This window comes from Pseudomonas sp. MWU12-2037 (assembly GCF_023242345.1).
Classification (GTDB): Bacteria; Pseudomonadota; Gammaproteobacteria; order Pseudomonadales; family Pseudomonadaceae; genus Aquipseudomonas; species Aquipseudomonas gingeri_D.
Window position 1 is genome coordinate 285,816 of record NZ_JALLIZ010000008.1, and the last position, 57,671, is coordinate 343,486.

General features: G+C 60.3%; 45 protein-coding genes, 1 tRNA gene and 3 pseudogenes (2 of these 49 cut by a window edge). 26 read left to right on the top strand and 23 right to left on the bottom strand.

Annotated elements, in window-relative coordinates:
* The 4 genes in view from M5B42_RS17250 to M5B42_RS17265 are tightly spaced (each overlapping or abutting the next) and all read left to right on the top strand, a layout consistent with a single transcriptional unit that may run on beyond the window.
* Positions 1 to 387 carry the end of an MdtA/MuxA family multidrug efflux RND transporter periplasmic adaptor subunit gene (locus M5B42_RS17250; RefSeq protein ID WP_248746519.1) on the top strand. The gene continues 918 nt to the left of window position 1, outside the view, so 387 of the gene's 1,305 nt are visible here — the last part of the coding sequence; its start codon lies off the left edge, out of view; the stop codon is at positions 385 to 387.
* A complete protein-coding gene (locus tag M5B42_RS17255) occupies positions 384 to 3,485 on the top strand; it encodes an MdtB/MuxB family multidrug efflux RND transporter permease subunit (protein WP_103494088.1) in 3,102 nt (1,033 codons plus the stop codon). Before M5B42_RS17250 ends, M5B42_RS17255 begins: the two co-directional genes overlap by 4 nt.
* Positions 3,482 to 6,589: an efflux RND transporter permease subunit gene (locus M5B42_RS17260; protein WP_248746520.1), complete on the top strand. Its 3,108-nt coding sequence runs from the start codon at positions 3,482 to 3,484 to the stop codon at positions 6,587 to 6,589. Before M5B42_RS17255 ends, M5B42_RS17260 begins: the two co-directional genes overlap by 4 nt.
* Positions 6,586 to 8,076: an efflux transporter outer membrane subunit gene (locus M5B42_RS17265; protein WP_283099787.1), complete on the top strand. Its 1,491-nt coding sequence runs from the start codon at positions 6,586 to 6,588 to the stop codon at positions 8,074 to 8,076. The genes M5B42_RS17260 and M5B42_RS17265 overlap by 4 nt, the downstream gene beginning before the upstream one ends.
* Positions 8,077 to 8,261: 185 nt before the next feature.
* On the opposite strand, the gene M5B42_RS17270 is transcribed toward M5B42_RS17265, so the two are convergent.
* The 7 genes from M5B42_RS17270 to argH all read right to left on the bottom strand — a co-directional run bounded on the left by M5B42_RS17270 (position 8,262) and on the right by argH (position 15,386).
* Complete coding sequence (locus tag M5B42_RS17270; RefSeq protein ID WP_177098975.1) at positions 8,262 to 9,434, bottom strand: MFS transporter; 1,173 nt, start codon at positions 9,432 to 9,434, stop codon at positions 8,262 to 8,264.
* A 76-nt stretch (positions 9,435 to 9,510) separates the two neighbouring features.
* Positions 9,511 to 10,416 (bottom strand): polysaccharide deacetylase, encoded by a 906-nt coding sequence (locus tag M5B42_RS17275; RefSeq protein ID WP_248746521.1) that lies wholly within the window; start codon positions 10,414 to 10,416, stop codon positions 9,511 to 9,513.
* On the bottom strand, positions 10,409 to 11,251 hold the full coding sequence (locus M5B42_RS17280; RefSeq protein ID WP_248746522.1) for a polysaccharide deacetylase: 843 nt from the start codon (positions 11,249 to 11,251) through the stop codon (positions 10,409 to 10,411). Before M5B42_RS17280 ends, M5B42_RS17275 begins: the two co-directional genes overlap by 8 nt.
* 16 nt (positions 11,252 to 11,267) lie before the next feature.
* Complete coding sequence (locus M5B42_RS17285) at positions 11,268 to 12,086, bottom strand: ABC transporter substrate-binding protein (RefSeq protein ID WP_103494094.1); 819 nt, start codon at positions 12,084 to 12,086, stop codon at positions 11,268 to 11,270.
* 38 nt (positions 12,087 to 12,124) lie between these two features.
* On the bottom strand, positions 12,125 to 12,889 hold the full coding sequence (locus M5B42_RS17290) for an amino acid ABC transporter ATP-binding protein (RefSeq protein ID WP_103494095.1): 765 nt from the start codon (positions 12,887 to 12,889) through the stop codon (positions 12,125 to 12,127).
* Between the two features lie 20 nt (positions 12,890 to 12,909).
* Positions 12,910 to 13,788: an amino acid ABC transporter permease gene (locus M5B42_RS17295; protein ID WP_100943153.1), complete on the bottom strand. Its 879-nt coding sequence runs from the start codon at positions 13,786 to 13,788 to the stop codon at positions 12,910 to 12,912.
* 170 nt (positions 13,789 to 13,958) lie between these two features.
* Complete coding sequence (argH, locus tag M5B42_RS17300; RefSeq protein ID WP_248746523.1) at positions 13,959 to 15,386, bottom strand: argininosuccinate lyase; 1,428 nt, start codon at positions 15,384 to 15,386, stop codon at positions 13,959 to 13,961.
* Positions 15,387 to 15,685: 299 nt separating this feature from the next.
* Here argH and M5B42_RS17305 point away from each other — a divergent pair, with 299 nt between their 5' ends.
* Positions 15,686 to 16,657 (top strand): LysR family transcriptional regulator, encoded by a 972-nt coding sequence (locus M5B42_RS17305; protein ID WP_248746560.1) that lies wholly within the window; start codon positions 15,686 to 15,688, stop codon positions 16,655 to 16,657.
* A 24-nt stretch (positions 16,658 to 16,681) separates the two neighbouring features.
* Here M5B42_RS17305 and M5B42_RS17310 read toward each other — a convergent pair.
* The 5 genes and pseudogenes from M5B42_RS17310 to M5B42_RS17330 form a co-directional block, all read right to left on the bottom strand.
* Positions 16,682 to 16,819, bottom strand: a pseudogene (locus M5B42_RS17310) (type VI secretion system contractile sheath small subunit); the annotation flags it as partial.
* Positions 16,820 to 17,184: 365 nt separating this feature from the next.
* Positions 17,185 to 18,462, bottom strand: coding sequence for an HlyD family efflux transporter periplasmic adaptor subunit (locus M5B42_RS17315; protein ID WP_248746524.1), 1,278 nt, complete (start codon positions 18,460 to 18,462; stop codon positions 17,185 to 17,187).
* Positions 18,452 to 19,942: a TolC family protein gene (locus tag M5B42_RS17320; protein ID WP_248746525.1), complete on the bottom strand. Its 1,491-nt coding sequence runs from the start codon at positions 19,940 to 19,942 to the stop codon at positions 18,452 to 18,454. The genes M5B42_RS17315 and M5B42_RS17320 overlap by 11 nt, the downstream gene beginning before the upstream one ends.
* Positions 19,935 to 21,134 carry an ABC transporter permease gene (locus M5B42_RS17325; RefSeq protein ID WP_248746526.1) on the bottom strand — a complete coding sequence of 400 codons (1,200 nt, stop codon included), beginning with the start codon at positions 21,132 to 21,134 and terminating at the stop codon, positions 19,935 to 19,937. Before M5B42_RS17325 ends, M5B42_RS17320 begins: the two co-directional genes overlap by 8 nt.
* The gene (locus tag M5B42_RS17330; protein ID WP_152738973.1) at positions 21,131 to 21,835 is read right to left on the bottom strand and encodes an ABC transporter ATP-binding protein; all 705 of its coding nucleotides are present in this window, start codon (positions 21,833 to 21,835) and stop codon (positions 21,131 to 21,133) included. The genes M5B42_RS17325 and M5B42_RS17330 overlap by 4 nt, the downstream gene beginning before the upstream one ends.
* Positions 21,836 to 22,301: 466 nt before the next feature.
* Here M5B42_RS17330 and M5B42_RS17335 point away from each other — a divergent pair, with 466 nt between their 5' ends.
* From M5B42_RS17335 to M5B42_RS17370, 8 genes are all read left to right on the top strand, one after another.
* Positions 22,302 to 23,057 carry a TetR/AcrR family transcriptional regulator gene (locus tag M5B42_RS17335; protein ID WP_177098979.1) on the top strand — a complete coding sequence of 252 codons (756 nt, stop codon included), beginning with the start codon at positions 22,302 to 22,304 and terminating at the stop codon, positions 23,055 to 23,057.
* Between the two features lie 176 nt (positions 23,058 to 23,233).
* Positions 23,234 to 26,299, top strand: coding sequence for a formate dehydrogenase-N subunit alpha (gene fdnG, locus M5B42_RS17340; RefSeq protein ID WP_248746527.1), 3,066 nt, complete (start codon positions 23,234 to 23,236; stop codon positions 26,297 to 26,299).
* Positions 26,299 to 27,240 carry a formate dehydrogenase subunit beta gene (fdxH, locus tag M5B42_RS17345; RefSeq protein WP_103494104.1) on the top strand — a complete coding sequence of 314 codons (942 nt, stop codon included), beginning with the start codon at positions 26,299 to 26,301 and terminating at the stop codon, positions 27,238 to 27,240. Before fdnG ends, fdxH begins: the two co-directional genes overlap by 1 nt.
* A complete protein-coding gene (locus tag M5B42_RS17350) occupies positions 27,237 to 27,890 on the top strand; it encodes a formate dehydrogenase subunit gamma (protein ID WP_103494105.1) in 654 nt (217 codons plus the stop codon). Before fdxH ends, M5B42_RS17350 begins: the two co-directional genes overlap by 4 nt.
* A 4-nt stretch (positions 27,891 to 27,894) precedes the next feature.
* Positions 27,895 to 28,818, top strand: coding sequence for a formate dehydrogenase accessory protein FdhE (gene fdhE, locus M5B42_RS17355; RefSeq protein WP_248746528.1), 924 nt, complete (start codon positions 27,895 to 27,897; stop codon positions 28,816 to 28,818).
* A gap of 74 nt (positions 28,819 to 28,892) precedes the next feature.
* Positions 28,893 to 30,380, top strand: coding sequence for an L-seryl-tRNA(Sec) selenium transferase (gene selA, locus M5B42_RS17360; protein ID WP_248746529.1), 1,488 nt, complete (start codon positions 28,893 to 28,895; stop codon positions 30,378 to 30,380).
* Positions 30,377 to 32,302, top strand: a complete 1,926-nt coding sequence (gene selB, locus M5B42_RS17365; protein WP_248746530.1) for a selenocysteine-specific translation elongation factor — start codon at positions 30,377 to 30,379, stop codon at positions 32,300 to 32,302. Before selA ends, selB begins: the two co-directional genes overlap by 4 nt.
* Positions 32,303 to 32,416: 114 nt before the next feature.
* Positions 32,417 to 32,512, top strand: a tRNA-Sec gene (locus M5B42_RS17370).
* A 101-nt stretch (positions 32,513 to 32,613) separates the two neighbouring features.
* Here M5B42_RS17370 and M5B42_RS17375 read toward each other — a convergent pair.
* Positions 32,614 to 33,228: a TetR/AcrR family transcriptional regulator gene (locus M5B42_RS17375; RefSeq protein WP_248746531.1), complete on the bottom strand. Its 615-nt coding sequence runs from the start codon at positions 33,226 to 33,228 to the stop codon at positions 32,614 to 32,616.
* A gap of 146 nt (positions 33,229 to 33,374) precedes the next feature.
* Here M5B42_RS17375 and M5B42_RS17380 point away from each other — a divergent pair, with 146 nt between their 5' ends.
* From M5B42_RS17380 to M5B42_RS17395, 4 genes are all read left to right on the top strand, one after another.
* Positions 33,375 to 33,815: a hotdog fold domain-containing protein gene (locus tag M5B42_RS17380; RefSeq protein ID WP_248746532.1), complete on the top strand. Its 441-nt coding sequence runs from the start codon at positions 33,375 to 33,377 to the stop codon at positions 33,813 to 33,815.
* 80 nt (positions 33,816 to 33,895) lie between these two features.
* Positions 33,896 to 34,306: a DUF2946 domain-containing protein gene (locus tag M5B42_RS17385; RefSeq protein WP_248746533.1), complete on the top strand. Its 411-nt coding sequence runs from the start codon at positions 33,896 to 33,898 to the stop codon at positions 34,304 to 34,306.
* Between the two features lie 122 nt (positions 34,307 to 34,428).
* Positions 34,429 to 35,034, top strand: a complete 606-nt coding sequence (locus M5B42_RS17390) for an SCO family protein (protein ID WP_248746534.1) — start codon at positions 34,429 to 34,431, stop codon at positions 35,032 to 35,034.
* 29 nt (positions 35,035 to 35,063) lie between these two features.
* Entirely contained in the window at positions 35,064 to 35,522 is a 459-nt protein-coding gene (locus M5B42_RS17395; RefSeq protein ID WP_248746535.1) for a copper chaperone PCu(A)C, read from the top strand.
* 15 nt (positions 35,523 to 35,537) lie between these two features.
* Here M5B42_RS17395 and M5B42_RS17400 read toward each other — a convergent pair.
* The 6 genes and pseudogenes from M5B42_RS17400 to M5B42_RS17425 all read right to left on the bottom strand — a co-directional run.
* A pseudogene (locus M5B42_RS17400) lies at positions 35,538 to 35,729 on the bottom strand (type VI secretion system protein TssA); the annotation flags it as partial.
* A gap of 372 nt (positions 35,730 to 36,101) precedes the next feature.
* Positions 36,102 to 36,458, bottom strand: coding sequence for a DUF1640 domain-containing protein (locus M5B42_RS17405; protein WP_248746536.1), 357 nt, complete (start codon positions 36,456 to 36,458; stop codon positions 36,102 to 36,104).
* 297 nt (positions 36,459 to 36,755) lie between these two features.
* Positions 36,756 to 38,756, bottom strand: a complete 2,001-nt coding sequence (locus M5B42_RS17410) for a U32 family peptidase (RefSeq protein ID WP_248746537.1) — start codon at positions 38,754 to 38,756, stop codon at positions 36,756 to 36,758.
* A gap of 122 nt (positions 38,757 to 38,878) precedes the next feature.
* The gene (locus tag M5B42_RS17415) at positions 38,879 to 39,259 is read right to left on the bottom strand and encodes a RidA family protein (protein ID WP_248746538.1); all 381 of its coding nucleotides are present in this window, start codon (positions 39,257 to 39,259) and stop codon (positions 38,879 to 38,881) included.
* Positions 39,260 to 39,331: 72 nt separating this feature from the next.
* Complete coding sequence (locus M5B42_RS17420; RefSeq protein WP_218171190.1) at positions 39,332 to 40,387, bottom strand: sulfotransferase; 1,056 nt, start codon at positions 40,385 to 40,387, stop codon at positions 39,332 to 39,334.
* A gap of 66 nt (positions 40,388 to 40,453) precedes the next feature.
* Entirely contained in the window at positions 40,454 to 42,130 is a 1,677-nt protein-coding gene (locus tag M5B42_RS17425) for a bifunctional sulfate adenylyltransferase/adenylylsulfate kinase (RefSeq protein WP_248746539.1), read from the bottom strand.
* Positions 42,131 to 42,499: 369 nt separating this feature from the next.
* Between M5B42_RS17425 and M5B42_RS17430 the strand changes: the two are divergent.
* Positions 42,500 to 43,117, top strand: a pseudogene (locus tag M5B42_RS17430) (class I fructose-bisphosphate aldolase); the annotation flags it as partial.
* A gap of 298 nt (positions 43,118 to 43,415) precedes the next feature.
* On the opposite strand, the gene M5B42_RS17435 reads toward M5B42_RS17430, so the two are convergent.
* Positions 43,416 to 44,432 carry a tyrosine-type recombinase/integrase gene (locus M5B42_RS17435; RefSeq protein WP_248746541.1) on the bottom strand — a complete coding sequence of 339 codons (1,017 nt, stop codon included), beginning with the start codon at positions 44,430 to 44,432 and terminating at the stop codon, positions 43,416 to 43,418.
* 186 nt (positions 44,433 to 44,618) lie between these two features.
* On the opposite strand from M5B42_RS17435, the gene M5B42_RS17440 reads away from it, so the two are divergent.
* Complete coding sequence (locus M5B42_RS17440) at positions 44,619 to 45,665, top strand: DNA-binding protein (protein ID WP_248746542.1); 1,047 nt, start codon at positions 44,619 to 44,621, stop codon at positions 45,663 to 45,665.
* Positions 45,666 to 46,181: 516 nt separating this feature from the next.
* Here the strand turns inward: M5B42_RS17440 and M5B42_RS17450 are convergent.
* Positions 46,182 to 47,081, bottom strand: a complete 900-nt coding sequence (locus M5B42_RS17450) for a LysR substrate-binding domain-containing protein (RefSeq protein WP_248746543.1) — start codon at positions 47,079 to 47,081, stop codon at positions 46,182 to 46,184.
* A 205-nt stretch (positions 47,082 to 47,286) separates the two neighbouring features.
* Here M5B42_RS17450 and M5B42_RS17455 point away from each other — a divergent pair, with 205 nt between their 5' ends.
* From M5B42_RS17455 to gabP, 7 genes are all read left to right on the top strand, one after another.
* Positions 47,287 to 48,534 (top strand): sarcosine oxidase subunit beta family protein, encoded by a 1,248-nt coding sequence (locus tag M5B42_RS17455; protein ID WP_248746544.1) that lies wholly within the window; start codon positions 47,287 to 47,289, stop codon positions 48,532 to 48,534.
* Between the two features lie 23 nt (positions 48,535 to 48,557).
* Positions 48,558 to 48,842 carry a sarcosine oxidase subunit delta gene (locus tag M5B42_RS17460; protein WP_248746545.1) on the top strand — a complete coding sequence of 95 codons (285 nt, stop codon included), beginning with the start codon at positions 48,558 to 48,560 and terminating at the stop codon, positions 48,840 to 48,842.
* Complete coding sequence (locus M5B42_RS17465; protein WP_248746546.1) at positions 48,839 to 51,841, top strand: sarcosine oxidase subunit alpha family protein; 3,003 nt, start codon at positions 48,839 to 48,841, stop codon at positions 51,839 to 51,841. Before M5B42_RS17460 ends, M5B42_RS17465 begins: the two co-directional genes overlap by 4 nt.
* Positions 51,834 to 52,424 (top strand): sarcosine oxidase subunit gamma family protein, encoded by a 591-nt coding sequence (locus tag M5B42_RS17470; RefSeq protein WP_248746547.1) that lies wholly within the window; start codon positions 51,834 to 51,836, stop codon positions 52,422 to 52,424. The genes M5B42_RS17465 and M5B42_RS17470 overlap by 8 nt, the downstream gene beginning before the upstream one ends.
* Positions 52,425 to 52,471: 47 nt before the next feature.
* Positions 52,472 to 53,320 (top strand): formyltetrahydrofolate deformylase, encoded by an 849-nt coding sequence (gene purU / locus M5B42_RS17475; protein WP_248746548.1) that lies wholly within the window; start codon positions 52,472 to 52,474, stop codon positions 53,318 to 53,320.
* Positions 53,292 to 54,194 carry a bifunctional methylenetetrahydrofolate dehydrogenase/methenyltetrahydrofolate cyclohydrolase FolD gene (gene folD / locus M5B42_RS17480; RefSeq protein WP_248746549.1) on the top strand — a complete coding sequence of 301 codons (903 nt, stop codon included), beginning with the start codon at positions 53,292 to 53,294 and terminating at the stop codon, positions 54,192 to 54,194. The genes purU and folD overlap by 29 nt, the downstream gene beginning before the upstream one ends.
* A gap of 103 nt (positions 54,195 to 54,297) precedes the next feature.
* Complete coding sequence (gabP, locus tag M5B42_RS17485; protein WP_248746550.1) at positions 54,298 to 55,707, top strand: GABA permease; 1,410 nt, start codon at positions 54,298 to 54,300, stop codon at positions 55,705 to 55,707.
* 332 nt (positions 55,708 to 56,039) lie between these two features.
* Here gabP and tnpC read toward each other — a convergent pair whose 3' ends face one another.
* Both tnpC and M5B42_RS17495 read right to left on the bottom strand, forming a co-directional pair.
* Positions 56,040 to 56,402, bottom strand: a complete 363-nt coding sequence (gene tnpC, locus M5B42_RS17490; protein ID WP_248746551.1) for a Tn3 family transposase post-transcriptional regulator TnpC — start codon at positions 56,400 to 56,402, stop codon at positions 56,040 to 56,042.
* On the bottom strand, positions 56,402 to 57,671 hold part of the coding region annotated (locus M5B42_RS17495; RefSeq protein ID WP_248746552.1) for a Tn3 family transposase (this coding region is incomplete at its 5' end). 785 nt of the annotated region lie beyond the right edge of the window; 1,270 of 2,055 annotated nt are visible. The genes tnpC and M5B42_RS17495, both read right to left, overlap by 1 nt.

Below are 57,671 nucleotides of genomic sequence, written 5' to 3' on the forward strand. Positions count from 1 at the left end.
AACCGCGAGCAGAGCCTGTTCCCCAACCAGTTCGTCAATGTGCACCTGCTCGCCGATACCCTGAAAAACGTGGTGCTGGCGCCGAGCGCGGCGATCCAGTTCGGCAACGACGGCACCTTCGTCTATGTCATGGACGGCGACAAGAAGGTCAAGATCCGGCCGCTGAAGGTCGGCGCCAGCGACGGCAATGTCACGGTGATCAAGGATGGCCTGGCCGCCGGTGATCGGGTGGTCCTGGAAGGCACCGACCGCTTGAAGGATGGCGGCGAAGTGGAGGTGGTCAATGACGCCCAGGACGTGCCCAAGGCGCCCGCCGGGCAGTTGAAGGACGGCGCGGCGGCCAAGGCACCGGCTGAAGCCGACAAGGCGAAAAAGGTCGGCGCATGAATCTCTCGCGGCTGTTTATTCTCCGCCCGGTAGCGACCACCCTGAGCATGCTGGCCATTATCCTGGCCGGCCTGATCGCCTATCGGTTGCTGCCGGTGTCGGCGCTGCCCCAGGTCGACTATCCGACCATCCGGGTGATGACCCTCTACCCGGGCGCCAGTCCCGACGTGATGACCAGCGCGGTCACCGCGCCCCTGGAGCGCCAGTTCGGGCAGATGCCCGGGCTGACCCAGATGGCCTCCACCAGTTCCGGCGGGGCCTCGATCCTGACCCTGCGTTTCAACCTCGACATCAATATGGATGTCGCCGAGCAGCAGGTCCAGGCGGCGATCAATGCCGCCACCAACCTGCTGCCCAAGGATTTGCCGGCACCGCCGGTGTACAACAAGGTCAACCCGGCGGATACCCCGGTGCTGACCCTGGCTATCACCTCGAAAACCATGCTGTTGCCCAAGCTCAATGACCTGGTCGACACCCGCATGGCGCAAAAAATCGCCCAGATCAGCGGCGTCGGCATGGTCAGCATTGCCGGCGGCCAGCGCCAGGCGGTAAGGATCAAGGTCAATCCCGAAGCCCTGGCGGCCAACAGCCTGAACCTGTCGGATGTGCGCACCCTGATCGGCGCCTCCAACGTCAACCAGCCCAAGGGCAACTTCGACGGCCCGACCCGGGTGTCGATGCTCGACGCCAACGACCAGTTGCGTTCGCCCAAGGAATACGCCGAACTGATCCTCGCCTACAAGAACGGCGCGCCGCTGCGGCTCAAGGATGTGGCGCAGATCGTCGATGGCGCCGAGAACGAGCGTCTCGCCGCCTGGGCCAACGAAAACCAGGCCGTGCTGCTGAATATCCAGCGCCAGCCCGGGGCCAACGTGATCGAGGTGGTGGACCGGATCAAGGCCTTGCTGCCGAGCATTACCGACAACCTGCCGGCGGGTATCGAGGTCAAGGTACTGACCGACCGCACCCAGACCATCCGTGCGTCGGTCAGCGACGTCCAGCATGAATTGCTGATCTCCATCGCCCTGGTGGTGATGGTGACCTTCCTGTTCCTGCGCCGGGCCAGCGCCACCATCATTCCCTCGGTGGCCGTGCCGCTGTCGCTGATCGGCACCTTCGGCGTGATGTATCTGGCGGGCTTTTCGGTCAACAACCTGACCCTGATGGCCCTGACCATCGCCACCGGCTTCGTGGTCGACGACGCCATCGTCATGCTGGAAAATATCTCGCGTTTCATCGAGGAGGGCGACAGTCCGATGCAGGCGGCGCTCAAGGGCGCCAAGCAGATCGGCTTCACCCTGATCTCGCTGACGCTGTCGCTGATCGCGGTACTGATCCCGCTGTTGTTCATGGCCGATGTGGTCGGGCGGCTGTTCCGCGAGTTCGCCATCACCCTGGCGGTGGCGATCCTGATTTCCCTGGTGGTGTCCCTGACCCTCACGCCGATGATGTGCGCGCGCTTGCTCAAGCGCGAGCCGAAACCCGAAGAACAGGGCCGCTTCTACCGTGCCAGCGGCGCCTGGATCGACTGGTTGATCGAGGCCTACGGCCGCAAGTTGCAGTGGGTGCTCAAGCACCAGTCGCTGACCTTGCTGGTGGCGGTCGGCACCCTGGCGCTGACCGTGTTCCTTTACATGATGGTGCCCAAGGGCTTCTTCCCGGTGCAGGACACCGGGGTGATCCAGGGGATTTCCGAAGCACCGCAGTCGGTATCCTTTGCCTCCATGAGCCAGCGCCAACAGGAGCTTGCCAAGGTCATCCTCACCGATCCGGATGTGGAAAGCCTGTCGTCGTATATCGGCGTGGACGGCGACAACGCCACGCTCAACAGCGGCCGCTTCCTGATCAACCTCAAGCCGCGCCACCAGCGCCGCGAGACCGCCACGCAGATCATCAACCGCCTGCAGCCGGAAGTCGACAAACTGTCGGGGATCCGACTGTACCTGCAGCCGGTGCAGGACCTGACCATCGAGGATCGGGTCAGCCGCACCCAGTACCAGTTCAGTATGTCCTCGCCGGACCCCGACCTGCTGGCCGAGTGGAGCGGCAAGCTGGTGGACGCCCTGGCCCAGCGCCCGGAACTGACCGATGTCGCCAGCGACTTGCAGGACAAGGGCCTGCAGGTCTTCCTGGTAATCGACCGGGACGCCGCTTCACGCCTTGGCGTGGCGGTGTCGGATATCACCGATGCACTGTATGACGGTTTCGGCCAGCGGCAGATTTCCACCATCTACACCCAGGCCAGCCAGTACCGCGTGGTGCTGCAAGCCCAGGCGGGGGAGAAGATCGGACCGCAGGCGCTGGAGCAGATCCACGTCAAGACCACCAGCGGCGGACAGGTGCGCCTGTCCAGCCTGGCCCGTGTCGAGGAGCGCCAGGCGCAGTTGGCCATCTCCCATATCGGCCAGTTCCCGGCGGTGATGATGTCGTTCAACCTGGCGCCGGGCGTGGCGCTGGGGCAGGCGGTGGAGGTTATCGACCAGGTCAAGCAGGAGATCGGCATGCCGGTGGGCGTGCAGACCCAGTTCCAGGGCGCGGCCGAAGCCTTCCAGGCCTCGCTGTCGAGCACCTTGCTGCTGATCCTGGCGGCGGTGGTGACCATGTACATCGTGCTCGGGGTGCTCTACGAGAGTTATATCCACCCGGTAACCATCCTCTCGACCTTGCCCTCGGCGGCGGTCGGGGCCTTGCTGGCGTTGATTCTGACAGGCAACGACCTGGGCATGATCGCCATTATCGGGATCATCCTGCTGATCGGTATCGTCAAGAAGAACGCGATCATGATGATCGACTTCGCCCTCGACGCCGAGCGCAACCAGGGCATGTTGCCGGAGCAGGCGATCTACCAGGCGGCGCTGCTGCGTTTCCGGCCGATCCTGATGACCACCCTGGCGGCGCTGTTCGGCGCCATTCCGTTGATGCTCGCCACCGGTTCCGGTGCCGAACTGCGTCAGCCCCTGGGCCTGGTGATGGTTGGCGGCCTGCTGGTCAGCCAGGTACTGACGTTGTTCACCACCCCGGTGATCTACCTGTACTTCGATCGCCTCGGACGGCGCTGGGGGCGGCATCCGAGCCGTCTTGAGCAGGTGGAAACATGAACCTGTCGGGACCTTTTATTCGCCGGCCGGTAGCGACCATGCTGCTGAGCCTGGCGATTGTCCTGCTGGGCGCTGTGAGTTTCGGCCTGTTACCGGTTTCGCCGCTGCCGCAAATGGACTTTCCGGTGATCGTGGTCCAGGCCAGCCTGCCGGGTGCCAGCCCGGAAGTCATGGCCTCCACCGTGGCCACGCCGCTGGAACGCTCCTTCGGCGTGATTCCCGGCGTCAACACCATGAGCAGCCGGTCCAGCCAGGGTTCGACCCGGGTGATCCTGCAGTTCGACCTCAACCGCGATATCAACGGCGCGGCGCGGGAGGTCCAGGCGGCCATCAATGCCTCGCGCAACCTGCTGCCCAGCGGCATGCGCAGCATGCCCACCTACAAGAAGGTCAACCCGTCCCAGGCGCCGATCATGGTGCTGTCGCTGACCTCCGACCAGTTGCAGAAGGGCCAGCTCTACGACCTGGCCTCGACCATCCTGTCCCAGAGCCTGTCCCAGGTCCCGGGCGTGGGCGAGGTGCAGATCGGCGGCAGTTCGCTGCCGGCGGTGCGCATCGAACTCGAACCCCAGGCGCTCAACCAGTACGGCGTGGCCCTGGACGATGTCCGGACCGCCATTGCCAACGCCAACGTGCGCCGGCCCAAGGGTTCGCTCGAGGATGCCGGCCGCAACTGGCAGATACAGGCCAACGACCAGTTGGAAAAGGCCAAGGACTATGAACCGCTGATCATCCACTACCAGAACGGCGCGGCCCTGCGCCTGGGGGATGTGGCGAAGATCAGCGACAGCGTCGAGGACCGTTACAACGCCGGGTTCTTCAACAATGACGAGGCGGTCCTGCTGGTGATCAACCGCCAGGCCGGCGCCAACATCATCGAGACGGTGAACGAGATCAAGGCGCAACTGCCGACTTTGCAGGCGGTCTTGCCGGCCAGCGTCAAGCTGAACCTGGCGATGGACCGCTCGCCGGTGATCAAGGCCACGCTCCACGAAGCCGAGATGACCCTGCTGATCGCCGTGGCCCTGGTGGTGCTGGTGGTGTATCTGTTCCTCGGCAACTTCCGCGCCTCGTTGATTCCGACCCTGGCGGTGCCGGTGTCGCTGGTCGGCACCTTTGCGGTTATGTACCTCTACGGCTTCTCCTTGAACAACCTGTCGCTGATGGCCCTGATCCTGGCCACCGGGCTGGTGGTGGACGATGCCATCGTGGTACTGGAGAACATTTCCCGGCATATCGACGATGGCATTCCACCGATGAAGGCCGCGTACCTGGGGGCCAAGGAAGTCGGCTTCACCTTGCTGTCGATGAACCTGTCGCTGGTGGTGGTGTTTCTCTCGATCCTGTTTATCGGCGGGATCATCGGCAACCTGTTTCGCGAGTTTTCCATCACCCTGGCGGCCGCCATCCTGGTCTCGCTGGTGGTCTCCCTGACCCTGACGCCGATGCTCTGCGCGCGCTGGCTCAAGCCACACCAGCAAGGCGAACCGACCCGCCTGCAACGCTGGAGCGAAAAGGCCAACGAACGCATGATCGCGGCCTATGCCGTCAGCCTCGACTGGGTCCTGCGGCACAAGCGCCTGACCTTGCTCAGCCTGTTCGTCACCATCGGGGTGAATATTGCCCTGTACGTGGTGGTGCCCAAAACCTTCCTGCCGCAACAGGACACCGGGCAACTGATAGGTTTTGTGCGGGGCGACGACGGCATGTCGTTCGGCAATATGCAGCCGAAGATGGAAATCTTCCGCAAGGCGGTACTGGCCGATCCGGCGGTACAAAGCGTGGCCGGCTTTATCGGTGGTAACAACGGTACCAACAACGCCTTGATGCTGGTGCGTCTCAAACCGATCAAGGAGCGCAACGTCTCGGCGCAGAAGATCATCGAGCGCCTGCGCGACGAAATGCCCAAGGTAGCCGGCGCTCGGCTGATGCTGATGGCCGACCAGGACCTGCAGTTCGGTGGCGGTCGTGAACAACAAACCGCGCAGTACTCCTACATCCTGCAAAGCGACGATCTGGCTGCCCTGCGCGAGTGGTATCCGAAAGTGGTCGCGGCCCTCAAGGCCTTGCCGGAGCTGACCGCCATCGATGCTCGGGAAGGTCGTGGCGCTCCGCAGACCACCTTGGTGGTCGACCGCGATACCGCCAAACGCATGGGCGTGGATATGAACACGGTGACCACGGTGCTCAACAATGCCTATAGCCAGCGGCAGATCTCCACCATCTATGACACCCTGAACCAGTATGAAGTGGTGATGGAGATCAACCCGAAATACGCCCAGTCGCCGGAAACCCTCAATCAGGTCAAGGTGATCGGCTCCAGCGGCCAGCGCATTCCGCTCTCGGCCATCGCCCATTACGAGAACAGCCTGCAGGACGACCGGGTCGACCACGAGGGGCAGTTCGCCTCGCAAAGCCTGTCGTTCGACATGGCTCCCGGCGTCACGGTGGAGCAGGGCACTGCCGCTATCGAGCGGGCCGTCGCCAAGCTCGGTTTGCCGGAAGCGGTGATCGCCAAGATGGCCGGCACCAGCGACGCCTTTGCCGCGACCCAGAAAAGCCAGCCGTTCATGATCCTTGGCGCGCTGGTGGCGGTGTATCTGGTATTGGGCATTCTCTATGAGAGCTACATCCATCCGCTGACCATCCTTTCCACACTGCCGTCGGCCGGGGTCGGTGCCTTGCTCAGCATCTACCTGCTGGGCGGCGAGTTCAGCCTGATCTCGCTGCTGGGGTTGTTCCTGTTGATCGGCGTGGTGAAAAAGAATGCGATCCTGATGATCGACCTGGCGCTGCAACTGGAGCGTCATTCGGGCCTGGACCCGCTGGAGTCGATTCGCCAGGCCTGCCTGCTGCGCCTGCGGCCGATCCTGATGACCACCCTGGCGGCGATCCTCGGTGCCCTGCCGTTGCTGCTGAGCAGTGCCGAAGGCGCGGAAATGCGCCAGCCCCTGGGGTTGACCATTATCGGCGGGTTGATCTTCAGCCAGATCCTGACGCTCTACACCACCCCGGTGGTTTACCTTTATCTCGACCGTTTGCGCCACCGCTTCAACAAGTGGCGTGGTGTACGCACCGATGGTGCTCTGGAAGTTCCGCTATGACTGACCAATCGCAATGCAAAATGCCTCTGGCCGCCCAGCGCCTGGAGACCATCCGTGGCTCACGCCTGCTGAGCCTGGCCTTGTGCGGGCTGCTGCTCAGCGCCTGCGCCGTGGGCCCGGACTACAAGCGTCCGGACACCGCCGCGCCGGCGCAATACAAGGAAGCCAGCGGCTGGCGTCAGGCGCAGCCCAGCGACTCGCTGGCCCGTGGTGCCTGGTGGGAGCTGTATGGCGACCCGACGCTCAATGGCCTGGTGGAAAAACTCAACAGCGCCAACCAGACCGTGGCGCAGTCCGAAGCCCAGTACCGCCAGGCCCTGGCGTTGGTCAAGAGCGCCCGGGGGGCGTTCTTTCCGAGTGTCGACCTGAGTGCCGGGAAAACTCGCTCCAGCCAGGGCACCGGTAGCAGCAACTCGAGCCTGAGCCGTTCATCCAGCGGGATTGTCGACACCTATAACGCCCAACTCGGGGTGAGTTGGGAGGCGGATGTCTGGGGCAAGCTGCGCCGAGGCCTGGAAGCCAACGACGCCAGTGCCCAGGCAAGTTTTGCCGACCTCGCGGCCATGCGCCTGAGCCAACAGTCGAGTCTGGTGCAGAACTACCTGCAACTGCGGGTGATCGACGAACAGAAGCGCCTGCTTGAAGCCACGGTGCAGGCCTACGAGCGCTCGTTGAAAAATACCGAAAGCCAATACCGATTTGGCGTTTCCGGGAAAGCGGCGATCGCCCAGGCGCAGACCCAGCTCAAGAGCGCCCAGGGCGACCTGATCGACCTGATCTGGCAACGGGCCCAGTTCGAAAACGCCATTGCCGTCATGATCGGCCTGCCCCCGGCGCAATTCCAGCTGGCGGCCACCAACAGTGTTCCGGCCTTGCCGGCGATTCCGCTGGGGGTGCCGTCGCAACTGCTGGAGCGGCGTCCGGACATCGCTTCGGCGGAGCGCTCGGTGATCGCGGCCAACGCCAATATCGGCGTGGCGAAGGCGGCTTATTATCCGGACTTCACCCTGAGCCTGTCCGGTGGTTACAGCAGCAGTACCTTTGAGAACTGGATCAGCCTGCCGAACCGTTTCTGGTCAGTGGGCCCGAAACTGGCGACCACCTTGTTCGACGGTGGTCAGCGCTCGGCGGAAGTGGACCGGACCGAAGCGGTGTATGACCAGACCGTGGCCAAGTACCGCCAGACCGTGCTGGATGGATTCCGTGAAGTGGAAAACTATATGGTCCAGCTCAAGGTCATGGAAGACGAGGCGACGGTGCGGGCCCAGGCGCTGGAAGCGGCCCGGGAATCCCTGCGTTTGACCGACAACCAGTACAAGGCGGGCCTGATCACTTACCTGGATGTGGTCACGGTGCAGACCACGGCGTTGACCAACGAGCGTAGCGTGCTGAGCTTGCTGCAGAGCCGGTTGATCGCCAGCGTCCAGTTGATCGCGGCGATGGGCGGTGGTTGGGATGGCAATACCGACTTGAGCGCCAAGCGCTGATCGGTATTCGGCTTGGGTTGGATGGCGGTCTTATTGACGCCTTCGCGGGCAAGCTCCGCTCCCACACAGAATGTGCGTCGAACACAGATTTTGTATACGACAAAGACCTTGTGTGGGAGCGGAGCTTGCCCGCGAAGAGGCCCTCAAAGTCACAAAACCTTTATCTGAAGAAACCGCACCCGGCCTCATTTCTGCAATGAGCGCACACCGCGTCCCGCCAGGAAACACAGGCTGCCACCAATCGCCGTGAGCCCGCTCAAGGCATAAAACATCGTCCCTGGCGCCGCATGGATCAGCAGATAACCGCAGATCACCGGACTCAATGCACCGCCCAGGGCCGCCAGGTTCTGCGCGCCGAGGTAACTGCCCCGCAGATCCTCCGGGGCGATGGTGTCGACGAACAGATATTCCGACGGATAAATGATCATCTCCCCCAGGGTGAAGATGAACATGGCCGCGCACCAGGTCATCAGGTTCTGCGCAAAACTGAAGCCGATCAACCCGACGATAAACAAGCTGGTGCCGATGGCGATCCAGTAGCGCAACTGCTCACGCTTGAGAAAGCGGCCGATCTGGTACTGCAGCAGGATTACGCTGATGGCGTTGCAGGCCAGGATCGCCGACAAGGTGGTCAGGGCATCCTGGCTGCTGTGGGTCACCAGCAGGAACTGCGAGAGGTACAGCGTGAAGCGGCCATGGACGATGGTGCTCAGCAAGCTGCCGCAGGTAAACAGGATCAGCGTCCGATCATTGCGCAGCGTCACCAGGGTCTTGATGAAACTGGGGGGCTTGCCGATCTGGGCCTGGGCGGTCGGGGTGATGCCGAACATCAGGAAAATACTGCCAAAGGCGATACCGGCGGCCATCAGGAACGGCGCCAAGGGTTGCACCCCGGCGATCACCACGCCCAGCATCGGGCCGGTGGCGTAACCGATATTGGTCAGGGTGTAGCGCAGGGAAAAGACCTTGGCCCGCTGGTCGATGGGCAGGTTCTCGCTGATGATGGCCTTGGAACCGATCAGAAACAGCGCCGACGCGGTCTCGGTCATCACCAGGGTCAGGGTGGTCAGGTACAGGTCATGGGCGAACGTCAGCAGGGTAAAACCGATGCCGCTGGAGAGCATGGCGAGGATCATCAGCCGGCGTTTTTCCAGACGGTCGATGATATAGCCGCCGTACAACGAGAGCAGGGTGGCGATAAACACCGCGATCCCCATCAGCAGGCCGACATCCTGCTGGTTCAGCCCGAGCTTCCTGCTGAGGAACAGGGTCAGCAGCGGACTGGTGATGGCACGGCTGACGACGATGGTCACGGAGCAGATCATCAGCCGACGGATAACGAGGGAATAGGTGGCCACGGTGGTGCTTATATCCTTGTTTTGGAAACGTCTCTGTCAGACCGCTAAAAGCTTCGCGGGCAGGACCACTGCAACATCACGGCAGATACTTGCGGTAGTGGCGCTCATAGACCGCCGCCGGATGGTCCGCCGTCATGGCGCGACCGTTGTCGTCCCACCACTGGGCCACTTCGGCGCCCGTGGCAATCCACACGTCGTCATGTTTCTGGATCCCCTTGAGCAACTCCCGCAGCACACCGATACGCCCCGGCGTGGCAATGACTTCCGGGTGCAGGCGTAGGACGTAGCACAACCCGAACCGATGGAAACCGGCAAAGTCCATCTGCAGGTTGCCCAGGGTATGGCTGTAGGAAGCGATCCGTGATTGTGCCGGTGGCACCGCCGGGCTGAGGTTGAAAGCGAAGTAGGGTTCGTCCTCCAGCTCATAGTGCAGCGGCAGTTCGATAACCTGCGGTGCCGTTGGATGGGCGAAGGGCAGGTCGTCGCCACGCCAGGAGGACGACCAGAGGATACCCTCGTCATGCAGGGCCTCGGTGAAACCCGGTAGCCAATTGCCGGCCGGAATCCGAAAGCCTTTGGGTCGCTCTCCCGTCAGTGCCTCCAGGGCCTTGCAACCTTGTGCGAGCGCTGCCTTCTGTTCCTCGAGGGTCAGAGTGTCGTAGTTCTGATGCCTGTAACCGGCACAGGCGATTTCATGGCCGCCGGCCCGGATCGCCCGGATATGCGCCGGCTGTTCCTCGGCGACGATGCCCGGGATGCACCAACTGCTGCGTACCCCCAGTTCCTCGAATAAACCGAGCAGGCGCTCGACCCCGCGCTGGCTGCCATAGCGCCAGACCGACAGGCTTTTGTCGCGCCCGGAGACCTCAGGTGCTTGGGTAAGAATACCGTGTATATCATTGTAATCAATAGTAATTACTACGGCGCAGCGATACGGCGCCGGCCATGGACTCTGGAACGCGGGACGTTGCAACTCAGCCATGATGATGCTCCTTCAGCCACCAATGGGCGATATCGCGGCAGGTGGCAAACCAGACGTCATCGCGCTCGCGCATATGCTCGAACAGCCGCTCCAGCAGCAGGATACGGCCCGGTTTGCCGGTGATCTTGGGGTGAAACAGCGTGGTCAGGCACAGCCCTTCGTCAACCGCGCCATCGAATTCCCGGCACCAGTTGTCCAGGGTCAGCTCATAGCTGGCCGTGCGGTCCAGCCCGGACGGAAAATTCGGTTCGCGAGTGTAGGCGATGGAGGCGTAGTCGTCCATTTCCCAGCGGCCGGGAATTTCCACCAGCGGTTGCGCATGCCCTGGCACCTGCACCAGATAGGGCCGGTCATCACCGCGCATGCTACTGGAATAGGTCACCCCGGCGTCGACCAGCATCGCCGGGGTTTCCGCGCGCCAGTCACCGGAGGGGGTGCGAAAGCCCTCGGCGCGGATGTTCAGGTGTTGCCAGAACACCTCGCGGCATTTGTTCATCACGTCCCGCTGCTGATCCAGCGTCAGGGCGTAAAAGGATTCGTGTTTGTAGCCGTGGTAGGCCACTTCATGTCCGCGTTCGACAATCGCCTGGCATTGCCGCGGCCAGTTTTCCACGACCCAGGCCGGGACGAAGAAGGTGGTCGGCAGGCGGAACTCGTCGAGCAGGTCGAGAATCCGCGGCAACGCCCGATACGGGCCGTAGCCGCCAAAACCGAAGTACTCGGGCTTGTGCCAGATCGAGCCATCGAGCATGGCATCGCCGGTGGGGCCGTCGAGGTCGAACGCCAGGGCCAGGCAGGCTTTGTGCCCATCCGGCCAGGTCGGGGTCGAGGACATGAGTGACAGCTCCTGTTTACTGGCCCTTGTTCACGGCGATGTTATCGACGGCACCCACCGACAGGTCCCATTTCTTCAGGATGGCCTGGTAGCTGCCGTCGGCGATCATGCTTTGCAGGGCCGCCTGGATAGCGTCCCGCAGTTCCTGGTTTTCCTTGCTCACACCAATCCCGGTGAACTGCACCACCATCGGCGTGCCGATGATCTTGAAGGTGTTTTTCTCCTGGTTCGCGAGGTACGGCAGGGTCTCGCTGCCTTGCACGGCGACGTTGATACGGCTCTGGCGCAGCTGTGCGCGGGCGTCGGCCGAACCTTCGGTGCCGATCACCTTGATCTGTTTGTCAGCCGGGCAGTGTGCGCTGCTCCAGGCAGCGATTTCCGCCGGGAAGGTGGTGCGACGGCTGGTACCGGCGGTCTTGCCGCAGATATCGGTCATCTCGTTGATGTCCTTGTTCTTCTCCAGGGTGTAGAACTGCGAACCACTGGTGAAGTAATCGACGAAGTCCACTGCTTTCTGGCGCTCGGCGGTATCGGTCATGCCCGAGAGCACGATGTCCACGCGCTTGGTGGTCAGGGCGTTGATCATCTGTTCGAAGGAGGTTTCCTGCCACTTCATTTTCACGCCCATATGCTGCGCCAGGGCATTGCCCAGGTCGAAGTCGACACCGGTGAGTTCGTTGCTGGCCGGGTCCTTGAAATCCATCGGCGGGTAGTTGGGCATGATCGCGGCGACGATCTCGCCCTTGGCCTTGATGCTGGCGGGCAATTCGGCGGCCCAGGTAAAGCTGGAAGCCATGAGGCCGGCGAGTACTGCGGGAATGACGAAATTCTTCATGGTCGTTCTCTTATGAATGTTGTGAAGGCTCAGGGAACCTAGGTTCGAACGGCAGAAATGAAGCTTTGGGTGCGCGGGTTTTGTGGACTTATTAGAAGTTCTTCGGGGCTTCCTTCCTCCACGATCTGGCCGCCATCCATGAACACCATGCGGTTCGAGACTTCGCGCGCGAAGCCCAGCTCATGGGTGACGACGATCATGGTCATGCCGGTCTGCGCCAGGTCGCGCATCACCGACAGCACCTCTGCGACCAATTCCGGGTCGAGTGCCGAAGTGGGTTCATCGAACAGCATCAGCTTGGGCCGCATCGCCAGGGCCCGGGCGATGGCCACCCGTTGCTGCTGGCCACCGGACAGCTCGATGGGATAGCTGTCGCGCTTGTGCGCCAGGCCGACCCGGGCCAGTAACTCAAGGGCTTCCTCGACCGACTCCTTGGGCGAACGCTTGAGCACCTGGACCGGGCCTTCGATGATGTTTTCCAGCACGGTCATGTGCGGAAACAGGTTGAAGCGCTGGAACACCATGCCGGTGGCCAGCCGCTGGCGGGCGATCTGCGCTTCATTGAGTTCATGCAGCTTGTTGCCGGCGATCCGGTAACCGACCAGTTCGCCGTCGACCCACAAGCCACCCTTGTCGATCTTTTCCAACTGGTTGACGCAGCGCAGCAGGGTGCTCTTGCCGGAACCCGAAGGACCGATGATGCACAGCACTTCGCCTTGCTCGACTTCGATATTGATGTCCTTGAGGGCGTGGAACGAGTCGTAGTATTTGTTCAGGCCGACAGCCTTGATGATGCTTCTCATGTTCGAATTCTCCTGGACACTTACGAGCGCTTGCCGGCGCCACGGGCAAAACGCCGTTCCAGGCGACTCTGGCCGAAGGACAGCACGGTGACGGCGACCAGGTACCAGATCCCGGCGACGATCAGCAGCTCCATGACTCGGGCGTTGGCGTAGTAGATGTTCTGGGCGTTGTAGAGCAGTTCCGAGTACTGGATCACGCTCGCCAGGCTGGTCATCTTGACCATGCCGATAAACTCGTTGCCCACTGGCGGGATGATGATGCGCATGGCCTGGGGCAGGATGATCCGGCGCAGGGCTTGCAGTTGCGGCATGCCGATGGACTTGGCGGCTTCATACTGGCCGGTGTCCACCGACAGCAGGCCGGCGCGAACTACTTCGGCGGTATAGGCGCCCTGGTTGATCGACAGGCCCAGCAGCGCGGCGACAAAAGGCGTCATCAGGCTGACGGTATCGAGCTGGAATACTCCGGGAATCCCGATGGTCGGGAAGATCAGCGCCAGGTTGAACCACAGCAGCAGTTGCAGGATCAGCGGCGTGCCACGGAACAGCCAGGTGTAGGTGATCGCCACATAGCGCAGGATCGGGTTGGCCGACATGCGCATGATCGCCGTGATCACCCCGAATACCACGCCCAGGGCCATGGCCAGGATCGCCATGATAATGGTGTTCAGCAGCCCGGTGAGAATCGCCTTGGCGGTCAGGAACTGGCCGATATAGGACCATTCGATCTGGCCCTGGGCAAAGGCCCGGACCAGCCCGACCAGGGCGACGACGATCAGGGTGGCGAAGAAAATACGTCCGTAATAGCGCCGCGGTACGTGTTCGTACTGGGTGATATCGAACTGGTTCTCGGCCAGTTTGCGCTCGGCGAGCAAGCGTTCTGCCTGGGATTGGCTCATGGTGTTTCTCCGTATGCGGCGCCGGGGCGCCGCCGTTGTTTCTGGTTACACCGTCCTGTAGGAGCCTGGCTTGTCGGGCCGCCGCATCGCAGCGAAGGGGCCATCAAGGCCGCCAAAAGCTTCGCGGGCAAGCCCTGCTCCTACAGGGGGGCGGTGTTTTCTAAGCCTTGCTACACACGCAGGCCGGCGTATTCGGCAGCCCATTGATGCTGTGCTTCGAGTGCGATTTTCAACCGGGCGATCTGCTCGCGAACTCGCTCAGGCGCCGTTCCGCCCCAACCGCTACGGGCGGCAATGGCGGCTTCCAGGGTCAGGCAGTCACGCACTTGCGGGGTCAGGCGTGGATCGATCTCGGCCAGCAGCGCCGGGCTCGCTTCCCACAGTTCCAGGTCGCCGGCTTCGCAGGCCTTGACCAGCGCGCCGGTGATTTCATGGGCTTCCTTGAACGGCACGCCGCGCATCGCCAGCCAGTCGGCGACTTCGGTGGCCAGGGTGAAACCCAGGGGCGCCTGGCGCCGCAATTCCTCGACGTTGACGGTCATGGTCGCGACCATCCCGGCCATGGCCGGCAGCACCAGCAACAGGGTGTCGACGCTGTCGAGCACGCCGTTCTTGTCTTCGCTCAGGTCACGGTTATAGGACAGCGGCAAGGATTTGAGGGTCGACAGCAGCCCGGTCAGGTTGCCGATCAGGCGGCCGGCCTTGCCCCGCGCCAGCTCGGCGATATCCGGGTTTTTCTTCTGCGGCATGATCGAACTGCCGGTGGCGTAGGCATCGTCCAGCACCACCCAGCGGAACTGCCGGGACGACCACAGGCAGAACTCTTCGGCCAGGCGCGAGATATTGATCCCGAGCATGCTGGCGACGAACAGGAACTCAGCGACATGGTCACGGCTGGCCACTGCATCGATGGAGTTTTCACAGACGCCGCTGTAACCCATTTCCCGCGCCGATTGCTGCGGCTGGCGAGCGATGGCAGAGCCGGCCATGGCCGCCGCGCCCAAGGGCGACAGCGAGGTACGGGCATCCCAGTCCACCAGCCGCTGGACATCCCGCAACATCGCCTGGGCGTGGGCCAGCAGGTGATGGGCAAACACGATCGGCTGGGCCTGCTGCAAGTGGGTGAAGCCGGGGCAGATACTCTGCACATGCTGCTCGGCCTGGTCGACCAGCGCCTGTTGCAGGGCCAGGACTTCCACCGCCAGGGTGCGTACATGGTCACGCAGGAACAGGCGCAGGTCATTGGCGGTCTGGTCGTTGCGCGAACGCCCGGCGCGCAGCTTGCCGCCCAGGGCGCCGAGGCGCTCGGTCAGCAGGCGCTCGATAAAGGTGTGCACGTCCTCGTCGTCGAGGGTCGGGGTGACACGGCCGGCGCGGAAATCCTCGCCGATGGTGTCCAGGGCCTCGACCATACTCAGTGTTTCCTGCTCGTCGAGCAGGCCGGCCCGCTGCAATTCGTGGGCATGGGCCCGGGAACCGGCGAGGTCATAGGGGGTGAGGCGGAAATAACCATCCGGGCAGCGGGAGAGGGCGGCCAGGGCGGCGGATGGGCCGCTCTTGAAACGGGCGCCCCAGAGACGGTCGGTGGCTTGAGCCATTGTTGTTTTCCTCCAGCAAATGATCGATTCAATACAGGACCGCCGCCAACCGTCCGGGGAGGGGCAGGGTCATGCACTATCAGGAGGGCAGATTACGAATCCTTGTAGACGCCGCTCGTGGACACCTACAAGTACAAAAGAATGGCTTTTAAACGCTTGCAATCAGCGACTTGTGGCTGATTTGCAAAAAATATCGGTGGTTGCCAAGCCTGGTTTTCTGTGTTCATTATTATCGACCGGCGACGTTTTTCTTGTGGAGCTAAGCCTGTTGAATATGTGGTTCGAGGTCAATAAGCATGATGGAAACCCAGCTTTCCAATTCTGGAAACCCGGCGCCGAAACCTGGACAGCGAGCGCCCTTGGCACTCAGTGGACTGGACTTCAAATTACTCAAAGTGTTCAAGGCGGTGGTCGAGGCCGGGGGCTTCAGCGCGGCTCAGAATGAGCTGAATGTGGGGCTGGCCGCCATCAGCAAGCAGATTTCCGACTTGGAAATCCGCATTGGCATGCGCCTGTGTACCCGTGGACGAGAGGGTTTTTGCCTGACCGAAGAGGGCAGTCTGGTGTACCAGGCATCAATTGATTTGTTTGCCTCGGTCGACAACTTTCGCGACCGACTTAGTTCGGCCCAGAACGAACTGATCGGCGACTTGAGTGTAGGCGTCGTGGACAATACTATTTCCGACCTTAATTCTCCGTTAGTTGCCGCGCTGCGCAAGATTCACGATGAGTCACCGAAAGTAAGATTTCGCCTGCACGCGGCACAGTTGGATGAAGTGGAGCGAGGGGTTGTAGAAGGTCGTTATATTGCGGGCATAGTACCGGTTTATCAAAAAAGAGAAGAGTTTGATTATTTCACGCTCTATGAGGAGCGGGCCGAGGCTTACTGTGGTGTCGGACACCCGCTGTTCGACTCGGAAGACGCGCTCAGCAGTGTCGAAGTGCTGCGTGAGTACCCGTTCGTCAACCACCGTTATGCCATCCATCGCGACAAACTCGACTTTGTCACCTACGACAGCTTTTCCGCCTCGGCGTCCCAGGTGGAGGCTGTGGCGATGCTGGTCCGGACCGGGCGTTTTCTTGGCTTCCTGCCGCAGCACTATGCCGCCCCGTTGGTGGCCAAAGGCTTATTGCGGGCCTTGATGCCGGAGCGGGTCAGCTATTGCACTCCCTTCAATCTGATCCTGCGCCACAACACGACGCGCAGCCCGCTGGTCAAGGCTTTCGCCCAGGCCCTGGGGGTAGATCTCAAAGCGCCGTTGCAGGGGTAGGGGCGAGCTGAAGCCGCCAACCCGCTTGCCCAATACCCGCTCATGGACCTCATTGTTAAGCAGCACGCTTTCAATCACTTGCCGAAAGCCGGGCTCGTCGTACAACGGCCCCTTGAGTGCGACCAAGGCATCGCGCAGTGCCATCAACTTGCTCAAAGGGGGCCCCGAGTTCGGCGCGGCACCGTTGCCGGGACCTGGCCCGAGGGTGCCCCGGGTGTTCGCCTTGATGGCGGAGGGCGGTAATGGGTCGCAATCTTCATTGGACATGACGGGTTCTCTACAGAATAGGCGCACTGCGTAAGGAGAACAGAGGGTAAAAAGCTCGACCTTTTTAGTCTAAAGCAGACTTAGCCGGGTGCTAGTTATGAGCGGATTTTAATAGCCGTCATATTTACGTATATATGCGTAGGAGCTTTCTAGAAAGCCGCTCTTCTTGTAGGTAAAACGGCCTTGAGCAACAGGAAGCTTCATCGGAAAGAGCGGGACGTTTTAACCCATGTTGCCCATTGCCCTCCGTCGTCAGCACGTCACTCCAACAGCCGCACAAACCCGGGTTGTAAACCGAACACCTCGACGCCTTCCGGTGTCGCCTGGCCGGTGGTGACCGCCACGCGCTTGACCGGCTGACCCACCGCCTCGCGGTATTCCACCTCAAGGCCGTTATCGACATGCTGGAGCGCCGCGGGCGGCAGCACGATCGCCTGCTCGTTGCGGTAGGTGATGATAGTCAGCCGGGCACTCATGCCCAGCCGGACCCGTTGCAACTGCTCCTTGCTCAGTTTCGGCACCGAGAGCGTCACCGGGAATTGTGCGCCGCCGCCGGGCGCATCGCTGGGCAGCGCCAGGCTGCTGACGATATCGACGGCGCCGTCGAGGCGCACACCGTCGAAACCGTCTCCCAGGATCTCGACGCTCTGACCTTGATGCAGTTGGTTGATGTCCAGCTCCGAGACCTTGCTGACGATCTTCAGCTGCTCGATATTGGCCAGGCCGAACAAGACCTGCCCCTGGGTGACCCGGCTGCCGTTCTGCACCGGCCCGGCGCTGCTGGCTGTCGAGCCTTGCGGGCCGGACGCCCCCGGAGCCGGCACGACGATACCGGCAAACGGTGCCAACACATTCTTTCCCTCAAGCAGGGTGCGCAAGGCTTCGTACTTGACCGTGGTATTGGTCAATTCCATATCGGCGATCTGGCGATATTCGCCCTTGCCCTGGTCCAGGGCCTGTCGCAGATCACCCTGGGCCGCCGCCAGATCCAGGCGCTGGGTTTGCAGTTGCTGCTGCAGGTCGTCCAGCTCGCCGCGGGCGATGATGCCGCGCTGGAGCAGGGTCTGGCTTTCGCGCAGCTTGCGCTCGTTGTTGCCGACGGTCATTTCCACCGCCCTGAGCGAGCGCCGGGCGCGGGCCACCTGCTGGCTGTTGTTCCAATCCTGCAATTCCTGGACGGCGCGGCGTGCCTTGAGCTGGGCGGACAAGGCGTCGCGCAGCTGGATTTCCAGCAGCGCCGGGTCCATCTGCACCAGTGTCTGCCCGGACTCGACCCGCTGTCCCTGTTCCACCAGCACGGCGCGCACATTTCCGTCGAAGGGCGCGGTAAGGGTGATGGTTTTCTGCGGCTCGATCTTGCCCACCAGGCCGATCTGGTGGACCAGCGGCGCGGTCTGCACCGGGATCCACTGGCCGTTCTTCGGCTGATCGGCAGCCGGGGCGCGATAGCCGATCACCGTGGCGGCGACGACGACCACCAGCCCCAGTGCGCCGCCTTGCAACCAGCGTTTGCGGCGGGTCGTTGTGTCAGTAGTCATTGAGCGCAATGTCCCAGCTCTCCAGAGTCATGCCCAGGGTCAGATCCAACTGGGTCTGGGCGTTCAAATAGGCAATCAGGGCGTTGAGTCGGGCGTTTTCGGCGTTACGCAGGTCGCCTTCATAGCTCAGGACCTGAAAGTTGCTGGAGCGCCCGGCACTGAGCTTTTCCCGCTCGATATCCAGCTTGCGCCGGGAAAGGTCGACGGCGCGCTGGGCGATCTCGTATTGCCGCCAGCGGGTGCCGAGGTCGCGCACCACGTCATTGACGCTGCGCTCCAGCGCCTGCTTGGCATCGGCGAGCGTGATCTGCTGATTCTCGACATCGATCCGGGCATGCACTTCGGCCTGGCGGGTACTGAGGTCGCCGATGGGGATCTGCACCTGCACGCCGGCGTAGCTGTCCCAACGGCGGCTGCCGACGTTGCCGAGGTCATTGTCGGTGCGATCGCGAATCTGGTTGGCCCCGGCGATCAGCGACACATCCCAACGGCTCTGGTCCTTGGCGATCACCAGGTTCAGGTCGGCCTGCTGGCTGCCGAGCAAGGACGCCAGGTAGTCCGGCTGCTGGACCTGGGCCACGCGAAAGGCGTCCTGCTTGTCGATGTTGACCCGGTTGGCTTCCAGCGCCTCGGTGGCGCGGATCGGCGTGGACAGGTCGAGGGCCAGCAGGCGCAATAACGACAGGCGATTGATATCCACCTGGTTGCGGGCTTCCTCGACGCCCAATTCCTGGGTGGCGATATCGGCCTCGGTCTGGACGATTTCGAACTCGGCCATGCGCCCCGCGGCGATCAGCGCCTTGTTCACGTCGAGCAGGGCACGGGCGCGCTTGAGCGCGTCCTGGGTAATGGTCAGTTGTTCCTGGGACCTGAGCACTTCCCGGTAGGAGGTGATGATGTCGCTGATGGTCTGCGCGACATTGGACTTGAGGCTCAGGCGGTTGACCTGCTCGGCGATCCGCGCTACCCGCAGTGGGGCGGTGGTCACATCCCAACCGGCGCCCCGCAGCAGCGGCTGGATAATTGCCAGGTCGAGGCCGTCGCTGCGATAACGACCGGCAACGTCGGCATTGGTCAGTTGTTGGGTCCAGGCCATGCTCAGGCGGGTGCCGTACTCGCTGAGCAGGCTGGTGGTCGGCGAGAGGGTGGTATTGCGCGAGCTGTCCTTGGAACCCCGGTTCGCCTGATAGGTGCCACTGAGCAACAGCTTGGGATTGAATACATCTTCGGAAACCCGCAGGTCGAACTTCTGCGCGATCCGTTGCAGGTAGGCGCTGCGAATGCTGCGGTTGTTGCGCAACCCCAGGTACACCGCGTCCCCCAGGGTCAGGTCGGTGTTCTGCTGGCTCAACAATACGCCACGGGCCTGATTGCTCCGCAGACTCGGGGCTGACGGCTGGCCGACCAGATCGTCGCCGGCCAAGGCCGGGCCGTACGAGAGGCAGAGCAGCAGCGCCATCCATGGCCAGGGTCTATTCATCGCGCAAGGCCTCCACCGGTTGCAGTCGTGATGCCGAAATCGCCGGATAAAGGCCGAAGAACAGGCCCACCAGCAGGGTACTGCCGACCCCCAATGGCAGCGACAGCACCGCCAGGGAAAATTGCCAGCCGGACATCCGCGCATACAGGTAGGCTGCGGCCATGCCCAGCAGCGCACCGGATAAAGCACCGACGGCGGTCAGGGTGACCGCCTCCAGCAGAAACAGATTACGGATGTCCTTGCGCCGCGCGCCCAGCGCCATGCGCACGCCGATCTCCCGACGGCGCTCGGAGACGTTCATCAGCATCACATTCATCACCCCGACACCGCCGCCGACCAGGGAAATGCCGCCCAGGGCCATCAGCAGGTAGCCGAAGGTCCGGCTTTGCCGGGTCATGCCGTCAATCATCTGTTGCGGTACCTGGACCTCGACCTGGCGGCCCCTGAGGCGCTGTTTCAAGGCCTGGGTCAGGGCATCGGCGACTTGATTGGTGTCCTGGCCGGGGGCCACCCGCACGATGAGATGGCTGATCTGCGGGTCGCTCATGATTCGCCCCAGGCCTTCAAGGGGGAGAAACAGCGAGTCGTCGGCCTGCACCGGAATCAGGATGGCCGGCGGTTGGCTGCGGGCGATGCCGATCACCTGGAACAGGTAGTCATTGATGCGGATGCGTTCGCCCAGGCGCAGCGGGTCGCCGGGTTTGCTCAAGGCCTGGGCGATCTTGTGCCCGACCACGACATAGGTTTCGCCGTGATCGAAGTCGGAGATAAAGCGTCCTTCATCCAGTTGCAGGCGCATGGCCCCCATCAACTGGGCGGTGCTGCCCACCAGATTGGCGTTGCTGGTCCGGCCGTGAAACACCACCGCGGCGCTGGACAGGGTGATCGGGGCGATCTCCAGCAGGCCTGGCAACGCCGTGTTCAACGACGACACATCGAGGGTTGCCGGCATCGGCGTGCGCACATCGGCATTGCCGGGAAACTGCACCGACAACGTATCGGTGCCCATGTCCTTGAAGATCGCCGAGGCTTCCTGGGCCGCGTTGTGGCCGATATTGATCAGGGCGATCACCGATGAACTGCCGATGACAATCCCCAGCAAGGCCAGGAGCGAGCGTTTACCCAAGGTCCTCAGGCTGACAAAGGCCTCGTGGAGCAACTGGCTGGCACTTTGTTCGACCCGCACGCTCATGCCGGGCAGGCCTCGCGTATCACGCCGTTGTGCACCCGGATCTGCCGCCCCAGGCGTTGGGCGATCTGCGGGTCGTGGGTGACGATGATCAGCGTGACCTGGCGGACGCGATTGAGCTCCAGCAACAGGTCCATGATTTCCCGGGCGGTGCTGCTGTCGAGGTTGCCGGTGGGTTCGTCGGCGAGGATCACCGAAGGTTCCCCCACCAGCGCCCGGGCAATCGCCACCCGTTGGCGCTGGCCGCCGGAGAGGTCGGCGGGGCGATGGTGCGCGCGCGCCTCCAGGCCGACCTGTTCGAGCATGGCCATGGCCCGGGTCAGTGACTCGCCACGGGGGACACCGCGATAACTCAGGGGCAGGGCGACATTGTCCAGGGCGCTGAGGCGCGCCAGCAGGTTGAAACTCTGGAAGACGAAGCCGATCTGCCGGTTGCGGATCGCCGCCAACTGGTCGGGGCTGGAGCGGAAGATGTCATGGCCGGCAAAACGATAGTGGCCGCTGTCGGGCAGGTCGAGCAACCCGAGGATATTGAGCAGGGTGCTTTTGCCCGAGCCGGAAGCGCCGAGAATGGCACAGCTTTCACCGGCCTCGATGGACAGCGAGACATTGTCGAGAATGGTGAGGGTTTGCTCGGCGAGGCGATAACGCTTGGCGATGCCTTGCAGGGAGATGAAGCCTTCGTGAGCAATCGTGTCTGTCATCGCTGATCGCGCCGGCCGGCTTGACCCGGCAGGAGCCTCCGTCCCGGGCGCTTTGTGGGACGCTCAGGCGGTTCTCGGGGCAGGGACGAGCACAAGGTTTATTTTATTGTTTCAAATAATTGTTTGAATAGTAACCGTGATCTTGGGGCGACGCCAGCCGCCGGGTTCAAGGAAGGCCAAGACATTTCAGGCAGGGCTTTGTGACAACTGGATACATTTTATTGGTCGGTCAGGCCGGCCGCGACGAGTGCAGGCACTAGCCTTGCTCACGAGGGACAGCCTGGACACAGTTGCCTCCAACTGTGTCTTTTTGAACCCAAATAGAATGGTTTTCAAACACCCGATAAGACACGGTACCCGGCGTAGAGGCTTGCTTTCAAAGGCTTTCACGGGTATAAAAAATCAAATTTATTTTTAAAACACTGTTCATCCGGTCAAATTTTCACCCCGCAAAGGCTCCTCACATATGGTCGCAAAGAAACTCAGTGCCCCGAATGTCACCAAGACCCGACTACTGGATGCCACGGAGGCACTGTTTATCAAATACGGCTACGACGCCGTGTTATTGCGCCAGATCACGGAGCGCGCCCAGGTCAACCTGGCCGCGGTGAACTATCACTTCGGGGACAAGGATTCCCTGATGACCGCCTTGCTCATGCAGCGCCTCGGGCCGCTCAACGAGCAGCGCCTGGAACTGTTGGCCAAATGCGAGGAACAGGCGGACGGCCCGCTGGACTGCGAGACCCTGCTGGGGGTTCTGTTCGCCCCGGCCATGGGCCTGGAACGCAGCGGCGACGGTGATGAAAGCCGCTCCTTCATTCGTTTCCTGGGGCGGGTCTACAGCGATACCTCACCCTTTATCCAGGAGTACCTCAAGGAACATTACCAGCCGGTTTTCGAGCGTTTCTTCAAAGCCTTCGCCCTGGCGCTGCCGGATATGCCGCGCAATGAAGTCGGGGTGCGCCTGCAATTCGCCCTCAAGGCGATTTCCGGGGTGATTGCCGGGACCGAGCTGCGTTTCCTGATGCAGGCCATGAGCCTGGGGCGCCCGGCCACGGATGCCGAAGTCATGGCCAAGCTGATCAGCCTGGTCTCGGCGGCCATCCATGCGCCGATGCAGGACCACAAAGCCGAGCAGGCGCTGGAGCGCGTGCTGCAGACCCAGCGCTCGATTCGCCAGCAGGGCGTGCCGGTCACGGCCAAGGTGGCCGGCAAACCATAGCGGATTGATCCCTCGTGTATTGGCGCGCCCATGTTTGAGCCGATACCGATGATCAGGTCACGTCGCACAATCGCCAATCATGGCTAGAGTGAAACTGACGGCAATTGTGCCGCCACCGTGATCGTTTCAAAGAGCCCGGCACCTGACCGGGACCTTCACCTGATCGGGAGTACGCGATGGATCTCAACCGTCGTCAGTTCTTCAAGGTCGCCGCCATCGGCCTTGGAGGCTCGAGTCTGGCCGCGTTGGGCATGGCCCCGACGCCTGCCTTCGCCGAGCAAGTGCGCCACTTCAAACTCACCCATACCCATGAAACCCGCAACACCTGCCCGTATTGCTCGGTCGGTTGCGGGCTGATCATGTACAGCCAGGGTGATACCGCGAAGAACGTGGTCCAGGACATCATCCATATCGAGGGCGATGCCGACCATCCGGTCAATCGCGGCACCCTGTGCCCCAAAGGCGCCGGCCTGCTGGACTTCATCCACAGCCCTGATCGCCTCAAGTACCCGCAGGTACGCAAGCCGGGCAGCCAGGAATGGACCCGGGTTTCCTGGGATGAGGCGCTGGACCGCGTCAGCGACCTGATCAAGGCCGACCGCGACGCCAACTTCATCGAGAAGAACGCCCAGGGGCAGACGGTCAACCGCTGGCTGACCACCGGATTTCTCGCCGCTTCGGCGGCGTCCAACGAAGCCGGTTACCTGACCCACAAGGTCATTCGCAGTCTCGGCATGCTGGGGTTCGACAACCAGGCACGTGTCTGACACGGCCCGACGGTGGCAAGTCTTGCCCCGACGTACGGCCGTGGCGCCATGACCAACACCTGGACCGATATCGCCAACGCGAATCTGATCCTGGTAATGGGTGGCAATGCCGCTGAAGCGCATCCGTGCGGCTTCAAATGGGTGACCGAAGCCAAGGCCCACAACCAGGCACGCCTGATCGTGGTCGACCCGCGTTTTACCCGGACCGCCTCGGTGGCCGACTATTACGCGCCGATCCGTACCGGCAGCGATATCGCCTTTATGGGCGGGCTGATCAATTTCCTGCTGACCGAGGACAAGATCCAGCACGAATATGTGCGCAACTACACCGACGTATCGTTTATCGTCAAAGCCGGCTTCGGCTTCGAGGACGGGCTGTTCAGCGGCTACGACGCGGCCAGCCGCACCTATACCGACAAGTCCTCCTGGGGGTATGAGCTGGGCGAGGACGGTTTCGCCAAGATCGACCCGAGCCTGCAACACGAGCGCTGCGTCTACCAACTGATGAAACAGCACTACAGCCGCTACAGCCTGGAACTGGCGAGCCAGACCTGCGGCATGCCCCAGGACGCCATGCGCAAGATCTGGGACGAAATCGCCACCTGCTCGCAACCGGGCAAGACCATGACGATTCTCTATGCCCTGGGTTGGACCCAGCACTCCATCGGCTCGCAGATCATCCGCAGTGCGGCCATGGTCCAGCTGTTGCTGGGTAACGTCGGCATGCCCGGCGGCGGGGTCAATGCCTTGCGCGGTCACTCCAATATCCAGGGGCTGACGGACCTCGGGCTGTTGTCCAATTCGCTGCCCGGCTACCTGACCCTGGCTTCCGATGCCGAGCAGAACTACGACACCTATATCGCCAAGCGCGCCCTCAAACCCTTGCGTCCCGGCCAGTTGTCCTACTGGCAGAACTACGGCAAGTTCCATGTCAGCCTGATGAAAGCCTGGTATGGCGCCAATGCCACCGCCGAAAACCACTGGGGCTACGACTGGCTGCCCAAGCTCGACAACCCCGGCTACGACATCCTGCGCATGTTCGACCGGATGGGCCAGGGGCTGGTCAACGGCTATATCTGCCAGGGCTTCAACCCGATTGCCGCGCTGCCCGACAAGAACCGGGTGACCGCGGCGCTGGGCAAACTCAAGTGGCTGGTGGTGATGGATCCGCTGTCCACTGAAACCTCGGAGTTCTGGCGCAACGCCGGACCTTACAACGATGTCGACACCGGCAATATCCAGACCGAGGTCATTCGCTTTCCGACCACCTGCTTCGCCGAGGAGGATGGCTCGCTGACCAATAGCAGCCGCTGGCTGCAATGGCACTGGAAAGGCGCCGAGGGGCCAGGGGAAACCCGCACCGACGTGAAGATCATGAGCGAACTGTTCCTGCGTCTGCGCAAACGTTATCAGGCCGATGGCGGCGCTTTCCCCGAGCCGATCCTCAAGCTCAGCTGGCCGTACAAGATCGCTGATGAACCGTCACCGGAGGAACTGGCGCGAGAAATCAACGGTTACGCCAGCGCGGACTTCACCGATGCCACGGGGACTGCCATGAAGGCCGGCCAGCAACTGGCCGGATTCGCCCAGCTCAAGGACGACGGCAGCACCGCTTCGGGCTGCTGGATTTTCTGCGGCAGCTGGACCGAGCAGGGCAACCAGATGGCCCGGCGCGACAACAGCGATCCCTACGGCATGAAACAGCACCTGGGTTGGGCCTGGGCCTGGCCGATGAACCGGCGCATTCTCTACAACCGTGCGTCCGCCGACACCCAGGGCAAGCCCTGGTCGCCGGAAAAACGCCTGGTGTGGTGGAACGGCAAGGCCTGGGGCGGCACCGACGTGCCCGACTACAAACCCGATGTACCGCCGGAAGCCGGGATGAACCCGTTCATCATGAACCCCGAGGGCGTGGCGCGGTTCTTTGCCGTGGACAAGATGGCCGAAGGGCCGTTCCCGGAGCATTACGAGCCGTTCGAAACCCCCATCGGCATCAACCCGCTGCACCCGGACAACAAGAAGGTCACCAGCAACCCGGCGGCCCGGATCTTCGATTCGGTCTGGGACAGTCTGGGCGTGGCGAAGGATTTCCCCTATGCCGCGACCACTTACCGGCTGACCGAACATTTCCACTTCTGGAGCAAGCACTGCAAGCTCAACGCCATTGCCCAGCCCGAGCAGTTCGTCGAGATCGGCGAGCTCCTGGCCAAGGAGAAGGGCATCGCCGCCGGCGACCGGGTGCGGGTCAGCTCCAAGCGCGGGCATATCGAGGCGGTGGCGGTGGTGACCAAACGGATTCGGCCGCTGCAGGTCAACAACCAGGTCGTGCACCACATCGGCATCCCGTTGCACTGGGGATTCACCGGGGTGGCGCGGCATGGCTACCTGACCAACACCCTGGTGCCGTTCCTCGGCGATGGTAATTCACAGACCCCGGAATCCAAGTCATTCCTGGTCAACGTGGAGAAAATCTGATGGCCAGCCAAGACATCATTGCCCGTTCGGCGACCACCACCTTGCCGCCCTCCGTGCGCCAGCAGGAAGAAGTCGCCAAACTGATCGACACCACCAAGTGCATCGGCTGCAAGGCCTGCCAGGTGGCGTGTTCGGAATGGAACGAGCTGCGCGACGAGGTCGGCCATAACCATGGCACCTACGACAACCCCCAGGACCTGAGTGCCGAAAGCTGGACCCTGATGCGCTTCACCGAGCATGAAAATGCCGCCGGCAACCTGGAGTGGCTGATCCGCAAGGACGGTTGCATGCACTGCGCCGACCCCGGCTGCCTGAAGGCCTGCCCCAGCCCGGGGGCGATCATCAAGCACGCCAATGGCATCGTCGATTTCAACCAGGACCATTGCATCGGTTGCGGTTACTGCATCACCGGTTGCCCCTTCGACATACCGCGCATCTCGCAGAAGGACCACAAGGCCTACAAGTGCACGCTGTGTTCGGACCGGGTGGCGGTGGGGCTGGAGCCGGCCTGTGTGAAAACCTGCCCGACCGGGGCGATTGTCTTTGGCAGCAAGGAGGACATGAAGGAGCACGCCGCCGAACGCATTGTCGACCTCAAGTCCCGCGGCTTCGACCAGGCCGGCTTGTACGACCCGGCCGGGGTCGGCGGCACCCATGTGATGTACGTGCTGCACCACGCCGACCAGCCGTCGCTGTACGCCGGCCTGCCGAACCAGCCGAGCATCAGCCCCTTCGTCGAATTGTGGAAGGGCATCAGCAAACCCCTGGGCCTGCTGGCGATGGGCGCGGCGGTGCTGGCGGGCTTTTTCCACTACGTGCGCATCGGCCCGCAACGGGTGGAGGAGGACGAGCATCCGGCGCCCCCGGACAGCAGCGTCCATCAGGTCGATCCGAGCGTGCATGTCTTTGATCCGAAAACCGGTGAGGAGCCACGGCCATGAGCGACAAGCCGATCCTGCGTTATACCGCCAACCAGCGCACCAATCACTGGTTGGTGGCGATCCTGTTCTTTATGGCCGGCCTGTCCGGGCTGGCGCTGTTTCACCCGTCGTTGTTCTGGCTCAGCCAACTGTTCGGCGGCGGTCCCTGGACCCGTATCCTGCATCCGTTCATGGGCCTGCTGATGTTCGTGCTGTTCCTCGGATTGGTGATCCGCTTCTGGCGGGCCAACTTCTTTATCGCCAACGACCGCTTGTGGCTCAAACGGGTTGATCGGGTGATCCGTAACGAGGAGGAGGGCGTACCGCCGATCGGCAAGTACAACCCCGGGCAGAAACTGCTGTTCTGGACGCTGCTGGCCTGCATGCTGGTCCTGCTGTTCAGCGGCGTGGTGATCTGGCGGGCGTATTTCAGCCAGTACTTCGGCATCGGCAGCATTCGCCTGGCGGTGTTGCTCCATGCCCTGGCGGCGTTCGTACTGGTGTTGAGCATCATCGTGCATATTTATGCCGGTATCTGGATCAAGGGCTCGGTCGGGGCCATGCTGCATGGCTGGGTCAGCCGTGCCTGGGCACGCAAACACCATGAGTTGTGGTACCGCGAGGTGACCCGGAACGAAGCCTCGACCGCCGAGCCACGGAAAAAGGGATAAGCGCTTGAGCACGATATTGGAACCTGGACAGATCGAGGCTTCGGCCAGTTCGCCGCCGTTTCTGCATCTGCCGCCGCCGACGCTGTTCGCCCTGCGCGCAGCGCGGCTGGAGCAGTTGGCGGTCGGGCATCCGCTGGCCGAATATATCGGCCTGGTGGCCGGGCTTTGTCGGGTGCAGCAGCACCTGCTGGATCAACCGCCAAGCACCGCGCTTCCCGATCCTGAGCGCCAGCGATTGTGCCTGGAGCACGGTCTGCCACCGTTGGCTGCTGACAGTCTGGTGCGCGAGGATCTTTGGCTGCCTTGGCTGGATGCGTTGCTGTCGGGTTATGTGACCACAGCTCCAGCCGTACGGCAGGCCATCAGCACCTTGCAGGATAGCCGGGCCGGACAACGCAAAGTGTGGGCGCTGGCCTTGTTGGGAGGTCAATATGCCGGGTTGCCGGCAGCACTGGTGCCATTTCTTGGTGCGGCCTTGCAGGCGGCCTGGAGCTATTGGCTGCTGAGCGTGCCGAACCTGGCCTTGAAACCCGGCGACAGCCTGAGCCAATGCCCGGCCTGCGGTTCGCCGGCCATGGCCGGGGTGATCCGCCACCGGGGCAAGTTCAATGGCCTGCGTTACCTGGTGTGTTCACTGTGCGCCTGCGAGTGGCATGTGGTACGGGTCAAATGCATCTACTGCGAACAGAGCAAGGGGCTCAAGTACCTGAGCCTGGGGGATGACGGCCATGGTGCCGGTCATGCGCCGTTACGGGCGGAAATCTGCCCGGGCTGTAACAGCTATCTCAAGCTGCTCTATCTGGAAGAAGATGCCGAGGCCGAGGCGCTGTCAGCTGATATCACCAGCCTGGCGCTGGATATTCGTCTCGACCAGGAGGGTTACCTGCGTCAGGCCCCGAACCTGTTGCTGGCGCCAGGGGGCGATTGAATCATCGTCCTCTGTGGGAACGAGACGCGGCGTCTACACTCAGGTTTCCGCATCGCGCCTTCAGGAAACCGCTGATGTCCACGAGCCTTGCCGCTGTCCCGCCACGTCTGCCCTCCATCGATAGCCTGCTGCGCGACCCAGCCTGCCAACCCCTGGCCGAGCGTTACGGTCGGGATGCCTTGCTGACAACCTTGCGGCAGTTGCTCGATGAACTGCGTGAACCGGTCTGTTCGGGCCAGCTCACGGCCAACGAACTGACCCCGCCCGTTCTGGCGGGCCGAGCTGGCGAACGTCTGTTCAACCAGCACCGCAGCCGTGTGCAACGGGTGTTCAACCTGACCGGCACGGTGCTGCACACCAACCTCGGCCGGGCGCTGCTGCCCGAAGAAGCCATAGACGCCATGCAAATCGCCGCCCGTTACCCGCTCAATCTCGAATTCGACCTGCACAGCGGCAAGCGTGGCGACCGTGACGACCTGATCGAAGGCCTGATTCGCGAACTGACCGGCGCCGAAGCCGTTACCGTGGTCAACAACAATGCCGCCGCCGTGCTGCTGGCCCTCAACAGCCTCGGGCAACGCAAGGAAGGCATCATCTCCCGGGGCGAGTTGATCGAGATCGGCGGGGCCTTTCGCATCCCCGATATCATGGCCCGCGCCGGTGTCCGCCTGCATGAGGTGGGCACCACCAATCGCACCCATGCCCGAGACTACGAAACCGCCATCAGCCCATGTAGCGGCCTGTTGATGCGGGTGCACGCCAGCAACTACAACATCCAGGGCTTTACTGCCCAGGTGCCCACCGCCCGGTTGGCAGAGATTGCCCATCGCCATGGCTTGCCGTTGCTGGAAGACCTGGGTAGCGGCAGCCTGCTTGACCTCACACGCTGGGGCCTGCCCGCCGAACCCACGGTGCGCCAGGCGCTGGAAGACGGCGCCGATATTGTCACCTTCAGCGGCGACAAATTGCTCGGTGGGCCCCAGGCCGGGTTGATTGTCGGGCGCAAGGAGTTAATCGCGAAGATCAAGAAGAACCCGTTGAAACGGGCGTTGCGGGTCGACAAGCTGACCCTCGCCGCGCTGGAGGCGGTGCTGGGGTTGTACCGTAACCCGGACCGATTGGCTGAGCGGTTGCCCAGCTTGCGCCTGCTGACCCGACCCCAGGCGGAGATCCTTGCCCAGGCCGAGCGTCTGCGCCCGTTGTTGGCCGACGTCTTGGGGGAGGGCTGGAGCGTCTCGGCGATGCCGGCGCTGGGCATGATCGGCAGCGGTAGCCAACCGGTGGCGCGGCTGCCCAGCGCGGCCTTGTGCCTGCGGGCGAATACCTCGAAGCGCCTGCGCGGACGCAGTTTGCATGGGCTGGAGGCGGCGTTGCGGGGGTTGCCGATTCCGGTGTTGGGGCGCATCGATGATGATGCCTTGTGGCTGGATCTGCGTCAGTTGGATGACGAGGCGGTCTGGGTGGCGCAGCTTGCGGGGTTGAACTTCGGGACCGCGTTATCGTTCATCGCGAGCAAGCTTGCTCCTACAAAAAGCGGGCCGCAGGGGAGTCGGACGAGGTGATCGTCGGCACGGCGGGGCATATCGACCATGGCAAGACGAGCCTACTCCAGGCGCTGACCGGTCAGGCCGGCGACAAGCGCCGCGAGGAGCGCGAACGCGGCATCACCATCGATCTGGGTTACCTCTATGCCTCGCTGGAGCCCGGCTGCGCGCTGACCGGTTTTATCGATGTGCCCGGCCATGAGCGATTTATCCATAACATGCTGGCCGGCGCCCAGGGGATCGACCTGGTGTTGCTGGTGGTGGCCGCCGATGACGGGGTGATGCCCCAGACCCGCGAGCACCTGGCGATTGTCGAGCTGCTGGGCATTCCCCGGGCATTGGTGGCGATCAGCAAGTGCGACCGGGTGGAGCCTGCGCGCAGGGCCCAGGTGCGCACCGAGATCCAGGCATTGCTGGCGTCCGGCCCTTATGCCCGGGCACCCTTTATCGAGGTTTCCAGTGTCACCGGCGAGGGTATCGAGACCTTGCGTCAGGCGTTGCTCGAAGCCCAGGGCGAGGTCCGGCGACGCAGTGATGAGGGCGGCTTTCGCCTGGCGATCGACCGTGCCTTCAATGTACCGGGCAGCGGTATCGTGGTCACCGGCACGGCTTTGTCCGGTCACGTTGGAGCCGGTGATGTCCTGGCCCTTGGACCTACCGGCAAAGCGGTGCGGGTCCGTGGTCTGCACGCGCAGAATCAGGCGGCAAGCAAGGCGTTCGCCGGGCAGCGGGTCGCTTTGAACTTGAGTGCCGAGCGCCTGGCGCTCGAGCAGATTCATCGCGGTCACTGGCTGCTGTCCGAGTGGCTGCATGCCCCGACCCAGCGGCTGGATATCGAACTGCGACTGCTCGCCAGTGAAAACCGCCGGTTCGAACACTTCAGTTCGGTGCACATTCACTTGGGCACCCAGGATGTACTGGGCCGGGTGGCTTTGCTGGATACCACACAGTTGGCGCCGGGAGGCCGAGCCTTTGCCCAGTTGCTGACCCATGCACCCTTGCAGGCCGTGCACGGTGACCGTCTGGTGTTGCGCGATCAAAGCGCACAACGGACCCTCGGTGGTGGCCGGGTGCTGGATCCCTTTGCGCCAACCCGTCAACGCCGCAGCCCCGAGCGTCTGGCGCAGTTGCGGGCCTTGGCGCAGGCCCAAAGCCTGGAGACGGTATTGCCGACATTACTCGCCGGCAGCACCGGAGGCCTTGATCCACAACGCCTGGAGCGTCAGTTCAATCGTCCGCGCAACAGCTGGACGCTGCCCGCCGATATCAGCGTGATCGCCACGCGCCAAGGCTCGTTGTTGTTCAGCAGCACAGGTTGGCAGGCCCAGAAGGACGCCTTGCTCGCGCAACTGGCACGCTTTCACAGCCTGGAGCCCGATCAACTGGGGCCGGACCGCGATCGCCTGCGGCGTTTCGCTGCCTTGGCGCTGCAACGACCGGCATTTATCAGCCTGCTGGACTCGCTGCTCGACGACGCAGCGATTGCAGCAAGCGGCCCCTGGTTGCATTTGCCCGATCATCAGGTGCGCCTGAGCGCAGACGACGAGAGCTTGTGGCAACAGCTGCAACCGCTGCTGGACCAGGGCGCAATCGATCCTCCGTGGGTACGCGCCCTGGCACTGTCGACCGGGCAGGATGAAAACGCCGTACGCTTGCTGCTGCGCAAGCTGGCGAGGCTGGGGCAGGTGTACCAGGTGGTGCACGATCGTTTTTACACGGAGGCGGCGGTCCGGCAATTGGCGGCTATGCTGGTGCAATTGGCGGCGGATAATCCGACGGTACAGGTGATCGCCTTTCGTGATCGGCTGGGTCTGGGACGTAAACGCTGCATTCAGATATTGGAGTTTTTCGATCGGATCGGCCTGACCCGGCGTGTCGGCAACTTGCGCTTTATTCGTGCTGACAACGCACTGGCCCGGAGTGCGCCGCAAAACCTGTAGGCGCCTGGCTTGCCAGCGAAGCTTTTAGCGCTCTCAAGGGCCTCTTCGCTGGCAAGCCAGGCGCCTACAGGTTTGCAGCGTGCCCAAGGCCTCGTCCAGGCGTACAGATTTCAAGGAAGGCAATCGCGCCCGGTGGCGCGGCCGGGCTTCAAACCCGGTTGGGGACGGCATCCGTTCCCGGGCAGGTTCGACTCCGGCTGCCTTCCGCCACTTTGTGGGAGCGGAGCTTGCCCGCGAAGACGACCGTGAGGTCGCTAAAAGCTTCGCGGGCAAGCTCCGCTCCCAAAGGTTCTGCATCAGTCTTTGAAAGACTAGATCTGCAGCGAGCGCCAGGCCGCTTCGGCCAACTCGTTCCGGAAAGTCGCGGGGCGACTCTGGACCCGCCCGGATAACCAGGCCCGGCAATAGTTCTCCGCCTGCCCGACAATCAACGACAGCAACAGCTCGGCCGGAACATTCTTGAGGCCGTCGGCATGGGCCGGCTCGCCCAGCCATTCGCGCAACTGTCGGTTACGCGCCTTGTTACGGGTGGCCAGCTCCGTGGCATGGGGCCCCTGGGCCACGACAAAACGCGCCTGGAACTGGAATCGTGCCCATTGCGGTTGCGCGTCGACCCAATCGACATAGCTGTACACCAACGCCCGCACACCGTCCTGCAATGTCTCGGCAGCCGAGAGATAACGCTCACGCAAACCGGCCTGGTCTTCCAGTGCGGCGAAAAACAGCGCCGCCACCAGCCCCTCCTTGTTGCCGAAGTGGTGATAGATCGCTCCCACGCTGGTATCGCATTCGGCGCGGATGGTTTCGATGGTCGTGGCTTCGATCCCGTGCTCGTTAAAGCTGGACAGGGCCTGCGCCAGGATCGCGCGTTTCAGTTCGGCCCGACGGCCCGGGTAACAGCGTTCGAGAAGATCGAGGTTTTCCATGGAAGCAACAACCTGAAGTCCGGTGGCAAGGCAGCAATCTTATGAAACAGAAGCCTGAGCTTGACAGATTTTCCATTAACAGAATATTGTTCTTTTACAGAATATTATTCTGTTGATCGAACAAGACACCCACCGAGGTACACCCGATGAGCCAGTTCCTGAGTATGTTCACCAGTGCAGGTCCGGAAAAATTCAGTCAGATGGCTTGCCAGATGGCCCCGTACTTCAGCACCATCAATCCGTTGATCAGCGAGCTACGCGCCGGGCATTCGCAGGTGCTGGTGCCGTTTCGTCGGGAAATCACCAATCACCTGGGTACTGTCCACGCCATTGCCCTGTGCAACGCCGCCGAGCTGGCAGCCGGGGTGATGACCGATGTGTCGATTCCCGAGGGTGCGCGCTGGATTCCCAAGGGCATGAGCGTAGAGTACCTGGCCAAGGCCAAGACCGACGTACGTGCCGTGGCCGATGGCAGTGCGGTCGACTGGTCGACGGCGGGAGACAAGATTGTCGTGGTGGACATTCGTGACGAGGAGGGTGTGCAGGTGTTCACGGCGCGGATCACCATGAACGTCAAGCTGGCGTAAGCGTTGAACCCGTGGTGCGGCACCCGATGTGCCATTTTGTCGCACCACCGGCCACAGCGACGGTGTTACATTCTGCGCCCATGAAACCCATCCCGTCCCTTCGACCGTCCGGCCGCCGCCGCACCGGTGCCTGGCTCAGCTTGCTGGCCATGCTGCTGGTCTTCGCCGGCCCGCTGATCGGGCAGGGGCTGAGCCTGGCCCACAGTGCCGGGCCGGCGATCGAGGATATCTGCGGCGCCGTGCCCGGCCTGAACCCGGTGGCGCAGCAAGACTCCGTCCCTGTGGATCATCACGGGACGATGCTCTGGGAAAAGTGCGGTTATTGCTCGCTGCTGTTCCAACACCCGGCCCTGAGCGACTCCCATGCCCTGGCACCTCGCCTGGCACTGGTCCCGATCAGCTTTGCCCACAACCACTTCATCCCCGAGCAAGCCTCGGCCCCGGTTTTTCCGGGGGCCCGTTCTCGTGCACCGCCTCAGGCCAGCGTCTGATCCGCCGCACCGATCATTGTCGAAACGACCTGCTGCCGATAAACCCGACGCCCTGATGTGCGTCATGCATTTATACGGCAACGCCAGGCCGCGACATCGCTCCATACGAAGGACTACAGAACATGAATGAATTGCTGACTCGCCGCCAGGTCGTTGCCGGCCTTTGCCTGCTCGGCCTCGGCGCGCTGACCGGCTGCGACAGCTCCAACGGCTTGTCGTACAAATACGGCAAGGACCTGAGCAACGAGATCCTCGGGCGGACCTTCAAGCTGAAGGACACCGCGGGCAACGTCAAAACGCTGTCCAGTTACCGCGGCATGATGCCGATGGTGTTTTTCGGCTTCACCCAGTGCCCGGCCGTCTGCCCGACCGCGCTGGCCAGGGCGGTACAGGCCAAGAAGCTGATGGGGGTGGACGGCGATCGATTGCAGGTGATCTTCATCACTTTGGACCCGGAACGCGATACGCCCAAGGTCCTCGATGCCTATGTAAAGGCTTTCGACCCGAGCTTTGTCGCGCTCTACGGCACCCTGGAAGAAACCGCGGCCACCGCCAAGGAATTCAAGGTGTTCTACGAAAAGATCCCCAGCGGTTCGACCTACACGCTGTCCCATTCGGCGACCAGTTTTGTCTATGACACACGGGGCGTACTGCGCCTGGGGCTGTCGCCATCGCTGTCGGCCAAACAGTGCGCCGAAGACTTGCTCACGGTGATGGAAGTCTGCTGATGAATACTCGAATTTATAAGGTTGCGGCCATGAAACCCTTGAACGTCCTGATGTTGTCCCTGCTCGCGTTGCTGAGTGTCCCGGCCTTTGCACAAACCCGCGTGGATGACGCCTGGGTCCGCGCCACCGTATCCGGTCAGCCTTCGACCGGGGCCTTTATGCGGATCACCTCAAGTGACAACGCCAAGCTGCTGGAGGCGAAATCGCCGGCGGCCAAGATCGTGCAGATCCACCAGTCGAAGATGGACAATGACGTGATGAGCATGCAGCCGGTGGCGTTCGTGCCGTTGCCGGCGGGCAAGACCGTGGCCATCGAGCCTGAGGGGTATCACGTGATGCTGATCGACTTGGTGGGGCAGGTGAAGGAGGGCGACGAAGTGCCGCTGACCCTGGTGGTGGAAAACGCCAAGGGCGTCAAGGAATCCATTGAAGTCAAGGCCCGCGCCCGCGCACTGAACAGCATGGCCGATCACGGCGACATGCACTGAAGGTAGACGCCGCATTCAAGGCAAGACCCCGAGCAGTCGCCAGATCCGTTGGATATCGGGGTCGGCCTTGATCAACTCGCCAAGCAGCTCCGGCAGCTCCATATCCCCCCAATCCACCGCACGGTTGATCAGGTAGGGCACCGGGCTGTGGGGCTCGACCCGTTTCAGATAGTCGGAAATAACCTTCAACTGCCGGTAGGCGGCCTGGGGTGACGCCGCCATGGGGTTGGCCAGGCTCTGGCACATGCTGAAGGGCATGATATTGACCAGGGGAAACAGAAACCGCTGGAAGCTCATGATGGTCAATCACTGGGTGAGGAATGCCCATGCGGCTTACCAGACAGTTGGCTTTGGCAGCGTTCGCGGCTGCTGCTGGACGCCGATCAGCACGGAACCAACCCGCACTGCCGGCAGAGCCTGCCACCCTCGCGGTCTGGGGCAATACACCCGCAGCACAACAGGCCGCGGTGACCGCCATTCGCAACAATACCGCGGGGGCGTCGGTCAACTGGACCGCCGGTGAAAGACTGGCATTCACAACAGCCGACGTTGCCGGAGCGATATTTGTATAGTGGGTGGTCAGGATGACCTGGCCAGTAACTCAAGCCCCATTTTCAGCAGCGGTACCGCGACACAAATAAAAATCAGGCCGAACTGCCAGCGCAGGATTTTGTTCTGCGACTCCAGCCCCGAAATGGAAGAGCGCAGTTCGGCGCCCTGTTCCTTGATCAGTGCGCGCAATTCGACGCCTTGCTCCCTGATGGCTGACCCCAGCTCCGAGATGGAGGCTTTGAGGTGTGTCTCGGTTTGTTGCAAGTCAGATTTTGACACGAGATTTTCCACATCGGCCTCCCAGGCATCTACAACTGCCTTGGCCTTGTTTGCCGGAATGGTGGCAGCTGTCAGTGCATCGTATAAGGTAAGCGATAGTTTCATCATGCCTCCTGCAATTGACAAGTGACCGGAGACATCTCATGACGGCTGTCCCAAGGGCTTGTAGCCATCATCAACATAGCCTTCCTGGCCGTGTGCTGTGAACAACAGCGATCCAGTCCATAGACTCGACTAAACCTGCCAGGATAGATAGTCGGACATTTCCTGGTGTTGCGTAGGTTTGAGAGGCGCATGAGGGTGTATTCAGGAGCGCCCTCGAACAGATGTTGTACCGCATGACTCAGACGCCTGAAAACGGGGAGCTTTAGCTCCCCGTCCTTTTGTCAGCCCCTCATACTCTCAGTGCGGCGCCCGATGAATCGTCTTGAGCAGATCTTCAGGACTGATATGCCCAACGACTTGCTGCACGCCGCTGCCTGGTAGCGGCAGGTCAAGGATATGCCCCTTGATCTTGCCGACCACATGCATCTCGCAAGGCTTGCAGTCGAACTTCAGCGTCAGCACTTCGTCACCGTGGATCAGCTGCATCGGCGCGACCTTGGTGCGCACGCCCGTCACACCCTTGGCCTGCTTGGGGCAGAGGTTGAAGGAGAAGCGCAGGCAGTGCTTGGTGATCATCACCGGCACTTCACCGGTCTCCTCGTGCGCCTCGAAGGCTGCGTCGATCAGCTTGACGCCGTGACGGTGATAGAAGTCGCGGGCCTTCTGGTTGTAGACGTTGGCCAGGAACGACAGATGCGACTCAGGGTACACCGGTGGCGGCGTGGTCTCGGCCTTGCGGCTGCCCCGTGGGTGCGCGGCAATGCGGGCCACGGTCAGCGCTTCGATCACTTCACGGCGCAAGGTCTTGAGCTGCGAATTAGGAATGAAATACGCCTGTGGCGCATCCAGCTTGATATCCGTGGCGTGGTACTGGGTGGTGCCCAGTTGACCGAGCAGGTCCTGCAGTTGTTCCAGGGCCTGTTCCGGTTTGTTGGCCAGACCGAATGGACCGTCCAGGGCAACGCTGGCGCTGACGCCTTCTTCGCTGGTGGCGGTCAGTTCCAGGCGTTCTTCGCGCAGACGAGCCTCCCACGAAAGGCTGATCCGGCGTTCGGCGGAGGTCTTGAGCAGGGCTTGCTGCCAGTTGTGGTCCAGGTTACGGCTCAGCGGATGGTTCGGCCGCAGGTTGTGCAGCCCGGCCGGCATCTCGTTGGGTTCGACGCGATAGCGATAGCGCTTCTCGCCATCTTCTTCGAATTCGCCCTTGGGTTCGGCGATGTTGGCGCGGAAGCCCACTACCTCGCGCTTGACCTGCACATTGAGGCCGTCGCCGTTGGACAGCGGCTCATGGGTCACCACCTGCATATCGCGCTTGCCGACCTTCTCCACCACGCCCACCGGCAGGCCGGTGAACGTTGGCGTGTCGAAGGCACCAATGTCGATCTTGCGATCACTGACAAAGTAATCGGTGCTGCCACGATGGAAGGTTTTCTCCGGATCGGGCAAGAAGAAATGCGCGGTACGACCACTGGACGCGCGGGCCAGGTCCGGACGGTCTTCGAGTACATCGTCCAGGCGCTGGCGGTAGTAGGCGGTGATGTTTTTCACATAGCCCATGTCCTTGTAGCGCCCCTCGATCTTGAACGAGCGCACGCCGGCTTCGACCAGGGCGCGAATGTTGGCGCTCTGGTTGTTGTCCTTCATCGATAGCAGGTGTTTCTCAAAGGCAACCACACGACCCTGGTCATCTTTCAGGGTGTAGGGCAGGCGACAGGCCTGGGAGCAATCGCCACGGTTGGCGCTACGGCCATTCTGCGCGTGGGAGATATTGCATTGACCGGAGAACGCCACGCACAACGCGCCGTGAATGAAGAACTCGACTGCGGCATCGGTCTCGTCGGCGATGGCGCGGATCTCTTGCAGGTTCAGCTCGCGGGCCAGTACCAGCTGCGAGAAGCCGGCCTGGTCGAGGAACTTCGCCCGTGCCAGGGTGCGGATATCGGTCTGGGTACTGGCATGCAGCTCGATGGGCGGAATATCCAGCTCCATCACGCCCAGGTCCTGGACGATCAAGGCGTCGACGCCGGCATCGTAGAGCTGATGGATCAGCTTGCGGGCCGGTTCCAGCTCGTTGTCGTGCAGGATCGTGTTGATCGTGGTGAACACCCGGGCGTGGTAACGACGGGCGAACTCCACCAATCCGGCGATATCGCTCACTTCGTTGCAGGCGTTGTGGCGCGCGCCGAAGCTCGGGCCGCCGATATACACGGCATCAGCGCCATGCAGGATGGCCTCGCGGGCGATAGCTACGTCGCGGGCGGGGCTGAGCAATTCCAGGTGATGCTTGGGTAGGGACATGTTTTTTTAGTCAGGCTTCACGGTCAAGGCGTGCATTGTAGCGGCGAAACGCCTGACCGACACCCGAATGCTGCCAGTCGGCGACCACTCGCTGAGCGCGGCCGCCGGATAAAGCCGCGAACTCAGCCCTTGGCGGCCATCGCGGTGACTTCCACCCGCATGCCTTCGACCGCCAGGGCCGCCACGCCAACGGCTGCGCGCACCGGCCAGGGCTTGGCGAAGAAGCGTTTATAGACTTCGTTGAAGGCGGGGCGATCGGCGATGTCGGTGAGGTAGATGGTCAGGTGCAGAACCCGGTCCATGGAACTGCTGGCTTTTTCCAGTGCCACTTTGAGCGCCTGTAGCGTGCACTCGCTCTGCAGGGTGATGTCGCCCAGTTCCAGGCTGCCGTCGGCACGGGTAGGGATCTGGGTGGAGACCAGCAGGCCGCCGAAACCGGCAACATCGGAGGAGATGGAATCCGCGTCGGGGTCGGGAAGGAAGGTAATGTCTTGGTTCGCCATGAAATTCTCTTGCTTGAGGTGGGATAGGCGGATTATGCCGATTTGCCCGGCTACTCCGCCATCCGCCTGGCGTTATCGACTTCGCTCAAGCCGACTGCGCACCGAGGCCAGGTAGTCCACGCGGTATTGGCGCAAAATGTAGTCTTGGAAATTCTTCTGTTCCAAGTCTTGCCAGGCAAATTTGCGGGCGTCACCCGAGCGCTCGGCGGCGTCCACCAACATGTGCGTGTCAAAGGCGAAATTGGCCTCGGTCATGGGCTCATAGCCATATCGCAACATGAACTCCTTGGCCAGGGTCTCGATAACTTCGATCTCCTGGGTGCTCAGTTGCCCTTTGAATTTATCAATATTCGTGGTGATCGGCGAAGAGCTGTTGGATGACCAAAGCGCCGACATTTTCGAAATCTGCCTTGCTTCCCGGGATTCGGAGATATCGAGCATTTTGTCGAGAAATTCAATGCCGAAAAAATGGCAGATCTGCTTGAGCGTCGATTCTTCATCGAGCAGGAAATCTTCATAGCGTATGGTCAATACGCGCCCGGGGTAACGCTCGATCAAGGATTGCGCCGCTCGATGCGCCGCCACCCAGGTTTGTGCATTGATCAAGGTGTCGAAGTCATGAATGATCGCGCGATTCATTGAAGCGACCTGCGCACGGGGGTCACGGACAACATTGAGCAGCAGCATATTGGGGAAAAGCTGCATGAGTTCATGGGCGTAGTGCACATCGTCGAGCGACTTGTCCATCGCCACATGGGCGTGCTGCTGTTCCGCCGCGCATAACAGCAACTCCCAGGTAATCCGATGCACGCTTCGTGGCTCGTGGCGAACCCGCTCGAAAATATCGATCGGATCGAAAGCGCTGCCGGGCCATTTGACGATGCTGGCGGCCTGCAGACCGACAACATCGACCACCATGCGAAAGTAGGCGTTGTCATCGGCGATATCACCGTACAGGGGAACAATCGGCATATAGTCAGCGATGTGCAACGGATAAGGTGAAAAGAACTGCGGATTGAGATTGAGGCGTAGGCGCAGAGCATGACTACCGCAGCGACGCAACGGGATCATCAAGATGGGCCGTGGGCGCGCATTGCCAGTGGACACAGGTTTGTCGGTCACGTTCACGTCGTTCTCCTTGGAAACACAGCGGGCTCAGGCTACTTGGATGGGTGTATACAAGGCTGTTGTGGTTCAGGGCTCATGAAGGAGAGAGGAGGGGAGATAGTCCAGCTCGACCAGGGTGGCAATGATCAACTCCACCGCCTGGGCCGCACTCAGGGAGGCGGTGTCAATTCGCAAGTCGGGATAGAGCGGTGCTTCATAGGGGGCATCAATACCCGTCATCCCCGGTAGCTTCCCGGCCCTGGCTTTGGCATACAAACCCTTTCGGTCACGTCTTTCACAAATCTCCAGATCCGCCGCTATATATATTTCGAAAAAGGCCGTCTTGTGGGTGCCGGCCAACTCTCGACAGACCTGGCGCGTACTCGCGTAGGGTGCAATACACGCGCAGATTGCGATCCCGCCGGCCCTGGCGATCTCGATAGCCACAAAACCAATACGCTCTACATTGGCCTCGCGGTCCTCTTTTGAAAAACCGAGCCCCTTGCAGAGGCTATGTCGGACCACGTCGCCATCCAGCAAACTCACGGTTCGTCTCCCGTCCTCCCGCAGTCGCACGGCGATGCCATTGGCAATCGTTGACTTGCCGGCGCCAGACAGCCCGGTAAAAAAGAGCACAAAGCCTTGCTGTTGTTTCGGACGATATGAACGACGCAGTTCTGCGACGATATCGGGTGTACTGAACCATTCGGGAATTTCCGCGCCGCTGACCAGCTTTTCCCTGACGGCGGTTCCCGACAGGCTCAGCACGGCGGCACCTGGTGGCACCTCTGAGGCCGGCGCGTAACGTCGCTCCTCCTTGATATACAACATTTCCTCGAAGGCCAGGATCTGCAGGCCGATTTCCTGCGCATGTGCCAACGCCATTTCCTGGGCGGCATAGGGGGAGTAGAACGCGTTGCCGTGCTTATCGTTGCCGGGACCGGCGTGATCACGGCCAACGATAAAGTGCGTGGCACCAAAGTTCTTGCGAATCAGGGCGTGCCAAACGGCCTCACGGGGGCCGCCCATACGCATGGCCAACGGCAGCAATGACAGCAGGACGGCATCGGCGGGGTAAGACTTCAGGGCGTGTTTGTAGCACCTGACACGGGTGTAATAATCGATATCATCCGGTTTGGTCAGCCCCACGACGGGCTGTAGCAACAAGGCCGCATTGGCCTGTTTCATGGCGCGAAGGGTCAGTTCGACATGGGCACAATGCATCGGATTACGTGTTTGAAAGGCAACGACCGCGTCCCAGCCACGACGGGCTATTTCGCGTTTGACTTGCGCGGGCGACAAGCGCAAATCAGAAAAATCATAGTGCGTCACCGAGTCGACTTTTTTGATGATCCCGCCGACATTGAAAGCATGCTGCCGATACAAGGCTGCCACACCGGGATGGCCCTTGTCCTGGGTGCCAAAAACCCGCAACGCCTCGATGTGATGGTCCGGTTGGTAGATTGACTCAATGGCCAGTACGGCTAATGTGAGGCCTTCCGGATCACGTAGCGCCAACTCGCCCCCGGGTACCAACTGATCAGCCAATGTCTGCGGGATATCCAGGGTGATCGGCATTGGCCAAAGGGCACCCGAGCTCAGTCGCATGTGGTGGACGACGCTGAGATAATCCTCTAAACCGAGAAAACCCGTCAGCGGCGAAAAGGCCTCGTTAGCCAGAAGCTCCAGGTCACAGAGTTGTCTCGCGGAGAGTACCCAGAAAGGCAGGGAGGAAAGGTTATGCTTTTCTTTGTAGTTCTCCACGATAAGGCGCCCCTATTTATTCGAATCGACCCAGTTTAGAGCGCACCAAAATCATGATGCGCGCACAATAAAATCAAAGAGTTGAATGCGAATTAACGGCGCTTTTGAGAGCGGGCAAGCTCGATTGCTTCGGCGTCCTTGCGCATGCGTTCATTTCCTTATATGGATATAGCTTTATGTAAGCCGAAGTAGAGCGTGATATCAAATGGCTGTCAATGCATGGGCATAGAACAAAACGGACTTGATGTTTTTTATCCTGAGTATTAACGGGTGTCCAGGGCTGGGGCAGCTCTTTGGTGAATCTGGCGCTTCGGCCATCTTCTACACTGTGGCCAGCCGCCGGAAATCCTCTATTAACAAGGCGTCTCATTCAGTGACGCCCTGGGCGCCGCGGGTGTTATTCCAGGCATCAAAGTGGACATGGGGGCAACGGATCTGGCCGCTCATCCAGGAGAAAAAATCACCGAGGGCCTGGACGGGCTGCGCAACCGGCTCAAGGAATACTTTCAAATGGGCGCCCGGTTTGCCAAGTGGCGTGCGGTCATCACCGTGGGGAGCGGCATTCCCAGCAGCGGTTGCATCGAGGCCAACGCCCAGGCGCTGGCCCGTTATGCCGCGTTGTGCCAAGAGGAGGGGCTGGTGCCCATCGTCGAGCCGGAAGTGCTGATGGACGGTGAACATACCCTGCAACGGTGCGCCGAAGTAACGGAGGTGGTTCTGCGCATTGTTTTCAAACAGCTGCACGCCCAACGGGTGCTGCTCGAGGGGATGATCTTGAAACCGAATATGGTGCTTCCCGGCTTGGGATGCTCCACGCCGACAACGCTGGCCGCAGTGGCCGATGCAACCGTGAGCTGTCTGCGGCGAACCGTTCCCGCCGCTGTCCAGGGCGTTACATTCTTGTCAGGAGGACAATCGGCAGAGCTGGCCTCGGTGGCGATCATCGCACGATGGAACGCGTTATCAGAGCAGGTTGGAAACGACTAAATCACACAATGATCATCGGAACTGGCGCCTTTTTCAGTTACCTTTTCGACCATACGACCTCATCGTCGACCGCATAAGGTCGACAGTCTCGATGGGCTTTTGCACATTCATCCAAAGCAGTTTGCAGTGGTTCGTGACCGCCGGCCGATGCAGACCAGCCGCCATCGGGGGCGATGGTAAAAGCGCGTGGCTTTTTAAGGGGTCATGCCGAGATAAGGGAAAATTAGGACATTAGGTCTATAATATTATGTTTTTAATTGCTTTTTTATTTTTTGCAAACTCGGCTTCAGAACTTGGGCTAGGTTGATGGTTTACGTCGTAATAACGAGCCAGCGGCGTTTTCTTCGAAGGCTCTAGCCTCCTCGATATAGCCGTGTACGGTGCCATCGTGCCGCCAGCCACCCTGGCGTTTGATCTCGAGGAAATCCGCCCCAGCTCGGTGAGCGCTGGTGGCCAGCCCTCGGCGCAGGCTGTGGCTGCTCATTTTGGGTGCGTACAGCACACCTGCCTCTTGAGCACGGGTTGTCAGGATAGCGTTGACACTCCCCTCGTGTAGCGCCACATCGCCGACGCTGCCCCAGCGGCTGATACGCCGGAACAGCGGTCCCTGTTCGATCTGAGCGACATCCAGCCAGCACCGTAATGCCTTCGCTGGGCAGCAGAGGCTGTCACCATAAGGGATTGCCTTGTCCAGCCCCTCGCCCTCTTGATCGGTTTTGGAGCGCGGCAGCGTGATCTGGAGACCTTCCGGCTCCCACAGCAAGTATTGAACCTCCAACGTGACCAGCTCGCTGCGGCGGAACGCTCCAAAATAGCCCACCTGCAGCAATGCACTATCACGCAGCGCGGCGAGCCCTTCGAGCGTGTTCAGGTACGCCACGATGAGCTCGAGATCCTCCAACAGTAAGGCTTTGGCCTTTTGCCGCGGGCGCCCGTTCACTCGCTCAATCCCGCGCAAAGTCTTGCGTACCGTGGCGCTGGCAGCGGGGTCAGGAAAACCCTGATAGCGGTGCCATTGCGACAGCGCGGTGAGGCGCAGGGCCAAGGTGCGCGGATTCAGCTTTTGCGCGAAGGCCAGCAGGTAGCGAATCACCATGGCTTCATCGCAGGGCAGCACGCCGCCCCAGGCCTGAAAGTGGCGGATGGCCGAGCGGTAGGTGCGACGGGTGTTGTCGGTGGTGGCCGCCGTGAGAAAGCGTTGGTGTTGCTGGGTCAACTGCTCGGGGGTGGTGAGCGTACCGTGGGTACTCGCAAGCGCCGCCGGTTCGTCGAGCCGCACCGGGGAGATGTTTTCATCGTTATTGCTTGCCGTCATCACGAAGCGCCTGTTTAGGCCATGTGTACCGCAGATTATAGACGCGACCGTCGATCGTAACGACTTAACTCACGATAACCCCGCTTATCGAGGGTTATTCGGCTGTTTTCCCGTGGTGTTCTATTCTGTACTTAAAGTGATGTATTACGTTTGCCATAATACGATACGAAAAAATCCGAGGTGTCCATGGCTCGTTCCGGTGTCCTCTATGTGCATGTCGCCAATGCGGCGGCCCGACTCGTGGCCGAGGGCAAGAACCCGACGATTGACAGCATCCGCGCCGCCTTGGGCGGAACCGGCAGCAAAAGCACCCTGGCCCCCTTGTTAAAACGCTGGAAAACCGCGCATCCAGGCACGCTGGCCCAGGCCGAGCTTGGATTGCCGGCCGAGCTGGTCCTGGCGGTGAAAGGTGTGTACGAAAAAGTTCAGACGGAGGCGGCCCTGCAAGTCGAGCAGGCTGAACAGCTGCATCAGACAGCCACCGCAGCGTTGCAGGAGCAGTTGCAGCAAGCTTGCGTGGAGCACGACGCGTTACTCACCGCTCAGGGGCAGCAAGCCCAAGTGCTGGCAGCCGCCACTACGCGCAGTCAAGGGCTAGCTGAAACCGTGCAGCGTCAGGAGGTGATCTTGGCCAGCCTGGGCAGTGAAAAGCTCGGCCTCGAACAGCGCTTGATTGACCGTGCCGGCGAGGTGGCCTCACTGACCCAACAACTGCAACAAACGCGGGGGCAATTTGAGCATTACCAGGTGTCGGTCGCTCAACAACGCGCCGACGAGCGCCAGAGCGCTGAACAACGCCACCAGCGCCTGGAACACGAACTGGCTGAACTCCGACAACGTCTGCTCATTCAGCAAGCACGCCTGGGCGAGTTGCAAGCTCAGGAGCAACGTCTGACACAAGACAACGACCACCTGCAGGACACCCTGCTCATAACCCAGGATGCGCTCACGCAGAGCCGAAGCGCGAATGAGCAGGTGGTCTATCAACTCACCGAGCTGAAGCAGATGCATCAGGCACTGGAACAGCGCCATGTCAATGGCGAGCAGCGTTTGGCTGAGATGCAGACGACCCTGGCCGTGGTCGAGAGGGAGCGGAGCCTTCTGGCGGAACGCTTCACCCAGGCTGAAACCCAATTGACCGGGCTGGCTGAAGAAAAGCAGCTCCTGCTGCAGGAGAAGGCGGTGCTATCCAGTCAACTCGCGGAGTTCAGGACTGAGGGTGGCAGGCCCTGATCCGAGCAATGCTCCCTGGGTGTTGGTCCATTTCCTGACACCGCGCCTGCTCGCCGCCTTTTGCGCACGATGCGAGCACTTTACGGGTGCACATGAACCGCAACTGTATTCAGGCATTGCGCCAGTCACTGAGCGCAACGGCAAAAAGAGTTGGGTACACCGGCGGTGGCAGCGTCCGCCAGGCGCTTGTGGAATGGTCGTGGGTAATTGCACAGACTTGCCCATTTGTTTGCATTCGACCTGACCAGCCATTTGCACCGGATTTGACCTGCACACTTCGTGGCCATGGCCGGCAAAGAACGACCAGTTCTCAGCCGGCCCTCACTACGGCGCCTGCTGGTCAAGTCGAATGCAGCGCCTTTTACCGACAGTAACGCGATAAAAACGGCTGTCCGTGCGCGGGCACTCATGTGGATTTGAATTCTTTTCCGCTGCTGGCTGATCCGGGCGCCTTACGACAAGCCAAGGTACCTCAACGCGTTGAGGCAACGTCTTTGCTCGCAAAATTCGACTCACCTAGCTGACGTTGGCCAACAGCCATTCTTTGAACGTGCGAGCTGACTCCGACAGTGATTGGGATCGGGGGTGGACGAGATAATCGTCTATACCCGTTGCATAGAACGAATCACTGACCCTGCGAATTTCACCTTTACGCAGAAGCTCTTCGGTCATGAATTCCCAGCCCAAGCCAATACCCATTCCCTGAAGAGTGGCATTCAGAGCAAGGGTGACCTGGTTGAACAGTTGAGCGTTTTTGGGGATCGCATAATCGATTCCAAAGTTGGCAAACCAGTTGATCCAGGTCGGCCAGTGCCATGCGCTCGGATCCAGGTGAATGAGTCGCTGAGAAAGAAGTTCTTCCGGCGAGAGGTTGCCCTGCAAGGGGTAGTCGACATGGCAAACAGGATAAATTCGCTCCTTGAACAGTAGATGGCTGTCCAGCGGGGCGCGCCATTGGTTGTCGCCATTCAAGATCCCAAAATCAAACTGCAAACAGGATTGCTCGGTCACTTCATTGACGGCATAAATGTTGATTGTGATGTCGGGATGTTCCACGTTGAAACGCGTAATACGTGGGAACAGCCAGTAATGTGAAACTGCGTGGGTGCAAGTCACCGTGACGCTTTTTACGTCCGACCAACGCCGTATGCGTGCCACCGAGTCATTCAGATTCTGAAAAATAGCGGTGATATCGCTTTGGAACTGGAGCCCTGCTTCGGTCAATTGCACCATCCGTGGCTCACGGGAAAAGAGTGCAACGCCCAGATTTTCCTCCAGCATTTGGATCTGCTTGCTCACCGCACTCTGCGTGACAAAAAGTTCTGCGGCTGCCTTGGTGAAGCTCCCATGGCGTGCCGCCGCCTCGAAAAAAACCAAAGCACCAAGCGGAGGAAGAGATCGAAAGGAGGTCTTCATTCTGAGCGCACCGTGTGGCCAAGCCTAATAAGCCTGCCAGACTAATACATTCCTTCATGGCATGCCACGATGCCAAGATATCCTTTGTTCTCCTTCCTGTGTTCCCCGATATTGAAGCCATCAGCCGTATCCCATTACGGACGCAGAAATCTTGTTGGCGGGCTGCTTCATTCCCGCTGCGGCTCCCCTGAACACAGGAATGGCTATGCAATATTCAGCTTGGCGCTTATTTAAAGAAGGTCTGTCCAATCACCAGAATTGGCCGGAAACGTGGGCTACTAAAACTGCCAAGCCACGGTATGACGTGGTCATCGTAGGCGGGGGCGGCCATGGTTTGGCAACCGCCTACTACCTGGCAAAAAACCACGGCATCCGAAATGTCGCAGTGTTGGAAAAGGGCTACATTGGTGGCGGGAACTCGGGACGCAATACCACCCTTGTTCGCTCCAACTACCTGTGGAATGAGTCCTCCCGCTTCTATGAGCATTCCTTAAAATTATGGGAAGACCTGACCCAGGACATCAACTACAACGTCATGTTCAGTCAGCGTGGCATCTACTCGCTGGGTCATAGCCTGCAAGACATGCGTGACATGGAGCGTCGCGTCAGTGCGAACGTGCTCAATGACATCGATGCTGAAATGGTGAGCCTGGAGGAACTGAAGGATCGGATCCCCCACCTGAATCTTTCGGACAAAGCTCGTTATCCAGTCATGGGTGCCGCCTATCAAGCTCGCGGCGGCACGGCTCGGCACGATGCCGTAGTCTGGGGGTTCGCCCGAGCCGCGTCGCGCCTGGGCGTCGACATCATCCAAGGATGCGAAGTCCTCGATTTCGAGCGTGAGAACGATCAGATCAAGTCGGTCAAAACCAACCAGGGCGTGATCAGGGCTGACAAGGTTGCGATTGTGGTGGCTGGTCACACGTCGGTACTGGCCAATAAGGCCGGGGTGCGCTTGCCCATATCCAGTCACCCTTTGCAGGCCTTTGTATCCGAGCCCATGAAACCAGTGCTCGATACCGTAGTAATGTCCAATGCCGTGCATGGCTACATCAGCCAGTCTGACAAGGGCGACCTGGTCATAGGCGCGGGTATCGATAGCTACAACGGCTATTCGCAGCGAGGCAGCCCCCACGTGATCGAGCATACCGCGCAAGCGATCCTCGAACTGTTCCCTTGCTTCAGCCGTGTCCGGATGAACCGCCAATGGGCCGGCATCGTAGACACCTGCCCGGACGCCTGCCCGATCATTAGCAAGACCAAGGTGAAAGGCTTGTACGTAAACGGCGGCTGGGGCACAGGAGGGTTCAAGGCGACGCCAGGATCTGGACACGTCTTCGCAGCCACCATCGCCAACGACCATCCCCATCCACTGGCAGAACCCTTCAGCATCGAGCGGTTTAGCACAGGGCATTTGATTGATGAGCACGGTGCCGCCGGCGTCGCCCACTGATCCCTATTTAGCGCAGGTCAACCATGTTACGCATCCATTGCCCGCACTGCGGGGAGCTACGTGACGAAGAGGAATTCGTCTATCGGGGCGAAGCCTTTATCGAACGCCCCCTCGATCCGGAAGCGCTCAACGACGAGCAGTTCGGTGACTACCTGTTCATGCGCGAAAACCCCATGGGGTTGATGTACGAGAACTGGTATCACGCCGGCGGTTGCCGCCACTTCCTGGTCGCTGCCCGGAACAACGTCACCAATGAAATCCATGGCAGCTGGATCATGGCCGAAGCACCAAAGGGAGGCCGAAAGTGAAAACATTTCGGATGAGCAGTACCGGTGCCCACGAATGGGTGGATCGCAATCGTGTGATCAACTTCACGTGGAACGACATCCCTCTCCAGGGAGTGGCAGGAGACACCCTGGCTTCGGCGCTGCTGGCCAATGGCGTCGAAACCGTTGGCTGCAGCTTCAAGTATGGACGCCCAAGAGGCATCGTGTCCGCCGGTGTCGAAGAGCCGAATGCGCTCGTCGCACTGGAGCAGGAGGGATACTACGTACCCAACGTCAAGGCGACAGAAGTCGAGCTGTACGAAGGGCTGCGCGCTCGCTCGGCGACGGCGGATCCAGCTGGGCCGAAAGACGTCAAGGCATTGTTCAAGCCGCTGCACCGCTTCATGCCAGTCGGCTTCTACTACAAAACCTTCCAGAAGCCCAAGCGCCTCTGGCCTCACTACGAGCACTTCCTGCGAAAAATGGCGGGTTTCGCTCCGTCAGCCACCGAGGTGGATGCAGAAACCTACGACCATAACCATATCCACGCGGATGTAGCGATTGTCGGTGGCGGTTCGGCGGGACTCGCTGCGGCTTTGGAAATTGGACTGTCAGGCTGCGCCGTCGTGCTGGTCGATGAGCGTCAACGCCTGGGCGGCAATTGGTTCTTGGACGCCGAGGCACAAGTAGAGGGGGAAGCCGCTGCACGGTGGATTACCGACGCTATCGCTCGCCTGAAGAAAATGCCCAACGTGCGCTTGCTTACTCGCACGACAGCCTATGCACTAATGGATCACAACCTGATACAAGCCCTCGAACGGGTACAGGATCATGTGCCAATCGCCCGTCGTAAAGAAGGCGTGAGACAGAGGCTTCATAAGATTCGTGCCACACGCGTCATTCTTGCGACCGGTTCCCATGAGCGTCTGTTGGCGTTCGACAATAACGATTTGCCCGGTATTTTTCAGGCGAGCGCACTGCAAAGCTACATGCAGTTGCAAGGTGTGCTGCCGGGGCGCTCGGTCACTGTGTTCACCAACAACGACAGTGGCTACGCCTTGGTTAAAGATCTGCTCCAGCGGGGGCAATCTGTAACCGCCGTCATCGATTGCCGTGCTGCAATTTCGGCAGATCTAAAGTCGCTGCTGAATACGCACCGCATTGCGCTCCACCTTGGATCCGCTGTTATGTCGGCCAAGGGATGTGGGCGTCTTGAATCCGTTGAGCTGCAAGCAGTCAGCCTTGACGTTCATTGTTCATGGATTAACTCGGGCCGGATCTCACGCATTGAAACTGACTTGCTCGCAATCGCGGGTGGGTGGAGTCCGGTTGTGCATCTTGACTGTCATACCGGTGCCAAGCCTGTCTGGTCTGACAAAGCATGCGCGTTCTTGCCCACCACCGATGGGAGGGATCGCAGTTATGCAGGCGCTTTGATGGGCCTGGTGCAAACGTCTGACTGTGTGGCTTCAGGACGTAATGCTGCGCGGGAAACACTCTTGGCCATGGGGCAGAATGCGGCTCCTGCCGAGTCTGTAAATACCGATCACTCTATCAACTGTGCTCCCTTTTTCCGCAGCCCCGGCTGGAACGGCAAACAGTTCGTGGACTTGCAGAACGATGTGATGTCGAAAGACATCGCCTTGGCAATCCGCGAAAACTTCCGCAGCATTGAACATATCAAGCGTTACACCGCATTAGGCTTCGGAACCGATCAAGGCAAAACGGGCAACGTCGTGGGTGTGGCGATTGCGAGTGAGGTCATGGGCATCTCCATGTCGCTGGTGGGAACCACAACTTACCGCCCGGCCTATACACCGGTCACTTTTGGCGCGCTCGCGGGAGAGTTTGTAGGTGATCTGTTCTTGCCGGAGCGTCACACGCCGATGCATTTCTGGCATCTGGCTCACGGGGCAGAATGGGAAAATGTCGGTCAGTGGAAGCGTCCCTGGTACTTCCCCCGCTTGGGTGAAGACCTGCATGAAGCAGTTCACCGCGAGTGCCTTGCCGTTCGTGAAGGCGTAGCGATGATGGACGCCTCGACCCTTGGCAAGATTGACATCCAAGGGCCCGACGCGCGCGAGTTCCTCAACCGCATCCTTCCCAACGATTGGTCGACGATCAAGCGTGGCCAGTGCCGCTATACCGTCATGCTTGATGAAAACGGCATGGTGATAGACGACGGAGTGACCGCGTGCCTGGGTGACCAGCATTTCATCATGACCACGACCACGGGCGGCGCTGCGAGCATGTTCGTGAACCTCGAAGCGTGGCTGAAAACCGAATGGCCAGAACTGCGTGTTTACCTAACGTCGGTGACCGATCACTGGAGCACTACCGCCCTGGTGGGCGAACACAGCCGAGCTGTTCTGAAATCCCTTTGCCCTGAGCTGCATGTGGAGAATGAAGCGTTTCCTTTCATGCACTGGCGGGAATCGAAGATTCTCGGGGTGCCGGTAATGATCATGCGCATCAGCTTCTCCGGTGAGTTGGCCTATGAAATCAATGCACAGGCCAACTATGGCGAGGCCGTCTGGGATGCGATCTATCGTGCAGGCCAGCCTTACTCCATTACGCCTTATGGGACTGAAAGCCTGCACGTTCTGCGGGCCGAAAAAGGCTTCCCGATCATAGGGCAAGACACCGACGGCTCGGTCTCTCCGATGGATCTGGGAATGAACTGGATCTTGTCGAAAAAGAAACCACACAGTCACCTGGGCAAGCGTGCGCTGGCAAGACCTTACATGAACAAGCCTGATCGGAAGCATTTCGTGGGACTACTCACGGATGACCCCAAGACCGTCATTCCTGAGGGATCGCAGATCATTGATGCCGTGGACAGCAAGACGTCCATTGGCCATGTGACCTCCAGCTACTTCAGCCCGATCCTCAACCGGTCTATTGCGTTGGCGATGCTTGAGGGCGGGCGTCAACGGCAAGACCAACAGGTGTTTGCAGCCCATCACAGCGGCCTGCGGATTTCGGCCAAAGTTAGCGACACCGTTTTCTATGACAAAGAGGGAGCACGTCAAAATGTCTGAATTGGCACGCTATCGCACGGCCCTTGAGCCATTTACGGAAGAGTTGGCTGCCCTGGCCACCGCGCAATTGTCGATTTCCGAAAAGCGTGAGCACGGATTCATCACCCTGCGAGGCGAGCTTCATTCTCCGGCAGTTGAGCAGGATTACGCACGACTGGGCCTCAAGGCTCCCTCACAGCCGTTGAGCTACACCGGCGAAGCCAGGGCGCGACTGTTGTGGGTGTCCCCGGATGAGTGCCTCTTGGTGTGTGCACCCGGAACCAAACAACACTGGCTCGAACGACTCACCGACCCGTCGATCCAGGCCTTGGCGGTCATCGATACGTCTGGCACCTACAGCTATCTGGAGCTGTCAGGCGAGCAAGTTGAGGCATGTCTTGGCAAGGTTTGCCCCTACAACTTTGGTGCAGGCTCCTTTCCCGTCGGGAAGGTCGTAGGGTCGGTCATCAAGGGTATCCCCTGCATGTTCGTAAGGGTTGAACCCTACCGATTCCAGGTTCTCGTTCGCTTCTCGTTTGCCAACTACGTGTTCCGCTTGCTCAGCCATGCCACGGCGGAGTTCAACCAACGGCACTCGGCATGAAGACTCAATCCGTCCAAACCAAAGCAGTATCGTCAAAGGAGACTCCCATGAGAAAGCTTGTGTTGACCTTGGCCTGTGATGACCGAAAGGGAATCGTGGCCGCTGTTGGTAACTTCATCGCCGCACAAAGCGGAAACATCATGGAGAGTGGGCAATACGTTGATACGGACAACAATCGCTTTTTCATGCGGGTGTGTTTCGTGCTGGGCCATGGCATGACAGCGGATGATTTCCGCAACGGCTTTGAGCCGGTAGCGCTGGCTTACGGCATGGAGTGGAAGGCCTACGACATGGACGTCAAACCACGCGTCATGATCATGGTGTCTCAGCTGGGTCATTGCCTGAATGATCTTCTGTACCGCAACAGCATCCAGCAACTACCGATGGAGCTGGTATCGATCGTATCCAACCACGACCGCTTTCAACGTCGTGCTGAACACGAAAACATTCCCTTCTACCATCTGCCGGTCAGTGCCGAGAACAAGGTTGCGCAGGAAGAACGCCTTCTTGAGCTGGTTCGTGAGCAAAAGATCGACCTCGTCATCCTTGCTCGCTACATGCAGGTATTGACCGACGATTTATCGCGCGAGCTGGCCGGTCAGGTCATCAACATTCACCACTCGTTTTTGCCGAGCTTCAAAGGCGCACGCCCCTATCACCAAGCCCACAAGCGCGGCGTGAAACTCATTGGTGCGACGGCTCACTATGTGACGGCTGACCTGGATGAGGGGCCGATCATCGAGCAGAACGTGCAGCGGATCGATCACGCAATAACGGCAGACGAAATGGTTGCCATCGGGCGCGACACTGAGTGTCAGGTGCTGTCCCGCGCAGTCAAACTCCACCTCGAACACAGGATTTTGCTCAATGAAGATCGCACCGTCATTTTCCGCTGATTCCCCGCTTGTCGTTGACGGCAAAGCAGCCGCTCAAAAGGTGTTGAGTGAGGTTCGTCAACGCGTCGAGCTTGAAGGATTCAGGCCGGGATTGGCGGTCATATTGGTGGGCAGTGATCCCGCCAGTGCTGTGTACGTTAGGAACAAAAGCGTGCAAGCCGAAGCATGCGGATTTCTATCCCGGCAGTACGACTTATCGGAAGAGACACCCGAAGAACATTTGTTATCACTGATAACGAAGCTGAACGGTGACCCTGAAATCCACGGCATCCTCGTCCAACTGCCCTTGCCACGGCATATCGATGCGTCAAAAGTGATCCAGGCAATTCACCCGCTGAAGGATGTAGATGGCTTTCACTACATGAACGTCGGTCACCTAGCGACTGGTAGCGTGAGTGACGCATTAATCCCATGCACTCCATCGGGTGCGTTGGTGCTCATTCATCAAGTGTTAGGCAATAACCTGAGTGGTAAGCACGCGGTGATCGTCGGGCGCTCGAACATAGTTGGTAAACCGATGGCTAGCCTTCTGTTACAGCAAAACTGCACCGTGACGATTGTTCACAGTCATACGCCAGATCCTGCCGCTATCGCTCGGCAGGCAGACATACTCATTGCAGCTGTGGGTGTTCCAAAGCTGATTACGGCTGATTGGATCAAACCTGGAGCAGTGGTCATCGATGTTGGCATCAACCGAATCGACAGTGATGGTAAGTCACGTTTGGTCGGCGACGTTGATTATGAGGCAGCGCTGACACGTGCTTTTGCAGTTACGCCAGTACCTGGCGGTGTTGGCCCAATGACCATTGCACTGCTCATGCGCAACACGTTGGACGCAGGATTAAGGATTAGACGCAAGAACGCTAAGTGCTGAAGAAGATCGCCTAGGAGGCGACTTCGACATAACAACGATGTGCTTACTGAGCAACTTTAACTGCCACCTGAAACGCAAACTATAAATAAAGGTGTAAAGCTCAATGTCCAATTCTATTTCCGGGCAGGGCGCATTGGCGCCCGGCTTTAAGCAAAGACACATCACGATGCTGTCCATCGCCGGGATCATTGGCGCAGGACTTTTCATAGGTTCCGGGCATGCAATTGCCGTAGCGGGGCCAGCCGTCATATTGGCTTACGTCATGGCTGGGGCATTGGTTATCCTGGTCATGCGCATGCTTGGCGAAATGGCCGTGGCTTCGCCGGACACAGGCTCATTTTCCACCTATGCCGATAAGGCTATCGGCCCATGGGCAGGTTTCACGATTGGCTGGCTGTACTGGTGGTTCTGGGTGCTGGTTATCCCCTTGGAAGCCATCGCTGCCGCCGCTGTATTGAACAGCTGGTTTCCAGGTATCGAGACATGGTTTTTTGCCTTCGGCATCACTGCGTTTTTGACGGTGACCAACTTGTTCAGTGTTGCAAAGTACGGCGAGTTTGAGTTCTGGTTTGCCATGTTGAAGATCGTTGCGATCATCGCCTTCATCGCTTTGGGGGCTGCCGTACTCCTGGGGTTTGTCCCGGAGCGAAGCGCGAGCGGGATAAGTCAACTGATTTCCACTCACGGCGGCTTTATGCCTAATGGTTTTGGAGCCGTGATCGGTGCATTGCTCACAACGATGTTCAGCTTCATTGGCACTGAAGCGGTCACAATTGCAGCCGCTGAATCTAAAGACCCCGCCCGCAACATCGCTAAAGCGACGAAGTCAGTCATTTGGCGGATCTGCTTGTTCTACCTGGCATCCATTTTCATAATCGTCTCCATCGTAGCGTGGAACGACCCGTTGCTGCCCGTACAGGGATCGTACCAGCGGGCGTTGGAGCTAATGAATATTCCACATGCCAAGGCGATGGTCGACATGGTGGTTCTGGTCGCGGTGGCCAGCTGCTTGAACTCGGCGATCTACATCTCATCAAGGATGGTTTTTTCACTCAGCAAGCGCGGGGATGCGCCGAAGATGCTGGGTAAGACATCGCGTCAAGGTGTTCCGTTCATGGCCGTACTCGCCAGCACGGCAATCGGCTTAATCACCACAGCGTTGAATTTTTTTGCGCCGACAGAAGTCTTCAACTTCCTCTTGGCAAGTTCCGGAGCCATTGCGTTGCTGGTTTATCTAGTGATCGCGGTCTGCCAACTGCGCATGCGCTATAGGCTTGAACGTAGCCGTCAGCCAATAAAACTCAAGATGTGGATGTTTCCTGTGCTCACCTGGCTGGTCATCGTATTCATTCTCGGTGCATTGACAACGATGGTTGTATTACCGGCACATCGAGGTGAAGTTTCGGCGACCGCATTATTGTCCATAGTGATCACGGCGCTTGGGTTGCTGAATCAAAGGAAGCGGTCGAATCTGAAAGGGATAAGTGAGCGGAGCTTTAGTAGCCACTCTTGAGCGCCGTCGATTAAGGTCAGCGGTATTATTGAGTGCGCACGCCCAGCGGTGTAAACGGCGTTCCAGGAGGAAGACGGCCTAGAACAACGTCGAAGCTAGAGGAGTTGCCGTGGCGGGTTGAAGGAGATCTGGATTCTACAACCCATTGCACCTTCGCAAGCACACTGTATTCACAAGTCAGAGGTGGCCGATGCGATCAGAGCGCTGCAAGGACCGGTCGATACCTAGCATCAAATGTACTGTGTATTCGCTCATGCAGGTCACGGCCATTATCCTCGTAACGCTCAGGAGAAAAGTGCACCGCCAAAACCTCGTCCTTGTGCAGCTCTTGACTAGTCCTGATAGCCAGGAGCAAGTGCTGCTAAAGGAGCCAGGTATTTAGAAACCGCTTGCAAGCATGAACATAACGCAGAAATATCCTCTTGGAGGGCCATCGCCTGTTCCCAAATACTGTCGACATCACTGGTAGCCACGGTGAGGGGGAAACCTTCCAGTACCGTCATGGCCATGGCATGCAGGCGTAAGAAGTCGTCCCGAATGCTGCCGCCCCCTCCGATTTCAGCAAGACAGGCATCCAGCCGGTCGACCAAGTTAAGCAATTGAGAGGTGTCGTAGCTCGCGCGCAGAGAGTCGAGTGCCTTGGTATCGACGTCCCCATAGGGTGTCACTCGAAACGAAGCCGGCGGGATGTCCATCAATTCGCCTCCTCAACTTTGCTATTGGGCATCTGTTGCGCACGCATTGAGCCCGCAGCCTGCTGGAAAATGGAATCCTTGATCCAGGGCTCCGGTGGGCGCTTGAGTTTCAGGTTGAACTCCCCAAAGCGTTTGACATTGCTAGTCAGGTAGGGGCTGAGAAACGATACATCTTCATCGGTAAACTGCCAGCCATCACGGGCGAGCTTTTGCAGGATGCGCATCATGTCGACGGTGTTCTGCAAGATCACCGAGGACGCGATCATATCGTTGTAGCGCAAGCGCTTCTGTTGCTCATCTGGATCGTTCTCGGCGATCACATCGCCGCCGAAGGACAGCCACTTCGAGAAACCGTTGTAGGACTCGATCTTGTTGGTATTGGCGGTTACTTCTTGGCGCAATTCACGATTGCCAATCCATTTGAGTAGGAAAACGGTCCGGATCACACATCCCAGCTCCTGCGCTGCATGGTAGAGCTTGTTGCGCCGACTGTAAGAACCGAGTTTACGCAGCAGCATTGGCGAGGATATTTTGCCAGCCTGAATCGACAGCGCCACCTGCATCAGATCCTGCCAATGGGTTTCTATCTGGCTCCAGTTGACGGTATCAGTGAAGAGGCTGTTGATATGCTTGTACTTGGCCGAGCGATCGGGCCGATACATGACCAGGTTGCGCCAGTTGCGGATGCGAGGCATTAAATTGATACCCAGTAAATGGGTGAATGCAAACACCGTCGCAGACTGGCCTTGAGTGTCTGAATAAACCGTATCGACTTCAACACTATGATCCGCTTTCAGCAAGCCCTCGATGACATAGATAGCCTCCCAGATGCCCGGTGGGATGAAGTGCTGAAAGACAGCAATGTAGTTATTTGCCACATGCCGGTAGGCGACGGCGCCCATCTTGCGATAACGGAAGTGGTAGCCCGCGAGCAAGTTTTCATCGTAGAAATCGAACTGAGTTCCGTCCGCAGCAACAGCTTTGCCGTCTCCCCATAGTTTGGGCAGATCGAGCTGGAGATAGAGCTCGACCAACTCCCGGTTGGCCTTATCCAGCTTGTCGAGTGGCAGGTGCCGACGATTGGTGTAGGACAGCATGTGTGGGGTCACATTACCCGCCAGATGGCGAGCAGCCTGATTCGGTCCTAGGTTGCAACCCATGGCGAAGATCGTCATCAGGTAGCGCTCGGCCGGTTCCTTTAGCTTGGGATCGCTACCGGACATCGGTCCGAAATGGCGGGTGAATTGAATCCAATGTTCGATGTTTGCC

Bases quoted from the DNA above. Each gene is read 5' to 3' on its own strand.
- M5B42_RS17415 (WP_248746538.1), bottom strand. From the start codon at position 39,259: ATGGCGAACCAAGACATTACCTTCCTTCCCGACCCCGACGCGGATTCC.
- M5B42_RS17460 (WP_248746545.1), top strand. From the start codon at position 48,558: ATGTTACGCATCCATTGCCCGCACTGCGGGGAGCTACGTGACGAAGAG.
- M5B42_RS17440 (WP_248746542.1), top strand. From the start codon at position 44,619: ATGGCTCGTTCCGGTGTCCTCTATGTGCATGTCGCCAATGCGGCGGCC.
- gabP (WP_248746550.1), top strand. From the start codon at position 54,298: ATGTCCAATTCTATTTCCGGGCAGGGCGCATTGGCGCCCGGCTTTAAG.
- M5B42_RS17285 (WP_103494094.1), bottom strand. From the start codon at position 12,086: ATGAAGAATTTCGTCATTCCCGCAGTACTCGCCGGCCTCATGGCTTCC.
- M5B42_RS17280 (WP_248746522.1), bottom strand. From the start codon at position 11,251: ATGTCCTCGACCCCGACCTGGCCGGATGGGCACAAAGCCTGCCTGGCC.
- M5B42_RS17275 (WP_248746521.1), bottom strand. From the start codon at position 10,416: ATGGCTGAGTTGCAACGTCCCGCGTTCCAGAGTCCATGGCCGGCGCCG.
- M5B42_RS17305 (WP_248746560.1), top strand. From the start codon at position 15,686: ATGGAAACCCAGCTTTCCAATTCTGGAAACCCGGCGCCGAAACCTGGA.
- M5B42_RS17380 (WP_248746532.1), top strand. From the start codon at position 33,375: ATGAGCCAGTTCCTGAGTATGTTCACCAGTGCAGGTCCGGAAAAATTC.
- M5B42_RS17435 (WP_248746541.1), bottom strand. From the start codon at position 44,432: ATGACGGCAAGCAATAACGATGAAAACATCTCCCCGGTGCGGCTCGAC.
- M5B42_RS17375 (WP_248746531.1), bottom strand. From the start codon at position 33,228: ATGGAAAACCTCGATCTTCTCGAACGCTGTTACCCGGGCCGTCGGGCC.
- M5B42_RS17325 (WP_248746526.1), bottom strand. From the start codon at position 21,134: ATGAGCGTGCGGGTCGAACAAAGTGCCAGCCAGTTGCTCCACGAGGCC.
- M5B42_RS17390 (WP_248746534.1), top strand. From the start codon at position 34,429: ATGAATGAATTGCTGACTCGCCGCCAGGTCGTTGCCGGCCTTTGCCTG.
- purU (WP_248746548.1), top strand. From the start codon at position 52,472: ATGAGAAAGCTTGTGTTGACCTTGGCCTGTGATGACCGAAAGGGAATC.
- M5B42_RS17470 (WP_248746547.1), top strand. From the start codon at position 51,834: ATGTCTGAATTGGCACGCTATCGCACGGCCCTTGAGCCATTTACGGAA.
- argH (WP_248746523.1), bottom strand. From the start codon at position 15,386: ATGGCTCAAGCCACCGACCGTCTCTGGGGCGCCCGTTTCAAGAGCGGC.
- M5B42_RS17295 (WP_100943153.1), bottom strand. From the start codon at position 13,788: ATGAGCCAATCCCAGGCAGAACGCTTGCTCGCCGAGCGCAAACTGGCC.
- M5B42_RS17410 (WP_248746537.1), bottom strand. From the start codon at position 38,756: ATGTCCCTACCCAAGCATCACCTGGAATTGCTCAGCCCCGCCCGCGAC.
- M5B42_RS17255 (WP_103494088.1), top strand. From the start codon at position 384: ATGAATCTCTCGCGGCTGTTTATTCTCCGCCCGGTAGCGACCACCCTG.
- M5B42_RS17405 (WP_248746536.1), bottom strand. From the start codon at position 36,458: ATGAAACTATCGCTTACCTTATACGATGCACTGACAGCTGCCACCATT.
- M5B42_RS17350 (WP_103494105.1), top strand. From the start codon at position 27,237: ATGAGCGACAAGCCGATCCTGCGTTATACCGCCAACCAGCGCACCAAT.
- fdxH (WP_103494104.1), top strand. From the start codon at position 26,299: ATGGCCAGCCAAGACATCATTGCCCGTTCGGCGACCACCACCTTGCCG.
- M5B42_RS17260 (WP_248746520.1), top strand. From the start codon at position 3,482: ATGAACCTGTCGGGACCTTTTATTCGCCGGCCGGTAGCGACCATGCTG.
- M5B42_RS17265 (WP_283099787.1), top strand. From the start codon at position 6,586: ATGACTGACCAATCGCAATGCAAAATGCCTCTGGCCGCCCAGCGCCTG.
- M5B42_RS17320 (WP_248746525.1), bottom strand. From the start codon at position 19,942: ATGAATAGACCCTGGCCATGGATGGCGCTGCTGCTCTGCCTCTCGTAC.
- M5B42_RS17335 (WP_177098979.1), top strand. From the start codon at position 22,302: ATGGTCGCAAAGAAACTCAGTGCCCCGAATGTCACCAAGACCCGACTA.
- tnpC (WP_248746551.1), bottom strand. From the start codon at position 56,402: ATGGACATCCCGCCGGCTTCGTTTCGAGTGACACCCTATGGGGACGTC.
- M5B42_RS17395 (WP_248746535.1), top strand. From the start codon at position 35,064: ATGAAACCCTTGAACGTCCTGATGTTGTCCCTGCTCGCGTTGCTGAGT.
- M5B42_RS17330 (WP_152738973.1), bottom strand. From the start codon at position 21,835: ATGACAGACACGATTGCTCACGAAGGCTTCATCTCCCTGCAAGGCATC.
- M5B42_RS17385 (WP_248746533.1), top strand. From the start codon at position 33,896: ATGAAACCCATCCCGTCCCTTCGACCGTCCGGCCGCCGCCGCACCGGT.
- M5B42_RS17455 (WP_248746544.1), top strand. From the start codon at position 47,287: ATGCAATATTCAGCTTGGCGCTTATTTAAAGAAGGTCTGTCCAATCAC.
- M5B42_RS17315 (WP_248746524.1), bottom strand. From the start codon at position 18,462: ATGACTACTGACACAACGACCCGCCGCAAACGCTGGTTGCAAGGCGGC.
- M5B42_RS17290 (WP_103494095.1), bottom strand. From the start codon at position 12,889: ATGAGAAGCATCATCAAGGCTGTCGGCCTGAACAAATACTACGACTCG.
- selA (WP_248746529.1), top strand. From the start codon at position 28,893: ATGTCCACGAGCCTTGCCGCTGTCCCGCCACGTCTGCCCTCCATCGAT.
- folD (WP_248746549.1), top strand. From the start codon at position 53,292: ATGAAGATCGCACCGTCATTTTCCGCTGATTCCCCGCTTGTCGTTGAC.
- M5B42_RS17450 (WP_248746543.1), bottom strand. From the start codon at position 47,081: ATGAAGACCTCCTTTCGATCTCTTCCTCCGCTTGGTGCTTTGGTTTTT.